General features: G+C 49.0%; 61 protein-coding genes and 2 tRNA genes (2 of these 63 running past the window's edge). 24 read left to right on the top strand and 39 right to left on the bottom strand.

The features are described 5' to 3' along the window. On the bottom strand, positions 1-505 hold the start of the coding sequence (locus IPP75_05945) for an NAD(P)/FAD-dependent oxidoreductase (protein QQS69421.1). 920 nt of this gene lie to the left of the window's left edge; only the first 505 of its 1,425 coding nucleotides appear in the window; the start codon lies at positions 503-505; its stop codon lies off the left edge, out of view. Between the two features lie 135 nt (positions 506-640). On the opposite strand from IPP75_05945, the gene IPP75_05940 reads away from it, so the two are divergent. Next, positions 641-1,195 (top strand): hypothetical protein, encoded by a 555-nt coding sequence (locus IPP75_05940; protein ID QQS69420.1) that lies wholly within the window; start codon positions 641-643, stop codon positions 1,193-1,195. A gap of 291 nt (positions 1,196-1,486) precedes the next feature. On the opposite strand, the gene IPP75_05935 is transcribed toward IPP75_05940, so the two are convergent. Further along, the gene (locus tag IPP75_05935) at positions 1,487-1,690 is read right to left on the bottom strand and encodes a hypothetical protein (GenBank protein QQS69419.1); all 204 of its coding nucleotides are present in this window, start codon (positions 1,688-1,690) and stop codon (positions 1,487-1,489) included. Between the two features lie 249 nt (positions 1,691-1,939). Between IPP75_05935 and IPP75_05930 the strand changes: the two genes are divergently transcribed. The 7 genes from IPP75_05930 (at position 1,940) to IPP75_05900 (ending at position 7,219) form a co-directional block, all read left to right on the top strand. Continuing rightward, entirely contained in the window at positions 1,940-2,620 is a 681-nt protein-coding gene (locus tag IPP75_05930; protein ID QQS69418.1) for a response regulator transcription factor, read from the top strand. Next, positions 2,617-3,621 (top strand): HAMP domain-containing histidine kinase, encoded by a 1,005-nt coding sequence (locus tag IPP75_05925; protein ID QQS69417.1) that lies wholly within the window; start codon positions 2,617-2,619, stop codon positions 3,619-3,621. The genes IPP75_05930 and IPP75_05925 overlap by 4 nt, the downstream gene beginning before the upstream one ends. 31 nt (positions 3,622-3,652) lie before the next feature. Continuing rightward, a complete protein-coding gene (locus tag IPP75_05920) occupies positions 3,653-4,471 on the top strand; it encodes a DUF817 domain-containing protein (protein ID QQS69416.1) in 819 nt (272 codons plus the stop codon). Positions 4,472-4,485: 14 nt separating this feature from the next. Further along, positions 4,486-5,883 carry an FAD-binding oxidoreductase gene (locus tag IPP75_05915; protein ID QQS69415.1) on the top strand — a complete coding sequence of 466 codons (1,398 nt, stop codon included), beginning with the start codon at positions 4,486-4,488 and terminating at the stop codon, positions 5,881-5,883. Next, complete coding sequence (locus IPP75_05910; protein QQS69414.1) at positions 5,838-6,731, top strand: DMT family transporter; 894 nt, start codon at positions 5,838-5,840, stop codon at positions 6,729-6,731. Before IPP75_05915 ends, IPP75_05910 begins: the two co-directional genes overlap by 46 nt. Positions 6,732-6,763: 32 nt before the next feature. Then, a tRNA-Arg gene (locus tag IPP75_05905) sits at positions 6,764-6,840 on the top strand. A 139-nt stretch (positions 6,841-6,979) separates the two neighbouring features. Then, positions 6,980-7,219 carry a GIY-YIG nuclease family protein gene (locus tag IPP75_05900; protein QQS69413.1) on the top strand — a complete coding sequence of 80 codons (240 nt, stop codon included), beginning with the start codon at positions 6,980-6,982 and terminating at the stop codon, positions 7,217-7,219. 236 nt (positions 7,220-7,455) lie between these two features. Here IPP75_05900 and IPP75_05895 read toward each other — a convergent pair whose 3' ends face one another. Beyond that, positions 7,456-7,965 carry a dihydrofolate reductase gene (locus IPP75_05895; protein QQS69412.1) on the bottom strand — a complete coding sequence of 170 codons (510 nt, stop codon included), beginning with the start codon at positions 7,963-7,965 and terminating at the stop codon, positions 7,456-7,458. Between the two features lie 112 nt (positions 7,966-8,077). Continuing rightward, entirely contained in the window at positions 8,078-9,349 is a 1,272-nt protein-coding gene (locus IPP75_05890; protein ID QQS69411.1) for a hypothetical protein, read from the bottom strand. Between the two features lie 185 nt (positions 9,350-9,534). On the opposite strand from IPP75_05890, the gene IPP75_05885 reads away from it, so the two are divergent. The 3 genes from IPP75_05885 (at position 9,535) to IPP75_05875 (ending at position 11,015) form a co-directional block, all read left to right on the top strand. Then, a tRNA-Arg gene (locus IPP75_05885) sits at positions 9,535-9,611 on the top strand. A 38-nt stretch (positions 9,612-9,649) separates the two neighbouring features. Further along, positions 9,650-10,099 carry a hypothetical protein gene (locus tag IPP75_05880; GenBank protein ID QQS69410.1) on the top strand — a complete coding sequence of 150 codons (450 nt, stop codon included), beginning with the start codon at positions 9,650-9,652 and terminating at the stop codon, positions 10,097-10,099. After that, a complete protein-coding gene (locus tag IPP75_05875) occupies positions 10,056-11,015 on the top strand; it encodes a transposase family protein (GenBank protein ID QQS69409.1) in 960 nt (319 codons plus the stop codon). Before IPP75_05880 ends, IPP75_05875 begins: the two co-directional genes overlap by 44 nt. Positions 11,016-11,377: 362 nt before the next feature. On the opposite strand, the gene IPP75_05870 is transcribed toward IPP75_05875, so the two are convergent. Then, positions 11,378-12,235 (bottom strand): zinc metallopeptidase, encoded by an 858-nt coding sequence (locus IPP75_05870; protein ID QQS69408.1) that lies wholly within the window; start codon positions 12,233-12,235, stop codon positions 11,378-11,380. Positions 12,236-12,337: 102 nt separating this feature from the next. Here IPP75_05870 and IPP75_05865 point away from each other — a divergent pair, with 102 nt between their 5' ends. Beyond that, a complete protein-coding gene (locus IPP75_05865; GenBank protein ID QQS69407.1) occupies positions 12,338-12,874 on the top strand; it encodes a hypothetical protein in 537 nt (178 codons plus the stop codon). Here IPP75_05865 and IPP75_05860 read toward each other — a convergent pair. The 7 genes from IPP75_05860 to IPP75_05830 form a co-directional block, all read right to left on the bottom strand. Beyond that, positions 12,864-13,487, bottom strand: coding sequence for a hypothetical protein (locus tag IPP75_05860; protein QQS69406.1), 624 nt, complete (start codon positions 13,485-13,487; stop codon positions 12,864-12,866). The two genes, IPP75_05865 and IPP75_05860, sit on opposite strands and share 11 nt — an antisense overlap. Before the next feature lie 101 nt (positions 13,488-13,588). After that, complete coding sequence (locus IPP75_05855; protein ID QQS69405.1) at positions 13,589-14,203, bottom strand: hypothetical protein; 615 nt, start codon at positions 14,201-14,203, stop codon at positions 13,589-13,591. Between the two features lie 97 nt (positions 14,204-14,300). Then, on the bottom strand, positions 14,301-14,882 hold the full coding sequence (locus IPP75_05850) for a metal-dependent hydrolase (GenBank protein ID QQS69404.1): 582 nt from the start codon (positions 14,880-14,882) through the stop codon (positions 14,301-14,303). A 21-nt stretch (positions 14,883-14,903) separates the two neighbouring features. Beyond that, positions 14,904-16,511, bottom strand: coding sequence for an excinuclease ABC subunit UvrC (locus IPP75_05845; protein QQS69403.1), 1,608 nt, complete (start codon positions 16,509-16,511; stop codon positions 14,904-14,906). Positions 16,512-16,561: 50 nt separating this feature from the next. Further along, complete coding sequence (locus tag IPP75_05840; protein QQS69402.1) at positions 16,562-16,804, bottom strand: hypothetical protein; 243 nt, start codon at positions 16,802-16,804, stop codon at positions 16,562-16,564. Between the two features lie 43 nt (positions 16,805-16,847). Continuing rightward, on the bottom strand, positions 16,848-17,705 hold the full coding sequence (locus tag IPP75_05835) for a DUF1295 domain-containing protein (protein ID QQS69401.1): 858 nt from the start codon (positions 17,703-17,705) through the stop codon (positions 16,848-16,850). Continuing rightward, positions 17,705-18,097 (bottom strand): DUF2177 family protein, encoded by a 393-nt coding sequence (locus IPP75_05830; GenBank protein ID QQS69400.1) that lies wholly within the window; start codon positions 18,095-18,097, stop codon positions 17,705-17,707. Before IPP75_05830 ends, IPP75_05835 begins: the two co-directional genes overlap by 1 nt. A gap of 81 nt (positions 18,098-18,178) precedes the next feature. On the opposite strand from IPP75_05830, the gene IPP75_05825 reads away from it, so the two are divergent. Next, on the top strand, positions 18,179-18,577 hold the full coding sequence (locus IPP75_05825; GenBank protein ID QQS69399.1) for a tryptophan-rich sensory protein: 399 nt from the start codon (positions 18,179-18,181) through the stop codon (positions 18,575-18,577). On the opposite strand, the gene IPP75_05820 is transcribed toward IPP75_05825, so the two are convergent. The 3 genes from IPP75_05820 to IPP75_05810 are packed head-to-tail and all read right to left on the bottom strand — an operon-like array spanning position 18,567 to position 20,224. Beyond that, a complete protein-coding gene (locus IPP75_05820; protein ID QQS70166.1) occupies positions 18,567-19,274 on the bottom strand; it encodes a DNA alkylation repair protein in 708 nt (235 codons plus the stop codon). The two genes, IPP75_05825 and IPP75_05820, sit on opposite strands and share 11 nt — an antisense overlap. Before the next feature lie 20 nt (positions 19,275-19,294). Next, positions 19,295-19,672: a hypothetical protein gene (locus IPP75_05815; GenBank protein QQS69398.1), complete on the bottom strand. Its 378-nt coding sequence runs from the start codon at positions 19,670-19,672 to the stop codon at positions 19,295-19,297. A 15-nt stretch (positions 19,673-19,687) separates the two neighbouring features. After that, positions 19,688-20,224: a DUF1697 domain-containing protein gene (locus IPP75_05810; GenBank protein ID QQS69397.1), complete on the bottom strand. Its 537-nt coding sequence runs from the start codon at positions 20,222-20,224 to the stop codon at positions 19,688-19,690. A gap of 57 nt (positions 20,225-20,281) precedes the next feature. Here IPP75_05810 and IPP75_05805 point away from each other — a divergent pair, with 57 nt between their 5' ends. Together IPP75_05805 and IPP75_05800 are read left to right on the top strand one after the other, a co-directional pair. Then, positions 20,282-21,004: a CPBP family intramembrane metalloprotease gene (locus tag IPP75_05805; GenBank protein ID QQS69396.1), complete on the top strand. Its 723-nt coding sequence runs from the start codon at positions 20,282-20,284 to the stop codon at positions 21,002-21,004. Positions 21,005-21,034: 30 nt separating this feature from the next. Further along, on the top strand, positions 21,035-21,592 hold the full coding sequence (locus IPP75_05800) for a hypothetical protein (protein QQS69395.1): 558 nt from the start codon (positions 21,035-21,037) through the stop codon (positions 21,590-21,592). Positions 21,593-21,679: 87 nt separating this feature from the next. Here IPP75_05800 and IPP75_05795 read toward each other — a convergent pair whose 3' ends face one another. From IPP75_05795 to IPP75_05780, 4 genes are all read right to left on the bottom strand, one after another. After that, a complete protein-coding gene (locus IPP75_05795; GenBank protein QQS69394.1) occupies positions 21,680-22,951 on the bottom strand; it encodes a DUF2130 domain-containing protein in 1,272 nt (423 codons plus the stop codon). After that, positions 22,944-25,106: an AAA family ATPase gene (locus tag IPP75_05790; GenBank protein QQS69393.1), complete on the bottom strand. Its 2,163-nt coding sequence runs from the start codon at positions 25,104-25,106 to the stop codon at positions 22,944-22,946. Before IPP75_05790 ends, IPP75_05795 begins: the two co-directional genes overlap by 8 nt. 200 nt (positions 25,107-25,306) lie before the next feature. Further along, the gene (locus tag IPP75_05785) at positions 25,307-25,558 is read right to left on the bottom strand and encodes a helix-hairpin-helix domain-containing protein (protein ID QQS69392.1); all 252 of its coding nucleotides are present in this window, start codon (positions 25,556-25,558) and stop codon (positions 25,307-25,309) included. A gap of 2 nt (positions 25,559-25,560) precedes the next feature. After that, a complete protein-coding gene (locus IPP75_05780; GenBank protein QQS69391.1) occupies positions 25,561-26,238 on the bottom strand; it encodes an NAD(P)H-dependent oxidoreductase in 678 nt (225 codons plus the stop codon). A gap of 651 nt (positions 26,239-26,889) precedes the next feature. On the opposite strand from IPP75_05780, the gene IPP75_05775 reads away from it, so the two are divergent. Continuing rightward, a complete protein-coding gene (locus IPP75_05775; GenBank protein QQS69390.1) occupies positions 26,890-27,534 on the top strand; it encodes a hypothetical protein in 645 nt (214 codons plus the stop codon). 13 nt (positions 27,535-27,547) lie between these two features. Here IPP75_05775 and IPP75_05770 read toward each other — a convergent pair whose 3' ends face one another. From IPP75_05770 to IPP75_05755, 4 genes are read right to left on the bottom strand one after another with little or no spacing between them, the layout of a single operon-like run. After that, the gene (locus tag IPP75_05770) at positions 27,548-28,597 is read right to left on the bottom strand and encodes a hypothetical protein (protein QQS69389.1); all 1,050 of its coding nucleotides are present in this window, start codon (positions 28,595-28,597) and stop codon (positions 27,548-27,550) included. Positions 28,598-28,628: 31 nt separating this feature from the next. Then, positions 28,629-29,195: a peptide deformylase gene (locus IPP75_05765; protein QQS69388.1), complete on the bottom strand. Its 567-nt coding sequence runs from the start codon at positions 29,193-29,195 to the stop codon at positions 28,629-28,631. Then, positions 29,192-29,755 (bottom strand): NUDIX domain-containing protein, encoded by a 564-nt coding sequence (locus IPP75_05760; protein QQS69387.1) that lies wholly within the window; start codon positions 29,753-29,755, stop codon positions 29,192-29,194. Before IPP75_05760 ends, IPP75_05765 begins: the two co-directional genes overlap by 4 nt. After that, complete coding sequence (locus IPP75_05755) at positions 29,755-30,645, bottom strand: DMT family transporter (protein ID QQS69386.1); 891 nt, start codon at positions 30,643-30,645, stop codon at positions 29,755-29,757. Before IPP75_05755 ends, IPP75_05760 begins: the two co-directional genes overlap by 1 nt. A 105-nt stretch (positions 30,646-30,750) precedes the next feature. Between IPP75_05755 and IPP75_05750 the strand changes: the two genes are divergently transcribed. Then, positions 30,751-31,563: an IS982 family transposase gene (locus tag IPP75_05750; protein QQS69385.1), complete on the top strand. Its 813-nt coding sequence runs from the start codon at positions 30,751-30,753 to the stop codon at positions 31,561-31,563. A gap of 86 nt (positions 31,564-31,649) precedes the next feature. Here IPP75_05750 and IPP75_05745 read toward each other — a convergent pair whose 3' ends face one another. From IPP75_05745 to IPP75_05715, 7 genes are all read right to left on the bottom strand, one after another. Then, positions 31,650-34,094, bottom strand: coding sequence for a hypothetical protein (locus tag IPP75_05745; GenBank protein ID QQS69384.1), 2,445 nt, complete (start codon positions 34,092-34,094; stop codon positions 31,650-31,652). 12 nt (positions 34,095-34,106) lie between these two features. Beyond that, on the bottom strand, positions 34,107-35,150 hold the full coding sequence (locus IPP75_05740; GenBank protein ID QQS69383.1) for a Fic family protein: 1,044 nt from the start codon (positions 35,148-35,150) through the stop codon (positions 34,107-34,109). Between the two features lie 109 nt (positions 35,151-35,259). After that, the gene (locus IPP75_05735; protein ID QQS69382.1) at positions 35,260-35,745 is read right to left on the bottom strand and encodes an NUDIX hydrolase; all 486 of its coding nucleotides are present in this window, start codon (positions 35,743-35,745) and stop codon (positions 35,260-35,262) included. Further along, positions 35,745-36,002: a type II toxin-antitoxin system RelE/ParE family toxin gene (locus IPP75_05730; GenBank protein ID QQS69381.1), complete on the bottom strand. Its 258-nt coding sequence runs from the start codon at positions 36,000-36,002 to the stop codon at positions 35,745-35,747. The genes IPP75_05735 and IPP75_05730 overlap by 1 nt, the downstream gene beginning before the upstream one ends. Positions 36,003-36,004: 2 nt before the next feature. Further along, on the bottom strand, positions 36,005-36,253 hold the full coding sequence (locus IPP75_05725; GenBank protein ID QQS69380.1) for a type II toxin-antitoxin system Phd/YefM family antitoxin: 249 nt from the start codon (positions 36,251-36,253) through the stop codon (positions 36,005-36,007). Between the two features lie 220 nt (positions 36,254-36,473). Further along, positions 36,474-36,896 (bottom strand): isoprenylcysteine carboxylmethyltransferase family protein, encoded by a 423-nt coding sequence (locus IPP75_05720; protein QQS69379.1) that lies wholly within the window; start codon positions 36,894-36,896, stop codon positions 36,474-36,476. Beyond that, positions 36,877-37,779, bottom strand: coding sequence for a rhodanese-related sulfurtransferase (locus tag IPP75_05715; protein QQS69378.1), 903 nt, complete (start codon positions 37,777-37,779; stop codon positions 36,877-36,879). Before IPP75_05715 ends, IPP75_05720 begins: the two co-directional genes overlap by 20 nt. A 27-nt stretch (positions 37,780-37,806) precedes the next feature. On the opposite strand from IPP75_05715, the gene IPP75_05710 reads away from it, so the two are divergent. The 4 genes from IPP75_05710 (at position 37,807) to IPP75_05695 (ending at position 43,889) form a co-directional block, all read left to right on the top strand. Continuing rightward, on the top strand, positions 37,807-38,115 hold the full coding sequence (locus IPP75_05710) for a hypothetical protein (protein ID QQS69377.1): 309 nt from the start codon (positions 37,807-37,809) through the stop codon (positions 38,113-38,115). Between the two features lie 396 nt (positions 38,116-38,511). After that, positions 38,512-40,299, top strand: coding sequence for an ABC transporter ATP-binding protein (locus tag IPP75_05705; GenBank protein ID QQS69376.1), 1,788 nt, complete (start codon positions 38,512-38,514; stop codon positions 40,297-40,299). Further along, positions 40,292-42,061 carry an ABC transporter ATP-binding protein gene (locus IPP75_05700; protein QQS69375.1) on the top strand — a complete coding sequence of 590 codons (1,770 nt, stop codon included), beginning with the start codon at positions 40,292-40,294 and terminating at the stop codon, positions 42,059-42,061. Before IPP75_05705 ends, IPP75_05700 begins: the two co-directional genes overlap by 8 nt. Positions 42,062-42,170: 109 nt before the next feature. Beyond that, a complete protein-coding gene (locus IPP75_05695; GenBank protein ID QQS69374.1) occupies positions 42,171-43,889 on the top strand; it encodes an ABC transporter ATP-binding protein in 1,719 nt (572 codons plus the stop codon). Between the two features lie 89 nt (positions 43,890-43,978). On the opposite strand, the gene IPP75_05690 is transcribed toward IPP75_05695, so the two are convergent. The 4 genes from IPP75_05690 to IPP75_05675 all read right to left on the bottom strand — a co-directional run bounded on the left by IPP75_05690 (position 43,979) and on the right by IPP75_05675 (position 47,243). Continuing rightward, positions 43,979-44,521 (bottom strand): TIGR00725 family protein, encoded by a 543-nt coding sequence (locus tag IPP75_05690; GenBank protein QQS69373.1) that lies wholly within the window; start codon positions 44,519-44,521, stop codon positions 43,979-43,981. A 4-nt stretch (positions 44,522-44,525) separates the two neighbouring features. Then, positions 44,526-45,215 carry a hypothetical protein gene (locus IPP75_05685; GenBank protein ID QQS69372.1) on the bottom strand — a complete coding sequence of 230 codons (690 nt, stop codon included), beginning with the start codon at positions 45,213-45,215 and terminating at the stop codon, positions 44,526-44,528. Between the two features lie 192 nt (positions 45,216-45,407). Next, a complete protein-coding gene (locus IPP75_05680; GenBank protein ID QQS69371.1) occupies positions 45,408-46,334 on the bottom strand; it encodes an IS982 family transposase in 927 nt (308 codons plus the stop codon). Between the two features lie 219 nt (positions 46,335-46,553). After that, positions 46,554-47,243, bottom strand: a complete 690-nt coding sequence (locus IPP75_05675) for a 50S ribosomal protein L25 (protein ID QQS69370.1) — start codon at positions 47,241-47,243, stop codon at positions 46,554-46,556. 77 nt (positions 47,244-47,320) lie between these two features. Here IPP75_05675 and IPP75_05670 point away from each other — a divergent pair, with 77 nt between their 5' ends. Both IPP75_05670 and IPP75_05665 read left to right on the top strand, forming a co-directional pair. Beyond that, positions 47,321-47,995 (top strand): VTT domain-containing protein, encoded by a 675-nt coding sequence (locus IPP75_05670; GenBank protein QQS69369.1) that lies wholly within the window; start codon positions 47,321-47,323, stop codon positions 47,993-47,995. Between the two features lie 111 nt (positions 47,996-48,106). Further along, entirely contained in the window at positions 48,107-48,466 is a 360-nt protein-coding gene (locus IPP75_05665) for a four helix bundle protein (GenBank protein QQS69368.1), read from the top strand. A gap of 44 nt (positions 48,467-48,510) precedes the next feature. Here the strand turns inward: IPP75_05665 and uvrA are convergent, their stop codons facing one another. Continuing rightward, entirely contained in the window at positions 48,511-51,327 is a 2,817-nt protein-coding gene (gene uvrA / locus IPP75_05660; protein QQS69367.1) for an excinuclease ABC subunit UvrA, read from the bottom strand. A gap of 62 nt (positions 51,328-51,389) precedes the next feature. On the opposite strand from uvrA, the gene IPP75_05655 reads away from it, so the two are divergent. Then, positions 51,390-51,803, top strand: coding sequence for a hypothetical protein (locus IPP75_05655; protein ID QQS69366.1), 414 nt, complete (start codon positions 51,390-51,392; stop codon positions 51,801-51,803). A 352-nt stretch (positions 51,804-52,155) separates the two neighbouring features. On the opposite strand, the gene sbcB is transcribed toward IPP75_05655, so the two are convergent. From sbcB to mltG, 4 genes are all read right to left on the bottom strand, one after another. Beyond that, on the bottom strand, positions 52,156-53,598 hold the full coding sequence (gene sbcB / locus IPP75_05650; protein QQS69365.1) for an exodeoxyribonuclease I: 1,443 nt from the start codon (positions 53,596-53,598) through the stop codon (positions 52,156-52,158). A 78-nt stretch (positions 53,599-53,676) separates the two neighbouring features. After that, positions 53,677-54,948: a GTPase ObgE gene (gene obgE / locus IPP75_05645; protein ID QQS69364.1), complete on the bottom strand. Its 1,272-nt coding sequence runs from the start codon at positions 54,946-54,948 to the stop codon at positions 53,677-53,679. A 23-nt stretch (positions 54,949-54,971) separates the two neighbouring features. After that, complete coding sequence (locus IPP75_05640) at positions 54,972-56,075, bottom strand: LysM peptidoglycan-binding domain-containing protein (protein ID QQS69363.1); 1,104 nt, start codon at positions 56,073-56,075, stop codon at positions 54,972-54,974. A 368-nt stretch (positions 56,076-56,443) separates the two neighbouring features. Beyond that, positions 56,444-57,069, bottom strand: the 3' portion of a protein-coding gene (gene mltG / locus IPP75_05635) for an endolytic transglycosylase MltG (GenBank protein QQS69362.1). Its footprint extends 436 nt past the window's final position; the window shows 626 of its 1,062 coding nt (coding positions 437-1,062); the start codon falls outside the window, past its right edge; its stop codon occupies positions 56,444-56,446.

The raw sequence follows: 57,069 nt of genomic DNA, 5'->3' as shown, positions 1-57,069 counted from the left end.
GGGGCGCGACTGGGCATTTGATAGGCATTTCCATAATCTGCACAACCAGGTTGCCACCCTGAAACTTCTGAAGAGCCTGGCGTAGCGCCTCGGCACCATCGGGAGTGTAGTAATCGTGAATGTCTTTGCGCCAGCCCTCACCCACAAGCCCTTCCGTCATGGTTGGGTCTGTTTGTGTACCCGTGGCTATAACCAAAACATCGTAGCGAACACACTCACCCGAGTCGAGTTGCAGTGTTTTCTCGGCAGGCTGCAGGCTTTGCACCACGGCTCGAAGGTGATTAACCCTTTTTCGGAGCAGGCGAACAAGTGGCTTTCTCAGCTGGTTCAACTGGTACTGCCCAAACGGGACAAACAGAAAGCCGGGCTGATAGTAATGTGTTTTAGCCGGGTCAATAACCGTTACATGGTGGCCAGACTTCACCAGCTTATTTGCAACCATTATGCCGGTAGTTCCGGCGCCAATGATAACGATGTGTTTGTTTTTGGCGTCTTCTTGGCCCATCGCAAAGAATCTCCTTACATTCATCGTAGCACTGCATAACCATAACCTCAAGCAGTGAGTGTCTCAGGAAGCTCTCATGAAACATGGGTATCATACGGCAGTTGCAACACATATCAACCGTAAAGGAGAATGCCCATGAAGAAATCGTTAGTAACCGCAGGCGTCGCTGCTATGGTGGCCGTCACCGGACTCACCGGACTCGGTATGGCAAGCGCCGCCACGCAAAACAATGGCTCCCACCCTATGTCGGGCCTCGTCAGCGCCATTGCGAAGAAATTTAACCTGAAAGAAAGTGATGTGCAGTCAGTGTTTGACGCCAACCGCGCCGAAATGAAAGCCCAGCGTGAAGCAGAAGTGAAAACTGAACTCGCTACTCTGGTGAAAGACGGCAAGCTTACCCAAGCGCAAGCCGATGCCATCACTGCCAAGCGTGCCGAACTGCAAAAAACCCGTGAGGCCAACCGCGCCAGCATGGATAGCAAAACCGACGCCGAGCGAAAAGCAGCTATGGATGCTGAACGCACCGCTCTCGATAAGTGGTTTAGCGACAACGGCATATCGACCGACTACCGCTACCTCGTCTTTGGCGGCGGGCGCGGTCACGGCGGCCCGGGAGGCCCCGGTGGACCACGTGGCGACCACAAACGAGGTGATTCTTCGCAAAATGCCAACACGAAAGTCAACCAGTAATTTCACCGCATCCGCCACAAACACCCTTGGTAGTTTCACCCGGGGTGTTTGTAATTTCGTTTTCAGTCTACAATTTTGAGTCAATTTTCAATGAGCAAATGCCAAACGCCCAGCAACCAACGTTCAAGGCGCAGTCTCAGGCCGCTAGTTTACAGTAGCGCATGATACGGTTATGCCAGAGAGGTCTACGGTGAGTACTTTTCTTGATGCAGTAAGGGGTGATTCTTGGGAAACCGGGTGAGAGCCGCCTGTGGCGGGTCGCAAGGGAATCTTCACCTGGAAGCTATGCTTTCATGGTAGAAGTTCCGAGGCTACGGAACGTAGCTGCATAACGACTGATTTGCCCATGGCTGCTTGGTTGCTTGCGCGCGGAAGCTGTTTGAACGAAACAAAGTGCAGTGAGTTCTGCACAAGCCAAACAAGCAAGCAGTCATGGGCAAGTAAGCCGGTCGTTTGCATTCTCCCCGGCGGTTTACTCTCATTTTGTCCGTACAAAATGAGCCGCTTGGCAGGTGCGGGAGCCTGCAGGAATTGAGAGGGTTAGTGAGGCTGTGAGGTTTAGTGAATGCACAGACGGTTGTATAAGCGCATGGATTCCCGCCTGCGCGGGAATGACAGGCTCAGGACGGGGATAACAGCGCTGAGGAGAATATTTTCGCTCCGTTCATAAGAACGCACACATTACACAATGCCAGTCAGAGTGTTCTCAGGTATAATTCAGGGAAAGGTATCAGACTAAAGCATATGAAACTACTCCTTATAGAAGACGAACCCAAAATCGCCCGCGCAATCAAACTGGGGCTTGAGCAAGAACACTCAACCGTGGAGGTCTGTCACGACGGTGCCGATGGTTTGGCGGCCGCACTTGGCGACGACTACGACGTTATTATCCTTGACCGTATGCTCCCTGGCGGTATGGACGGGCTCGAAATATGCGAAAAACTGCGCAGCAAGGGCGTCAAAACCCCCGTCATTATGCTCACCGCAAAAGGCCAGGTCCGCGACCGCGTAGCTGGACTCAACGCCGGTGCAGACGACTACCTCGTAAAGCCATTTTCATTTGAGGAGCTCCTAGCTCGCCTGCGCGCCCTTACCCGTCGCCCACACGAAACAAGTGGCACAAATTTGCAGGTCGGTGATCTCAGTCTCGACACCGTGAGTTATGACGTCCGCCGCGCAGGCAAGCCAATTGCCCTTTCGCAAACCGAATATTCGCTACTGGAATATCTTATGCGGAACAAGGAACGGGTCTTGAGTAAGGATAACATCATCAATCACGTCTGGGATTTTGACGCAGACATTTTGCCCAACACTGTCGAAGCCTACATAGGTTACCTGCGCAATAAAGTTGATAAGCCGTTCAAATCCAAACCCCTTATCCACACGGTTCGCGGGTTTGGCTACAAACTGAGCGAGGTCGCATGAAACACCCAGTGTTTCACTCTGCAACCCTTCGTCTCACGGCGTGGTACACGCTGATTTTACTATTCATTAGCCTGCTGTTTAGTTTTATTGTCTTCCAGATATCTACGCACGAGCTGGGGCGAAGCTACCGCCCGCCTCGAGCAGGTGAAATATTCATTAACCTCGCCGACGATGCCGATGGCTTTCGGACGTGGCGCGAACAACGTGTTGCCGAGAGTCGCTCACGCCTGCTTGGGCAATTAGTCTTATTTAATCTGGTCGTTCTTTCGGGTGGAGCTATAGGGAGCTACCTGCTTGCCCGACGTACGTTACGACCCGTCGAAGAAGCGCTCGAAAGCCAAACGCGGTTCAGTAGTGATGCCGCGCACGAGCTGCGCACCCCGCTCACCATTATGCAGTCGGAGATTGAGGTTGGCTTGCGTGATAAAACTGCTACCAAAGCCAGCCACGCAGCCCTGCTTGCAAGCAGCCTCGACGAAGTTCACCACATGCGCACGCTCACTGACCGACTACTGATGCTCGCGAACAATCACGATATATCCTTATCCCCCACTTCACTCGAAGTGGCTGCCATAGAAGCCGTCAACCGCACCATTCCGCTCGCGCAAGCAAAGAAAATCTCCATCGAAAATACTGTTCGAGATATCACAGTAGTTGCGAACGCAGAAAGCCTTACCGACGTACTTGTAATCTTGCTAGACAACGCCGTGAAATACAGCCCATCAAAATCGACCATTACCCTCAGTGCTCAAAAACGCGGCAAACAGGCGACACTGAGTATCAGCGACACCGGGCACGGTATTGCCGAAAAAGACCTACCCCACATTTTTGACCGTTTCTACCGGGCAGATACATCACGTAGCAGTCAAAATGTGGCTGGCCATGGCCTTGGTCTTTCTATAGCCAAACAAATCATATCCGCACACCACGGCCACATTGCCGCCCGCTCTAATGCAAGCGGCAAAGGCACCACCTTCACCATCACTCTCCTCCTCGCCTAACCCCCTACCTGCGGCATGCTATCATAGCCACATGACAAACCCAGGTAAAAAATGGCGTTTTTTACAGAGAGTAGAACAATTCCCAGGCGGATGGCTCTTTGCGTTTACTATCAAACTTGGCTGGGCAGCGATATTTGGCGGGCTTATGCTCGGGACTATTATCGTCACCAAGTATGTTGAGCTTCCCCTGCTTGCCCGTTACGATTGGCTATTTCTCTTTGCAGTCTTCATTCAGCTGGTACTGGTCGCAACAAAGCTCGAAAAGCCACACGAAGTTGTAACCATACTCATTTTTCACCTTGTGGGTCTCGGTATGGAACTATTCAAAACGGCACCAGGGATTGGGTCTTGGTCGTACCCTGAAGATGCCGTTTTTAAACTAGCCACAGTACCGCTGTATTCGGGCTTTATGTATGCTGCGGTTGGTAGCTTCATTGCTCGTGCGTGGCGAGTCCTTGCGCTTGAATTCCGCCCCTACCCAAAGCGCCTGTATACCATTTTACTTGCGGCCGCAATCTATTTGAACTTTTTCTCGCACCACTACACCTATGACATCCGCTGGTTGCTCTTTGGTGCAACCCTTGTCCTATATGGTCGCACCTGGACCTACTACACCGTACACACTACGGAACGGCGCATGCCGTTTTTGGTCACCGCTCTTTTGTCGGCCTTTTTTGTGTGGCTGGCTGAAAACATTGGCACCTTCACAAAAAGCTGGCTGTACCCAAACCAGGCAACTGAATGGCACCTAGTGAGCATACACAAACTAGGCGCCTGGCTACTCCTGATGCTCATTAGCTTCATCATGATTGACCTCCTCCACGCCCTCCGTACCCGCCGAAAAACATGATACAATCTGCGCAGATGAAACAAACGCACAAAGAACGGGTTGCGGCGCTAGCCGCACAAGTCGCAGGATTTTACGAGCAAAAGAAACCCTTTAAAATTTACCATGGCAGCACAAATTCCACCCGGATTCAAGTTTTTAAACGGAGCGAAATGCTCGACGCCAGTGGGCTTAACCACATCTTGCATATTGACCCAAAGACCAAAACCGCCCTCGTAGAGCCAAACGTCCCCATGGACAAACTCGTCCGCGCCACGCTAAAACACGGTCTCATTCCACCGGTTGTTATGGAATTCCCCGGCATTACGGTGGGTGGCGGCGTACAGGGCGGAGCCGGCGAAAGTAGCTCCTTCCGGTATGGCTGCTTTCATAGCACTTGTACATCATACGAGATAATTACCGGGGACGGCACGATTACGAATTGCAGCCCAAAGAAACACGCTGACTTATTTTATGGCACAGCAGGCTCCTATGGCACCCTTGGCGTAATGACGGCGATAGAGCTTCGCCTCATTCCTGCCAAAAAATATGTACGGCTTACGTATTTTCCCGTCAAAAGCTTCGACGCTGCAGTGTCACTCATGCAAAAAGAAGCAGCCAAAAAACCCGATTACATAGACGGGATTATGTTCGCACGCGACCGTGGCGTCATTATGGTTGGCTCGCTTACAAATGAAAAAGCTGGCGTAGTCACCCGCTTCAGTCGCGCCCGTGATGAACGGTTTTACCTTGACGCCGAAAAAGAATCCCATGGGGGCATCTGGAACAAAATAATCCCACTAACCGACTATTTGTTCCGCTACGACCGAGGTGCGTTTTGGGTCGGTAAATATGCTTTTAAGGTATTCGACATTCCTTTTACAAAATTTTGGCGCAGATTACTTAACTGGATGCTCCACACCCGCAAACTATATGAAGCACTCCAGGAAAGTGGCATGTCTCAGCATCATGTCGTACAGGATCTGGCGCTGCCCGTAGAAAAAGCTGTAGAGTTCATGAATTTCGTTGACAATACGTTAGGCATCTATCCACTATGGCTCTGTCCACTTAAAACCGACAAGCTATCGCCATTCATCTCGAGTAACTTACCAACTCCACTCGTTATAAATGTCGGCGTGTGGGGTGAGTTTATACCAGATTATAATCAGTTTTTACGGGCAAATCGCTCAATTGAAAAAAAACTGACCCAGTTGGGTGGGAAAAAGTGGTTCTATGCCCACACATACTATTCCGAGGAAGACTTTTGGCATATCTACCATAAGAATAAGTACCAAAAACTACGTCGTACATATCAAACGTCATATCAGCCAACGGTTTACGAAAAGGTTCGCGTACGTGAGCGTTTCAAATTAGATACGCACCGCGGTTTGTGGCGAACATTGTTTCGAACAGCGAAGCTCCGGATTACCCCATGAGCTGGCAGGTGTATATTGCTGTTGCCGTGCTACTTCTTTCGGTTTCAATACTGCTCCAAAGAATTATTTTGCACCGCTATAAGGTAGATGATGTGGCGTTTGCCGGTATGTTTCAGCTGTCGGTGGCGACGGTCATGTTGCCATGGGTTTTCGCTAACGGCATATCGTTTGCCGGGTACTCTTCTCAGTGGTTTGCCGTTGGGCTTTGCACGGCTTGTTTTGGGGTTGGTTCTGTGGTGTACGCAAAAACGCTAAAACATATAGATGCGTCTGTATTTTCGGTGTTGTTTGCAACGCAGGCCATATGGATAATCTTAGCTGGAATATGGCTGTACAACGAACGGCTCAGTTGGCTACAGCTCGCTGGTGGCATACTCGTTTTTGGAAGCATAGTCCTTTTGAGCGAGAGCCGCCAAGTATTCAGGAGGCGTAAGGGCGTTGTATATGGGCTTATTACCGGTTTTCTTTTTGGCATAGCTATAGCCAGCTCTGCGTATGTCGTTCGCAATGTTGAGCCAATCACATGGATTTGGTTTTCGTTTGTTTTGGGTGGCATCGGCTCACTGATGGTCCAACCAAGTAAAATACCTCTCTGTAAAAACCTCATCCGCGGTAAAGTACTTCGTCTGCTGATCATCCTGGCAGTGATATATGCACTTGGCAATGCCGCTATGAACTATGCCTACCTATACGGTCCTTTTAGCCTCGTAGCGCCTATTCGCCAAGCAGGAATAATCGTCACCGCCCTACTGGCCTTTGCTTTTATGCGCAGCGAGCGCACTAACATTGCACGCAAACTCACTGCTGCCGCCATGTGCACCTTTGGCGTCATCCTCCTCGTTATTTAGATATTTCCCTGTTATACTATGCATACATTTGCGCGCCCTTAGCTCAGCGGATTAGAGCGTCTGTCTTCGGAACAGAAGGTCGTAGGTTCGAATCCTGCAGGGCGTACCATTCTACTTCGCTAAAGCTTCGTAGAATAAATATATCGAACGTGTGTTCTGTCTGATACATTCCACTAGTCCAAACCATGAAATAGAATGTCCTCCGAAGCCTTGCGCGAAGGAGGATTCTTTGTATATTATTGCTACCTGTGTATTACGTCTATCTGCTAAAAAGTCAGCGGTTCAATGAAACATATGTCGGTATCACTTCCAATTTACGACAACGTTTTACCAATCATAATGCCGGTCGCAGCAAACACACGAGCAAGTACCGTCCTTGGGACTTAATCGTTTACACTGCCTTTACGTCGAAGAATAAAGCCATTGCATACGAGCAATATCTTAAAACCGGTTCCGGTATCGCCTTCCTAAGAAGACATTATCTATAGGGATTTATCCCCAGGTTATCCACATCATAAAATGCTCGTGCTTGCAATGGTTTGCGCATGAGCGTAGAGTGGTAAATACCATCGTTGAGGTGGTCACCGCCCTTCGGGGCAGTGTGCGGGGAGTCACCTAGTGACAATCCGCATGAAAAAGTCCGGCTTGTCTGGGCTTTTTCATTTTTCTAGACACAATTTTCTATTACGTTCGTATCTTTGGTTATATATAAGCCAGTGTTATCTTAGTTTTTTATACGCTCGTAAACCTCAAATGTATACTGCGGCTCATCTACACCTGGCGTACCCGGCCATGATTTTATGAGCGTGAAGTTTCGTAGTCGTTCCATGGGGTAAAACTTGTCGCAGTCGTAGTCTGCATGCACGCGAGTCAGGTAGATTTGGTCTGGCTCCACCTCGGCAATGCTGCCGTTCCATACATCTTTACCAGCGGCGGCCATATCTGCCAAAAATTTTTCGAGAGAATGAATGATGGTTACGTTCGTTTCGTCTGGTATGTCATGAGAAGTTAGTACATACAAGTGGCGTCCAGCTGGTGGCCACGCGTTCGCACCGTGTCTTTCGACTAACCCCTTTTTCATAGCCTCGTAGGTGCCACGCCCAATGAGCAGGTTGCCGCCAAACCGTTTGCTCTGTTCGTGAAAATACGTAAGGTCTTCCGGTATAAACCATGGGGTTTTACCCCTTTTTGCCATACCACCTTTTTCATCAACCGCCACAATATCCCGAATCATGATTGTCTTCTCCTAATGCACCCCGCCACCATCTTGTCATCTTGAGCATGAGCGTAAGATCTCCTATGAAGTCCAGAGAAGATTCTTCGCATTCGCTCAGAATGACAAAATATCATCTGAGTTCTCTATGTCCTTCCCGAAGCTGAGAAATGAGGAAGAAAGAACCCGTTATAACACCAATATCTTGAACGTGATGGAGGAACGTTTCATATGCCTCCTTTTGACTGTGTACGGCACGACATTTCACTCCATTTGCCTGTAGTACGCTGGTGATTTCACTTGGTCCTATGGAAAGCAGGGGCAAGTCCTGTGTTTTGGTGAAGGTCGTAACTATGACTTCAGCGGCGTGGTTTTGCAGTAGCGGAACAATATCGGCTATTTCTTTACCCTGCTTCAGGGCGAGCAGTACGACTGGCTTCACACCAGGATATTTTGCAGCAAAACTTTGCCAAAACGCACTCATTTTCTGCCCGTTATGTGCTCCGTCCATGAGTATGGTTTTGCCCGTAATCCTGCGTTCGTCCATGCGCCCTGGCACTTGTAGCTCCATGGTTTTTTGCAACTTTGTCGCAGAAATATCGCGTAATTCGTCTCGTTTTACCAGAAATTTGTAGGCCGCGAATGCCAGCAGCCAGTTGCGCTTCTGGTACTCTGGCATGTCTGCTGAGAAATTACCATGGTACGCGTTAGCAAGCCTATCTTGCTCAAAAGTAAGCAACTCAGCATCTTCTTGCTGGCTCACCCAGTAACGCACCACTGTCATGATTTCTGGATTTTGGTCGTACATGAGTGCAGTGTTGCCATCGTGAATAATCCCTGCCTTTTGATAGGCAATTTTGCCCAAAGTAGTTCCCAAATGCTCCATATGGTCATAACCGATATCGGTGATAACGCAAAGTTTATCAGTGCGGGCCGCGATGTTCGTAGAATCGTCCAGCCCGCCCATACCGGTTTCTATGACCGCATAGTCAACCTGTTCTTTTTGAAAGACCCAATAGGCAAACGCTATCAAAACCTCGAAGCGGGTCGGCTGCTCTGGCGCATCGCTCAGCAGCTCGATGAACTCGCCGAAGTATGCGGCAAACTGTTTCTCGGAAAGTGGCAGACCATTTATTTGAACCTGTTCGTTCATTCCGTCTACGTAGGGCGAGACGGTGGTACCGACTTTAGAACCTGCGGCTACAAGTAGTGCAGTGATGAAATACGAGGTAGATGTTTTGCCGCTAGTACCGGCCACATGTATGACACAAAGCGATTTTTCTGGGTTGCTGAGGTGGGCCATGAGGCGTTCTGTGCGACCAAGCGTTATGTGCTTGCCAACAGTGCGCTTCGAAACAGCATCATACGGACGCAGCGCCTCATTCACCTCAGAAAGAGTGGTCATTTTCACCCCATTACCATACCACACCTCTGTTATACGTGCTATAATTCACTCGGTACCACTTCCTCTAGCAAAATCTCAAACCAGGGAGCGAAGTCGACCGTTTGAGATTTTGAGAGGACGACCGTAGCGCTAGGCCGAAGCTTTTACCGATAGGTAAAACGAGGTAGGCGCGTACGGGAGGACGAGCCCCGTTAGCTCAATTGGATAGAGCGTCGGTTTCCGGTACCGGAGGTTGCAGGTTCGATTCCTGTGCGGGGTACCAAGAGTCATAAATATATGCCCGCAAGATATCATCTATAAATGGCCGGAAGGGCCAATTTAATTATGAAGTTAAAGACCCCAGCGATAGAAGGTGAGATAAACAAAGAGGACTATGACTTCCTGCAAAAATTTGCTGGTAGTGATTTGTTAGGTTTATTAGGAGGTGATTGGATCAAATTATGGAGATGGAATAACCTCATAAACATTGCTGGGCGCGTAAGAAGGAAGTGCGAAGAGTCTAATCTAGATCCAAATAGGGTGAGCCCCAAGTTTTTAAGCCAATTCTTTGAAGAGTCGTCCTTAGAAGAAAACGAGATATTACAGGAGATGTGGGCAAACCTTTTAGTGAATCGCAGTGTGAATCCGTCAACAAACAATTACTACATTACTATACTAAGCCCCAATCCCTCCGACACCTCGGTGTGTAGAATTGGGGCATATGTGTATGAAGAAGAACCTAACCCGACATCAAGTTATTGCCTATCGTAAACGAGTGTTAACTGAAGCCGATGCGAAAGGCGCGGCAATCGCTGCCCGAATGTTTGGGATCCATCGGGATACTATCTATGCTTGGCGGATCGAACTGTTCCCGCAGAAGCCTGGACCAAAAGGCAGGGTATCCTGGCAGACGAATGAAGACATTGAGGATTTGGTGCTACAAATCAGGCTGGGACTATCCTATGGCCCGAAGCGAATCGTCGATGAGATGAGTGACTCTGGAATATCCATTGGCGAGAAAGCTGTCCGCGGCATTATTGAACGAGCCGACCTCGTAAAGCACCAGAAACATCCAAAGAAAAAGCCAACGAGACCGTTCTACGCGCCCTATCCAGGCTACCGAGTGCAGATTGACACTAAGGCTGCACCGGTTCGTCCGGACGAAGATAAACGACGGAGTCGGAGACAGCAGTTTACAGCGATAGACATTGTCAGCAAGATCCGGTACCTGGCGGTCAAGGATGGCTTGTCGAATAGCAACTCAATCGCCTTTGTGCGTGAAGCCCTGGCGTTCTACGAATCGATTGGTATTACGGTGGAATGTGTCCAGACAGATAACCACTCCACGTTCACCAATTTGTCTACTGGCGGTAACAAAAAGCGTGACCATGAGCTCAGACGTATCCACCCGTTCACGCAGTACCTGCTCGACCGGGGCATCGAGCACAAGCTATCCCGACCGGGTACACCCCAACATAATGGTTTTGTCGAGCGGAGCCATCGGACAGACGAAGAAGAGTTTTACCACGTCACCAAAACGACCGAGCTTGATGTCGTCGCGTTCAACGAAGCAATGAAACTATGGCAGAACGAATACAATCGCGTGAGACGGCATAGCAGCTGCAATAACCTGCCGCCAATGGAGCACTATGAAGCGGTATGGAAAGGAACAGTAACTCATGTCTAAGTGTCTGGACAATTGGGGCTTAGTACACAATTACTACATTACCATTCTTAAAAATCTTGAGCCTGTTGAGGCTAGTATGATTAATTTATTGTTTAGTCAGAGTAACGAAAGCTATGAAACGTCTTACGATTTTAATAAAGTACTTGTAGGGTCGGGAGAAAGTATTACAAAAGAACAATTAGCCGTTTTAATACAAAAGCTTTATAGTTTTAACATTCTCCGTCCGCCCATTATACAGGGTATATCAATGGGACCGTATCCACCGGCTTTGGAGACTATCGAAGTATTTAGATTTAGTGAAATGGGCATAGACTTCTGCAAGGCTTGCACGGCAGTAGTAAAACACTAACCATAGGAGCTGACTACTCAAACGTATTGCAGCTTGCCATTTTTCCCGTGTTGTAGCCCGTAGTAAACCATTTAGTACGCTGAGCGGATGAGCCGTGTGTCCAGGTCTCGGGGTTGCTGCGACCTTGCGTGGCTTCTTGTATACGGTCATCGCCGACGGCTGCAGCAGCACTGAGCGCTTCTTTGATTTCGTCGGGGTTTTCAAAAACACCAAGCTGCGAGAGCGAACGGGCCCATATGCCCGCGTAGCAGTCGGCTTGTAGTTCTAAGCGTACCGATAACTCATTTGCCGCACCCGGGTCGTCTTGCTGGGCAGCGGCTACCTGCTCCATGGTGCCAGTGACGTTTTGCACATGATGCCCGACCTCGTGTGAAATAACGTAGGCTTGTGCTACATCGCCGCTACTGCCGCCAAACCGCCGCTGGAGTTCGTCGAAAAATGTTTCGTCCATATAAATCGTTTGGTCATAGGGGCAATAGTGCGGCCCAACGGCCGAACTAGCCGCGCCGCACGCAGACTGCGTTAGGTCCCGAAACAGTACAAGCTTCGGGGGTGTATACTCCACACCTTGCACGGCAAGTATTGCCTGCCAGGTGTCGTTGTTAGACCCAAGCACTTTCTTGGTAAACGTCTCGTACTGGTCGGCACCCTGGAATTCGGCGGGCTGAGATGTCGTGGTCGGCTGCTGTTGGGCGACCTGGCCAAGAATTTGCTCGAGCATACTGCCGTTTTGCCCTGTACCGCCGCCCAGAAATGCAAATGCAAGAAACAAAATGAGCCCGCCAATGCTCGTAACGGCTATACCGCCGGTCCCCATGCCCCGCCGGTCTTCTACATTCCCACTACTGCCGATTTTATCCCACAAAGCCATGTTGAACTCCTTGCATATGAGAACAGTATACTATGCGCTAATGGAGCGACTGTAATGACCATCACATTTTTATTCCGGGAATATTATGTTATAATTATATAAATGCTCCAGCTCCAAGCCCTCAATCGTTCCCCAGAAATCGCAGCCCATACGAGCGAGCATGGCCGGTCAGGCATTATTATCGTTGGAAGTACTGCGTTAGCGCTTTATAAGGTCATGCTCGATATGCCCCTTACGCTTCACCGAATAAGTGTGAGTGACCTCGATATTTGTGTGCCTGATGCACTGCAAAATACTATTCGAGCAAATGATTGGCGCCCTAACCGCTACAGGGGCGTGATAACATTTCGCCAAGAAATCGACCTTTCAAAAATAGAGCCTAAGCTCCGGCGACCCGTTCAAATAGACGCCGACACAACGGTAGGAACATGGTCCTACGGGGAAGCTCACGAGGATGCTCTCATTTACCCCGGTGATGGTGAGCACCCGGAACTAACAAGTGGATACGCAGTTTTACACCCCTCGAAACAACTTGAATGGTATCAACAGCTATCTAGGGTAAAAGATGGGCCAAGAATAACATTTTTACAAACACATATTATCCCCCGCCTTGGAAAATTATCACTTTTCAAGCAGTAAGCGAGTACTGCGACCATTCAACAAAGCTCTGTGGCTCACGAACACCGCTTACCGCAGGGCCACCAAGGCGGTAAGCATCGCGCACCGGTATGCCCTGGTCTCGTCCAACAGCAACAAGTGCCTCATGGATGTCACCTTCAAACCTATCCTGCGCACCAGCGGCAATGTAAACGGGGTTTTCTGTATTGGCACACAGCTGCCACAGCCGAGTCCTTGTTTCGTCGCTCAGATTGTTTTGGTGTCCATCCCAGTTATCTATAACCCGTACCGTGGGGTCGACCACTTCGTCACTTATTTGCTGGTATCCGCCTGCAATCAGCCGTGTCACGGTGCGCTCACCGCCATCAGCAGAAGCTATTACCGCCCGAATAACTCGAAGTATTCGGCACTCAAAACCGAGCGCCCGCTCCAAATCTGCCCTAACGGTATCAATCTGTTCCCTCGGCGCTAGTCCAAAACGCCTCAAATGTTCGATTGCATTATCCTGACGCTGACGTATAGGGCCTGCGGGTTTCAATTGCTCTTCTAGACTGGCAATAAATGAGTCTACTTCTGCAGCAAAATCAATTTCTTGCGGTCTAACCGCCGAACCTGGAATTGAATTTCGAGACATTTCGGAAAAATTTGCCATGTATTTGTTTTAGAAGCTCGATTCTAATTATGCATTATATGCGATCGGCAGTCGGTAATTTTTATCACATTGTAGCGGGCAAATTAGCCTTCGGTGCCAGTTAAGGCGAGTGCAACAACGCCAATCCTAGGGGCAGGTTTAGCAATAAATTCTTCCATGGTTGGCATGACTGCTTCTGCGGCATAAACGAGCTCAGTATTATCAACAGCATAACGAATTAAATCTCTAAGAGTACTGGTGAATTCTTGTCCTGATAACACCGCGTCATGGTCTGCCAAATCTACCGGCAGATATTTGCCATTTACTTTCGCTACTACTTCAACGGGTGTCTGCCATGCCGGAGTTGTATCTCTCGTTATCGGAACATTTTCGGTTACGGTCCTAATCTGATTTCTGTACACGGGTCTGCCTGAAGAATCAGAATCTGCAATTCGCATATTGATCTTTTTTTCTATGCGTTCCAGTCTATGGGCGCGCGTACGCGTGAGAGAAATATCCTGTACGGTAGCTCCCAACACAATACCGAATACCTTACAAAGTAGAGCTTTTTGAGATTCTCGCCCTGCATAAGTAACACCTGCAGTTTCAATACCTGTAAGGAGCCAGGAAAGTTCATCTACTACATGACGTTGGCCCCGTTCTGGGAATACAAGCACGTTTCCACCCACTTCAGGAGTAATTGAAGCTTTTACCGCCATATGGTTTCCTCTTATTGTTTATTTGAGAGACTAAGCGCCTTATATCCATATTCTTTATACGCCCGGTGGAGAGGACGTGCTGTAATAAATCTCACAACTACTTCACGAGGTTGCGCTGAATGATTTCGGCCAGTGCCGTGTAATTGCTGGCGCAGAGCCAAGTAGTAATGGCAATGAGCAGCGGCAGTACAACAAAGTTTTCCATGCCTTTGCCGGTAGTCACGCGCAGGCGACGCAGCGGCGGAAACCCAAATTTGAATGGAATGGGCAGCAGCCATGGCACTCCTTCTTTGGTGAAACTATCCATAATGAGGTGAGACACAACACCGGTCAGAAAGGCGCCCCAGACGAAATGTATATCTACGTTCGGCATAATTGGCTGCAAAAATTGGAGTAGTAGCAAACTAAGCGCCCCAAATGCTGCAACACCCAAAATAGAGTGGCAAAAGAAACGATGCCCACCCACCAGTGCCCCAAAAATCTTTCCAAAGTACCGCCCAACCGGTATATTGCGCCACAGTGGCGCCGTGGGCTGGTCTATGTCTGGCGCAATCCCACCAAGCTGGTTTGCAAGCACCGCCGTCAGCGCTGTGGCTACTGTAGTCTTGCCGGGCGGCACGGCCAGAATCCACAACGTAAGTGCAGTAAGAGCAGCAACATCATGCGTCCGTGCAGTCATATGCACTCCATTATACGTGTCTTATGTTTTTCTTTGCTCCTTTTGAACCGGCCGTAGGTATTGACGTAAAATTACCGCCTTCTTATCGCCGACAATTTTTGCGAGCTCCCAGTCGCGTGCCTGCATAACACCTCGCACGCTGCCAAATGTTTTAATGAGTTTCTTGCGGGTTGCCGGGCCAATGGTGGGGATGCCATCCAGCACGCTAGCGGTTTGCTGTTTTACTTTGAGCGTAGAGTGATAACTCACGGCAAAGCGGTGAGACTCGTCGCGTATACGCTGCAGTAGTTTTACAAGGTTGGTGCTGTGGGGCAAATTTACCAGAATAAAATCGTCAGTTTCAGTGGTGTACCCACCGAGTTTATGCAACACGTTTACATCTAGCGTAACGTTCGAGCCAACCTCGGACGAACTTTGCCCTCTACCCTCTGCACTCTGCTCTTTTTTTATGACAATCTGCTCTTCCCGCTTCGCCAGCCCTATCATGGGCATCATGAATCCCTGCGTCAAGGACGGACCCTGACGCAGCACTGCGTCAGGGTCCGTCCTTGACGCAAACTCGGCGCGGGCGCGGAGCGCGGCGTCTAGCTGGCCTTTGCCGCCGTCTATGAGGAACAGGTCGGGCTTACCCCAAGCTTTCATATTTTTATCGCTCAGGCGGCGAGTAATGGTTTCGTGCATGTTGTAAAAGTCGTCGTTTTGCTGACGGGTCATTTTGAACTTGCGGTATTGGCCTTTGTCGCTCACGCCATTGGTAAATACAACCATGCTCGCCACAACGTTCGTGCCCTGCATGTGGGATATGTCGTAGCCCTCTATCCGACGCGGAAATTTCGCTAGGCCCAGCAAGTCAACCAGCTCACCAAGCGCATGGTCTTTGCTGATATCCATAAATTCTTTGTCGCTAAAGATGACTTGGCGGCCAAGGTTTTGCAGTGCCGCCATTTGGTTTCGCAGTTTGGCAGCCAACTCGAAGTTTTGGGCTTTGCTGGCGACTTTCATCTCTTTCTCCACCTGGCGGATGATGCGCTCGCGTTTACCCTCTATGACCGCTATGAGCTTGCGCAGGTTTGCGCGGTAATCGGCAAGGTTTGTCTTGCCTTCTTCCAACCCAGGGTCAAGGCCAAGGTGATAGTACAGGCTCACCCGTTTTTGTCCCGCTGGTTTTTTGTAGGCAAAGGGAAAAATACGGCGCAGCAGTTTGAGTGCCGCACGAACGCCCGTAGTCGAAAAGTACGGGCCGTAGTAACGTGCACCATCATCGAGCGGTCGGCGCGTGGTACTAACTGTGGGGTAATCGCTATCGATGTCGATGCGTATGTAGCTCATGGCCTTATCGTCGCGCAGCAAAATGTTATAGCGTGGCATATAGCGGCGAATCATCTCAGCCTCGAGGAACAGCGCTTCAAGCTCACTTTCCACTTCCATCCAATCGGTATCGACTATTTCTGCTACCAACGCCTCTGTTTTTGGGTCGCGCGACCGACTTGCCTGAAAATACTGCCGTACCCGGTTGCGCAGCACCGCCGCCTTCCCCACATAAATAATCTCCCCTGAGGCTGACTTATGAAAATACACCCCTGGGGTTTTGGGCAACTCTTTTAATTTATTAGCCAATTCTTCGCTCAAAATAATGGGAGTAGCCTTACTGCATTATGCCTAAAGACGCGTTTATCTTTCTATTGCTTTTCCCCGTCATCCGGCCGATTTTGTAATCTATATTCATGATAATCCTCAACACCAAAAGTAGATGGTACGGACATGGTGACCTGGCCTACATTGCGATTTCCATATTCCCAATCTCGTTTAATAACATCCAGTATGGCATTCTTTGCCTTCTCAAAAACTGAATTATACGCACCTTCAGCCCGCCTTCGACCGACACGAGTACCAAGATAAACATCGCCAGTAAATTCGCTCATAATTTATGAAGATATACTAGCATAAAAGCTTGTGTTTGACAACCTATCTGGGAGCCGGTAGAAGTAGTCTGGTCTTTTTTGCATAGTCCTCCCAGCCATGTCTGGTTTTTAGTCTCGCCTCTTTTGGGGGGATGCCGGAAACGTAGACTATGAGATAGGTTATGACAGCCGCGCCACCCAAGCCCACCCAGCCATGTGCGGTGCCGAGCGACATGAGCGCAACTCCCCACCACATAGTGAGTTCGCCAAAGTAGTTTGGGTAGCGCGAATATTTCCAAAGACCGTGAGTCATGAGCTTGCCGCGGTTTACTGGGTTCGCCAGAAAGCGCTTTAGCTGCGCATCAGCCAGCGTCTCACACCAAAAGCCTACAGCCCATACTAAGACACCTAGTTGCATCCATATATTCCAAGCTACCCCTTGACTGATGCAAATATGAATAACTGGTATAGATACTAGTAGTGCCAAGAGCGACTGCACTCCATATATACGAACATAGGCATTTAGCGCTCTGTTACCGCGCCATTTTTTCATGAGTTCAACGTAGCGTTCATCTGTACTGGAGGAACGCAAAAACCGGCGCCCAATGTGCCACGCCAGCCGAAGCCCCCAAATGCACACCAGCCCTAAAACTACTGTAGCCGCGTTTAACCCGACTGTATAGGGGCCAATTACAAAGGCGCTTGTGGCAATAGCCATAAAGGTCAAGCCCCAGGCAGTGTCCACCAAATCAAACCGCTGCCGAGCAAGTGCGACCGCAAAGAATAGAGTCAGCAGGAGCAGGCCAGCCAGCCAACACAGTGCCATTTTGCTGAATACGTTTCCAAGCATGCCATAACGAACAAGTGTCGCAACAGACAAAACCACATACCCGACGAAAAATAGTTGCAGCAGGCGTTTCATCAGCGGTGCAGTATGGCGAATGTCACACCCGCGACCGTGGCCGTCAGCAGTGCCCCCCAAGCCAAATCAACCACAACAACTTTGGTGGTAAAGCCTTTGATGGTGGCAAGGTTTGTTAAGTCATAGGTGGCATACGCCACAAAGCCAAAGAGCGCGCCGCGTGTCAGGGCGTAGCCGAGCGAACCCCTTTCAAGAGCCGGCGAGATGACAAATGTCACCACTCCAACTACGTAAATAACGTAAAACAATACTGCAGCCGTCATATTTGGCTTGTCGAGTAGGAGTTTACCGATTTGCGAGCGATAAAACGTTTTCGCGACCGTTCCAAGCCAAATCCAGTCCAGCGCCCCCATGACGCCACCCGCCACCACAAGTTGCTTGACTAATTCCATATGCCCTCCTTTTGTTTTAGTATACCTCAAGCAGGAATTTTTCGTTTGGCAAAAAAGTTCGTACCGTCCATACTTAAGCTCATGAACAATGACACTATGCAGTGGTATGATGCGCTCACGAAACCTTCGTGGACACCAAGCCCAAATATCATTGGCACCATCTGGACGCTCCTGTATCCCATAATTATTGGTGTCAATATTTACGTATGGATGCTGTACGCTCGAAAAGAAATCCCCTTCATCGTACTCCTACCTTTTATCATAAATGTAGTCGCGAATATTGCATTTACGCCCATTCAGTTTGGGCTGCGCAGCCTCGTAGGGGCAGCCACGTGCATCCTCATCGTATGGGCAACTATCATTTGGTTAATGGTTGCCATTTGGCCGCACAACCGCATCGTTGCGTTCCTATTTATTCCTTACCTTCTGTGGGTTAGCCTTGCTAGCGTCCTCCAGCTAAGCATTACCACTAGTAACTAGTGTCTTTCTTTTTCATGTAGTGCTGTCGGTCAGCCGGGGGCAAATGTTCAATAGCGTACCGCAAAGCGGTGCGTGGCATATGGTGCGCATGTCGATTAAGAAAATTGCGTAGCAGTTGTTCATCGCAGCGTTTGCCGACTTCGCGCAGCGTCCAGCCAACAGCTTTATGCATGAGGTCCTCACGGTCATGTAGTAATAATTCGGCCAATTCAAGTGAGGTAGTCGCATCACCTCGAGCAATGTAGGCAAATGTGCTAATGATGCTCACACGCCGTTCCCACAGGTTGTCGCTATTCGCAAGTTTGTACAACACTGCACGGTTTTCTCGCACATGTTCACCGACAATGTGACGGCAAGTAACGTCAACGAGATCCCAGTTATTGATATTTCGCTTGGTTAGCTCACGCATATAGAGGTCAAATATGTCGTTTTTCGCTCTCGTTGATGCGTGTGGGTATTGCAGCGTCAGTATAATGAGCCCTGCCATGCGGTGTTCGTGAAACGGACTTTCGATGAGTTTTTGTACCTCAGCAAGCGACAACTGTTTGAACTCTTTACATATCTTCCGTATCATCGGCACGCGGACGCCGATGAATTGGTCACCTTCGCCATACTCCCCCGGCCCCGTCTTGAAAAACCACTGCAAGTTCACCGCGTCGGCATCACTGACATACTTTTTCAGGTTATCCATAACCATTTTGGCAGTTTGCACATGGCTCACTTCAAAGCTTTCACTGTGAGTATTGCACGGGCATACGCAAAAATCCCAAATGCATGAAGCGGTGCAAGCACCAGTTTTTCAAAAGATGTACCAAGTAGCTGCAGCGGCAGGGATCCAAGCCACCAGATTGTGATAATAACGAGTCCTGCCATACCAAATTTGCGATTTTTTTGAGCTATAAGATACCAAGTGAGTAATCCAATGAGCGCAATCAAGAAAATGCTAGCTACAGACAAGCCTGCCTGCTCACTGAAGGACTCGCTCCGCCCGCCATTTACCCAAGCAATGGGAATGACTTTTGTAATTACAAATACCTGAGCCAATACTGCCATTGCATAAAACAGTGCCAGGAGCTGTTTTGTGATTCTTGTCATATAGAGCTAGTATACTCACTGCGAACGAGCGTAGCAAAGTTCAGCTAGCTTACGGGCAGTGTTTAGGTTACGAATGGTCATCTGTTGGTACAGTGGCGTACCTACTACCCTGAGCAGGCTGCTGCGATGTTGGTTTTTGCGCTCAACGGAGTACAACAGTGCGCCCTCTACATATACCGCCGTTTCTATGTCTGCATTGCAGCCGAGTTTCATGGTAATAGTCGCATCGTCCGCCGCTGGAAATAGGTAGGCTATGTCTGACTTCTGTGTGGTGTCGTTTTGCCACCCTTCCGGAATCGCTTCGGCAATGCGGCAAATGCGGTCGCCGTCGAGGATAAGGAGCGGTATTTCAAACCCAAAGGTTGACAATAACGTATTTTGCATAGCGCTCACATTTGGCTTCTTGAGCGATTCGAAAATGACATTGCCAGAGTTTATGTACGTCCTGACATCACTAAAGCCACACTGCTCAAACGCAGTCTTAAGCTCTGCCATCGGCACTTTGCGGTTGCCTCCTACATTAATCCCGCGCAGCAACGCAACGTATTTCATAATGGTATAGTATAAGAGTTATATCATTTCATTCAACCGTAATACGGAGAAAACTCTTTGTCATTTTTACCCCTACTTCTGGTCGCACTCGCCATATCGGCTTACTCAACCTACACCGGCGTCAAAGATTACGCCGAGCTCATACGCACAAAAGAAAGAAGCAGGTTATACCTGCGCTGGATTAGTCAGTCCTGGCTAATTTTTGCCCTTCCAGCAGCAACGCTTTTACTACTCGCTGGACACGTCCACTATCTGTTTGAGCCGATTGCCCGCAGCGACAGCTCTGCATTCATCAGTCTGAGCGGCAATAGCGAACACGACACCAGTGTCATCATTGGCGTCGTGATAGGGCTTCTCATTGCAGCCTTCATTGTTGGCTGGCGAGTCAAACGTAGTCTGAAAAAGCGCCGCGAGGCACCGCAAGAAGCACTTGTCCCTACTACAACCAAAGAGCGATGGCTGGCTGTCGGTATGTCGGTAACGGCCGGTATTACCGAAGAACTTTTCTTCCGCGCCATGCTGCCCGCGCTCCTTTTTCTTGTCACTGGCAACGCGGCCGTATCGATGGGTCTAGCGCTTCTTGTTTTTGGGATTGAGCATCTCTACGGTGGCTGGAAGGTTGTGCTTGCAACTACCGTCATTGGCTGGGTATTTCTCAAACTTTTCATGAGCAGCGGAACTATTTTTGTACCTATGGCTGTCCATGCACTGCTCGATATTAACGGCCTCATTGTCATGCCATACCTTGCGAAAAAAGGTATATTTGGCAAGCGCGCGTAAGACGCCTAAACCATGCGCTATACTGGGGGTATGAAAAAACGTTCACAACTCATCATCATACTTGCCTGCCTCATTGTCGTTGGCGCTGGCGTGACTTTCCTACTGCTTTCTAAACGAGGTAATGCCCCTACAAACACCGACACAAATGACATCTCAAAAGCCTTGCGCTGCGACCGCGCAACTGCAAACTACACCACAACCGACCCGCTTTGCACCAACACCGATTATGCCCGCCAGCTTTTCGAGCGGGGCATAACCTTTGGCGTGAATGTGCCGAGTGCTGGCACAAAACCCTCGCAAGTGACGCTGGTTGTTATAACAAATGGAGCAAAGGCGCAGCCGCTCGCCCGTACCCGCGTGAAGGTTTCAAGTGAAGTCAAAGTACAGTGCATCAAAGCACCATGTAACCCCGTCAGCGAAGTACTTACCGAAGCGACAACGGATGAGCTGGGCGTCATCAGCCTGCCAGCCCTACCTTCCAGCACCGAACCACTCATGACGCTCATCGTCGAAGCCGATGGCCACCCGGCCAAACGCGAAAGCATCATGCGCGCCGATTTGGGACAGTATTTAGTCAGGGTTGACTAGAAACCGAACTGCCTGACTCTTCGCAAAACTCAACGACTCCGAAGCAAAAAAGATATCAAGCCGCGCCTCAAATAAATCTCAAGCTAATCAGTCCTCGACATCTTCGCCTACTTCGGCTTCTATAGCTTTAATACTCGTAAGTGCTCCGCCCGTTATCCCCTGCAGGTCACCATACATACCTAATGTGTTATCTATTACAGCACGGATTGACTTTTCTTGTCGACTCCAGCGCAATGCTGCTGTACGTTTTTCTTTTTCAATTTCTGCCTGCATAAGTCCGTAGTTCTCAACGATGGCTTCTACACGATGCCGAAACTCTGGACCAACCAAAAACTGATACAAACCCTCTAATTTTTCATCCTTGTTCTCGTTATTGTGATTAGCGATATCAACTTGCAGTATTGCGTTACGAAGCGCAGCAGCAAGCACAGGTGCAAGAACTGGTTTGCACACCCAAACACCATCAAGCTGGCACATATCGCCATATTCTTGCGGTAATTCTTGACTAACGATGATACCTACATTTGCGCCAGCCTCTCGAATATCAACTTTGAACTTCGCAACCCATGCAGGTTGCCACTTGCCATTCTTTGTTTCGTACAATATAGCACCACAGGGTTTAAACGATTTATTTTTTACTGTTTGTCGTACGTCAGCACCGCGTTGCCCCTTTTTCACCTCTGTAATGTCATCAAATGGGAATTCTTCGCGTAGACGCTGTTCGAGATCCAGCTCTAGCACTTCACCTTGATTTTGTTGTGAACCTTGACTCGCTTTGCGTTGAGCAGCCTCTAAAGCCGCTTGTGTATCGGTAAGCTTCTTTTCCATCTCAAGCATTTTCAGACGATGTGATTCATCGGAAGTCTTCAAAGCATCTTGACGAATTTTATCCTCTGACTCGCTGAGTTTCTTCTGAGCCTCCAGCTCGGCGTTCTCACGGGCTTTCTTCTCACCACGTAAATCCTCGCGTAACTCTTTCACAAGTTCACGTAATTCCATTGCTGATTCTTTATCAGATTTCGCATCTTCACGGAGCTGCTCAATAAGTAATTCTTGCTCTTGCGCTTTCTTCTTAGCTTCGCCTTCCAGCTGCACTTTCATTTTTTCACGCTCAAGTTCAAGTGATTGGCGCGACTTTTCCTCTAACAGTTCCTGCTGTGCCTTAATTTTTTCGTTCGCTGTAGCCTCAAACGCCTTACGCTCCTCGACACGCCTCTGCTCGTCTTCGGACTTCAACTTCTCAATCTCAGCCAGATGCTTCTGATGCTCCGACGCAATCACCCGTGCCTCAATCTGCCCACTTAGCACTTCATCAATGTCTATTGAACTTCCACATTTCGGACAGTTAATGCTATTCATCCAATTGCCTCATTTCATCATAATGATACTTATCAATATCCTTAAATCTACCCATAAGAAATTTGGCACTATTGTGTATGTCGCTTGCAGATTTAGCACGTGGGGTACCATGCGACAAGACATTACAAACAGTTAACAGAGTTCTAATTTTAGTTTCATTTTTAGTACTTATTTTTGCAACCTCTTGACGCATTAGCGCCCGGGCTATCTTGTTGTAGTTTGCTTGAGTTGCAAATTCAATACCGTGATTAAAACGCATGTACTCCTCAAGGACACGCCTCATGGTATTTGGCGTATGAAGTATTTCATCCAAATCTAGGTCCCCAAAGCTCTTCTCTGAGAAATCAAAAACTTTTTTGAATAATTTTCTATACGGATTTATGATGCTCTTAGCTGCATACACGATACTTTTACCGTTTACTTTACGAATCTCATACTTCCTAATATGCTGGTCTTCATTCTTACCATAACAAAGGTCATAGAAGTCGTGCCATGCATGGGTGAACACGAATGACTGAAAGCTCTTATCGTCAATCACTTTTTTGACAAGCTCAAGTATGTAAAACCTATTCTCATCATCAAGGCTTGAAATAGGGTCATCAATAATAACAACATTAATGCCATCTCTTAATGTTTTTCCATCATCGCCCAACATCTCGTAGTAGAAGTAGATGAGTGCAAGAAAATTACGTTCCCCCTCACTAATGTCTTTGATGTGTAGTTTTTCCTCAGTTGCAATGTTTTCGATGAAATAGGATTTATCGGTAGTATCAAGTCGAAGTTTAAATCCTATATTGATATCGGCTAAAATCTCGTTTAGATACTTAGCGAAATCGGAGAGATCAGATTTGCTGTCTTTCAGGTCATTGATTACGGTCATCCTTTTACGATAGTCTTTTCTAAGGTAAGAAAGCTTTTTTAGGTTGTTGTTATATGTTGTAATATTATTATTTATGACTTCGTTGTTTTTTATCTCATAGCCGATACCACCCTTAACGAGCACCTCAAGCCGATTGATACGCTTCTCGTAACCGGTCTTGAGCTCGGCCTTGACGCGCCTGAGGTCATCTATATTGCTATCAATTAATTTTAGGGTATTTTTTAGGTCGCCGGAGATATCTTCTTTTTGACCAGCCATGTTATTGAGTTTTTCTGATAAGGCCGTCGTATACTTTTCAGTATATTCAAGCTGGATCTCTAAGTCATTAAAGAACAACTCTGCATCAGTATGATTGTCAAATGCAATTAGTATGCCCAGTTTGCTGGTAACAAGGCCTCTCACCTTTGTCGCAATGCTGGCGATGCTACTAATAATATCCTCAATTTTCTTGCTATCAATACTTTGTGCATTCTGTGTGTACTTTGCTACTCTGTCTTCAATTTCGATAATATCAACTTTGCTTAGGCAAAACTCGCATGCCTGCTTGCCATGATGAAGTCCAACCCCTATTTCAAGCCATTTCACAACCTCTGGAACTGGGATAGTAGATGTATCATACGTTTTATTGAGAATCCTTCCGATTTCTCGGTAATCTTCATCTGTTGGCAAGACAATGGATGGTAAATTAACGTTAGTGATTGCATCTAGGTTTTTACTGAGATTATCCTCGCCTGAAATGATTCCGTAATCCTCTTTCGGGAAAAGCTTTAGCGCTTCAATATATTCATCTACCCAAAGACCAACAACTTTTTCGTGCACTCCATCTTTATGGGATTTTGTTTTTATCTTTGATTTTCCTTTACGTCGGGTGAAAATATCGTGAATAGTATCCTCGGTAGTTTTTATAAGGGTTTTATTCTCATTCTCAAGCGCCTCAGCCTCGCTCAATATCTCTGCTCGTTCCTTTTCAAGCATCGAGAGTTGCTCTTCTATGCTGGCGTTATCCCCAAAGTTCAATTTAACTCCACGAATGTTACCCGAACCTTCACTAGCTCGTAATTTTGCCTCGACATAGTCATTGTTATATATTCTTAAACCATCTTCAGAATTAGACTTAAGATATTCATCACGAATTCCCAGCGCTAATGCACTCTTACCCTGACCGTTTTGCGCAAAGAATATGTTGGCACGATCAAAAAGGTCATCTGGCCCAGTATATTTAACATAGGACTTAAGAGTATACTTAACGACCTTACTTACCCTATCTGTTCTCATTTCACCTTATTATAACCCTATGGTCATGTTTTTTACTTAACAACCCTACCCGGCTAATGGACAAATTTTCCGGAGAGGGCAAAAAGACATTTTTGGCGCTGCGGGTAATGGCGGCGGAGAATTTGAGGCGAGAGAAATAGCAGGTTATTTCTTTTTGGAGGCTGGGCGGATTACCTCTACGCCCTTACCACCTATAACCTTCACTGGTCTTTCCAGTTCCACCATTTTAGTTTCTCTGCATCACGGCCGCCGGAAGCGTAATACACGGCACAACGGAAAGTGTAAAGCACACAGCGGTCTATATGCACACCGGCGTTGGCTTGCAAGCGTTCATACATTTGCTCGGGGTTTTCACCTCGGAGACCATCAATCGCCGTATAACCCAACGACTCTAGGTCGCGAGCCAGCGATGGGCCAACCCCTGGTATTTCTACAAAAACAGACTGGGTCACCGCTAAGCTTCCTTCATAATCTCACCCATGGGGCGGCGGGTTTTGGGCTTGGGCGGGTCTATGCGGTAGCCGAGAGCTAGCATGACAACAGGCAGGTCTTGGCGGGGGTCGATTAGTTTTTTTGCAGCAAGTAAGGTTGTTACTTTTTGAACATTGAAGCCTTCGATTGCGCATGAATCAATCCCGCGCATTGCTGCTACGGTCATCATATTTGCCATGGCAATGTAGGCCTGACGCGCCGCCCACTCGTGCAGTAGTTCCGGCGCATTGAGTCTGGCGTAGTCATCCGTAAGCCATTTTTTATAAAATGCCACGTACTCATCCGCTTCTACCTTGCTCATGCCCCGTACTGACTGCAACGCCTTTTTTGCGTATGGAGCACCCGGTGCCATTGCCCCAGATGTCTTGGCGGTAAATATGATGAAGTGGCTGGCGGTCGGTAGCTGGCCCTGCGCCCCCCAGCACAGTGGCGTAAGCCCCTTGCGCAACGCACCGTTTGCAATGATGATATTCCATGGTTCTAGCCCAAATGAGCTCGGCGATAACCGGGCTACTTCAAGCAGTAGCTCAAAGTCTTCGTTAGATACAGTTTTTGTAGAGTCAAACCGCTTGGCGGCATGCCGAAAGTTAAAGCCAGCCAAAATCTGTTCGCGCGGTACCAAATGGGGTGCGTTGTCCATTCCACTCATTCTATATCCCCGGAGGTATACTGTAAATCACTACCCAAGTCTAGTAACTAGCTGCTGCTACCGTTGTCTGTCTTTCATGCGGTAAACAAACTGTAACCCAGACCAGAATGAGTCAATGGCAGCGACTTATACATCAACAAGACCGGTTGTTAGCATATATTCGCGGACGGTATTGCCGGTCAGGTCAGTTGCAACCTCGGCGGACTGCTTAGGCCATGACACCCACAATTTGCCCGTCTTGGCCAGGAGCGGTAATGCTTGGCCATATACGAAACACTCCTCGTGGTTCTATGTACCAGAATCTTACAAATTATATGCCTCTGTTACTAGCTAGGCTGTCTGAGGGATGTGTTCAGTATAGTGGGAGCCTGACACGAGTAAAACATCTGCGAGAATTCTTACTTAGGCCCCTTGCATAAATAACCTTCTCACAAGAACCAGCTCCATTTCAGTCAAATCATGAGTGCGCCAGGAGTGACCGACAGAGCCGTAACCGTAGTTACGGCGACCGAGAGAGCGAGGACGTAAGCCATGAGATGGCTGGAAGGGAGTCTGGTGGATGGGATGGTTGATTATGCAAGGGGCCTTACTATTTCTCAGCAAATACGCTAGCATGGTATTTAGTAAGTAAGAGGAGGAACTATGAAACCAAAGATATTACTTTCCATTATTGCCATGGTGGTTGTCGTGGGCGGAGCGGGCTTTATCCTCATGGATAAAGATACCGCCAAGACAGACAGCTCAAACAAAAGTTCAGCAAGTCAGCAAAAGAATACCACCACTTCAGACTCACCAAAGATTCCGTTTAAAGCTGTTGGAGAGCTGGCCGATTGCTCGACGTACACATTTGCAGAGCTGGCGCCAGTGTGGGGTGTTACTTTTACTGACGACGATAATAGCACCGCAAAAGTCAGCGAGATAACCGGACCAAACACAAAACAATTTGAGTGCGATTACAACGAAACAGACAGTGGTAAGGGCGTGACGTTCGTTATTTCCTACCGGCAGTACGCCGATGAGGCTGCCGCCAAAACTGAAATGAATAGCGTACGCAGCACCGAAAAATACGGCGACACCGTTTATTACCTGAAGGAAGATAAGTCTGGTGTGGGCGATGAAGCCTTTTTCTGGTCACGAAACCGCACGGACGGTAGCAAAGAAGCGAACCAGCAACTTTATGTTCGTAATAGCAATGTCGTATTCCTGCTGTCTGGCGTCAACCTAGACGGAGTAGACGCAAGCTACAAAGATAAACTAGCCGCTTCGTACAAACTGCACTTCGAATAAAAACTAATCTTTTCTAACGCTTTAGCAAATTGCGCTGCGTCAGTTCGTTGCCTACATTTGCCCGTATGCGGTCACGCAGCTGAACCAGTTCGGGGTAGTCGTAGAGTGAGAGTATTTTCTGGCTTTTTTCGCTTGTGTCAGCTGGTTTCGCACGTAGTACAAAGTACGCCCACGTTTCCGCCAAGTCTTCAATGGGGTTTGTGGCGGCATATTCGGTAACGAAAGCATCTTCTTTGCCTTGGTAAAATGTCGTAACTTCGTCTTGGTCGTCACCGTAATTACCTGGGACGCTGGAGCCATATTTGGCCCAGAAACGAGACTCAAAATTTGCTAAGTATGACCCCGCTTTTGTGCAACCTTCGGGTATTTCCAACCTAGGACAGCTCCCGCTCACTCGTTCTACCTGAGTCGTGTTAAGGGTGACAATGTGACCAAACTCGTGCACCATGGTATGTATAAGGTCTTTGCGGTCATCCATAAAGGCGGCATTGACATTCATGTGCCATTTGGCCGGGTTATCTTGACTCTGCCACACAGAAGCTGCGCTGTCGTTATTTGCATCAGAGAACACCTCAAACGTCAGCAACCTTTCGCTAATGGTTTGCTTGCTCGCTACCCGGGTGAATAACTGCCATAGTTCAGCATCACGGCTACGTGGTTGCGGCGAAAGCTCCTGCGATGTAGTGACCGTATATACTTTGCCCCGCGTGTCCGAGCCGGTTTCCTCGAGGGTGTACTGTTTTGTGGGCTGGTCGTTTGTATTTTGGGGTTGCTCGACAGCAGGCTGAGGCTTAGGTTTTGTCGGAGCCACTTTTGCTTGAGAGCCTTCAAAATAGCTATCAAGTTCGGCATTTATCTTCTGCTCAATCGTCGCGCATTCTTCATCTGTTTCACAGTCGTAATAGCAAGAGCCACCTTTTTCATCATATTGCTCATAACTGGTGCAGTCTTCTTGGCTCAAGCGATCTTGTGGAGAATTCCCGCCAAATAACCATAGCGTCCCTCCTGTCATGACCAAGAGAACTCCTGCTACAATCCACAGTTTTTTTGATTTTGACCGCATGCTACTCCTTTGCCATTACTATTTCTGGCGATTATACGGTATTGTCTTGACCTAAAGAAGCCTTTTTTAGAATTCTTTTGCGGTATTCACTCGCTACCATAAATGTTTTAGTATCTTGCACTCTGTCTACAAATAGAACACCTTGTAGGTGTTCGGTTTCGTGCTGAAAAACGTGCGCCACTAAGCCCGAGAGTTCTTCGTCATGTGCCCTTCCGCCTTCATCGAGCCACTGCGCCTGGATGCGCTTGTACTGCAGTGTTTGACCAAATAAAACGGTACTACCACTTCCAGCGCTAAGACATCCCTCCCATGTGCGCACCCTCCGTCCTACACCAGTAAACCGCGGATTGATTACGACGCTCCGGTACGGTTCAGCCTTCGGACGATGTTTCGTTGGCCGAATGTCTATAACGGCAAGAGCCAGCGGCACACCAACCTGAGGCGCGGCAAGTCCCATACCGCCTTTTACCTCATTTGTCTTGAGCATATCTGTTATAAGCTGCTGAATTTCACCTGATTTGATTTCTGCGACCGTTAGTTCACGCGCAACTTGCCGGAGCAACGGGTCTCCGAGCCGTGTCAGGCGCAACCCTTTCATGGTATGACCGTTTCGCCATGAGCCGGCTTTTTTAGTGAGTACTGCCCGCATGGATATTGCTGAAAGCTGCTTACGTTGCTTACCAAAAATTCGTATAAATCGATGACGTCGTACAAACATATGCCTTGCTCCGCAAGACTGCGTAGCTCGGCTAGGGTACACCAGCGAACATCTGTCGATTCTCCGCTCGCGACGATGCCGCTCGGCCTGTCGGCCGCGACAAAGCCGTAACACCAGTCGGAATGAAAGTGGCCGTTGCCAACATTGTGCGTGTTTGAAGAAAAGGGTGCAGGATGCACCACAGCAGTCTCCAAATGAGGCGGCTGCAGAACCTGTAATACACTTAGCTCAGATACTTGGTAGCCACTTTCGTCACGAATTTCATGCATAAGTGTTTGCCATGGTGTTTCGTCTAGTTCGACGTGGCCACCCACCTGCATAAGCTTGCCTGCCTTACGGTGCATATGTACCAAGCATTTCCAGTCATCGCCGTCGCGCCGGATTATGTACGCGCTCACCGTCATATCGTGCTGCCCTGGCTGGGTATGTATGTGCGGCATTATTCCCTACCCCTCCACGTTATGAAGTAAATACATACGAGAACAATCACCGAACCAACAAATTTTTCCAAACTGTAGTGTTCGTTCAGCAGAAAAACACCAGCAAGTGATGCTGGTACTATCTGCGCATTTACAAGTACAATCGCGTGGTTCGCATTCACTAAGTGAACAGTGGCTGCGAAGCTTCTCATTGTCAGCCAGAAACATAGCGAAGATACGACTGTCCACAGCCCAACTAATGAGAAGATGTTTATTGAATGAAAGAACAATACATACACCAAGCCCGCAATCACCGCTACAAGAAAAACCCGTAAATCTGGGATGATAGCGGAATCATGTCTTTGCATTAAGCTTCTTGATAATACGTTTCCTAGCCCGAAAAATATAATACCAATTAGGATAATCAGGTCGCCCCTAAGAAAGCTTATGGCTTGTACGCCCACGATGGCAACATAAAGTCCCACAAACATACCAACTACCCACCATTTTTGACGTGTGGTTATACTTTCTTTAAGGAATAAAGTAGAAAACACCATTGTGGCAACAATACTACCCGTCACAAGCAACGACGCGTGTATAGACGTGGTATAGCGCTGACCCATCAAAAGTAATAACATACCCGCTAGACCATAGATACAAAGTAGTAATATTCTGTAACGGTCCTGCCAAATGCTTCTCATTTTTCTTTTATTGTATTTTTGCATTAGTGACAGGCCGGCAAATATACCAGCGAGAGCATTGAAAAGAAATGCAAATGCGAGGGAATCTACTGTAAACTCTGTGTAAATATATCTGTTAATCACAAGGTAGCTCGCAAAGAAAAACGCCGACAGAAGCCCCGTCGTAACCCCTTTTGTATTGTTAGACAGCCCTAGCCATCTTTGTTTCATTGTATTCTTTCAAGTTTAGCAAACCCCAATCACGCATTAGCCACCAATAGATAAAGCACGCTACAATTTCTCTTGTAAATCTTTCAAAACAAACAGGAGGAAAATATGCGTGCTTTACAGAGGAATAATATCGTAGATGTGTTTGTTTGGGTAGACGACATAGTCGTCCAACCAAACAAACGAGGTCAGCATCCGGCCCTTAAAGACAGTGAACTCCTCACTATCCTCATATGGGATGGCCTCACCGAACCCCACAAAAACCTTTCGAGTTTGTACGGCTGGGCTTGCAGAGAGTACTCGGATTGTTTTCCTCATATGCCCAAGTACCAAAACTTTGTGGCTCACGTGCATCGATTACTGCCACAGATGGTTTGGTTGCTACAGACGCTTCTAGCAAGCGGAGCACCGCTCCGCTTTGTCGACAGCACAATGCTCCCCGTCTGTAAGCCCATACGTGCTAACAGACACAAAGTAGCCAAGGGTGTAGCCGACTTTGGCAAGAACTGGCAAGGGTGGCACTACGGGTTCAAGCTCCATGCGGCCATAGATTACAACAACAGGTTAGCAGCTGTTGTATTTACTCCTGCTAATGAACACGACAATCAGCACATCGAACAACTCGTGAATGACCACACGAAGATACTTGTCGGCGATAGTCACTACGGTGGCAGCGTCATGCGCAAGCGACTCTGGAAGAAACATAAAACTATAGTGATCGCACCACCGCATCATACTCAAAGAAAGAAATTAGCCGCAGACTGGCAAATGCTTTTGCTCCACATGAGACCAAAGATAGAAGCTACCTTCGGTAAGCTTAAGGAACACCACTTCCTGGTCACTTCGTTCCCAAGAAGTGTTAAAGGTTACTTTACACACTATGTGCGGGTACTACTTGGTTACCAGATGGCTAATGCGTGATTGGGGTTAGCAAAACCTTTTTTATGGCAACAACTTCTGGGTCCGCTTCACCTTGCAACATAGCACGAGTTCTTGCTTTTAGCATGTTACGCTCCGCAGCAGTTTTTGTACTTCATAGGTAGGCCGTTGGGGCGAAGTTTGCCGCAGGGGCACGGGTCGTTGCGGCCAATTTTCTCACCACCACTATACCCTGTCAGGACCGTTTCATTCCCATCGCCGCCGGAAAGATCTATGTCGAGCGTTTCGAACCAGCGAATATAGTCTAGGATGGGGTTGTCTTGGCCAGCCTCTTTTGCCACCAGTTTCTCATCGATTTTTTGGAGCGCATCGGCAGTTTTGTTGTGTTCCAGTCGTGTGTCGGACTGAAGGGCGGTAAGCTTTTTGGTCAGTTTTGCTGCGTCGCCCATACGTCCCAGCGCCGTATAGCAGTCGTACAGCGATGCGCCGATATACTCGTAGCTTTCTGCCAATGTTTCATAACTGTACGGTGGGTCTTGCCAGAGTTTTTTGCTGCGGCACCGGTCGAGCGCAGCTATGGCGTGCTCAAATGCCAAGACAGCTCTTGTGTACTGTTTCTGCACCTCAAGCTGGTCTCCCAGGATTTGGAAGCTAGCAGAATCGTTCGGCAGCAGTTTTGCCAGGTCTGAAAACTGTTTTTTCACTGCTTTTTCATCTGTTTTTGACATGTTTTCCAAGAGGCTCGGCACGGTAAAAATGGGATCGCCAGTGCGTTTTTGAGCCAACGCGCAGAGCGCCGCAGCAGCGTGCGAGAGTGCCGGCTGCTTCGGCTTTGCCCGGGCAATTTGCAACGAAGCGAACACAATATTCTGCCTATGATCGGCATATTCTCTAGAGTCTGTCATCCACTTGTGTACAACTGAGTCGGAAGCGGTGTCAAGCGCATGGTGAAAGCGGTTCAGGCTGTCAAGCATAGCCGCATAGTCTTTACTGTCTTGGCCATCTGCATCAAACATGCTGTCGTCATACGCTTCCATAAGCCTATGGAGCGTATCGACCCATACGACGTTTGGCGCCCACCGTTCCTGGACCTCACATACTAACGTATACACGGCATCGACATCTTTCGCGTTGTTACTGGTTAGTTCTTCCGCAACATCATAGGCTTCATCATATTGGCTAGCCAATTGCGCGAACGCCTCTCGGTCGGTGTCAGCTCCGCGCTCAGCAAATGCCTGTAGTAGCTTTTTATCTGTATAGGTTTTGATGATTTCCGGCGAAGGGCCGAGCCGTTCTTGCGCCTGCTTCAATTTTTCCAGCAGGCCCTCTGGGCCATCCTCGCCCTGTTCTTTTAGACCAGCGAAGGCATAATGACCATTTTCGAGTAACTCTTGCTGGTGCCACGCGAAGTCGTAGTCCGGACACAAAGCCTGGGCGGTTTCAAGCAAATGCTCGCCGAACAGCAAATGTCCCTGCCCCAGCTCCGCCACCGCCGCATTCGTAATAAGCCGGTAGAGGCTGGGCGTGACCATGCGCTCTTTCAGCATATATGCAAACATATCTTCGTACACCTTAGATGCTGCTGGCGAATCTTGTACAATAAGGAATTCGTGCGCCGTATTGGCTTTTTCAACCCAGCCGTTGGGGTCAAATTCATTGACCACCACATCGGGAACATGGGGCTTTTTCAGCTTTCGTTTCGAGACATGGGCATTCCAGTAGTCCATTGCCACTCCCATAAGTTTTTCAAGCTGTTCGTTATCGCCAGCCAGACCGAGAAGCACGCGCACACCGGCAGGAGGAAATGGCGGCATATCTTTAGCGGCAAATTCTTCATCCAGCAGCTGCATAATTATAGTCGGCGCAATGTACCGATCAACTCCGGTTTCGGCCATTGCCTGTTGTAGCCCGGCTGCTGCTTCTTTTTTGGGCAGCTGAGGCCTAGGCTTGTTCAGGTCTGGTTTGTACGAATCATCTAGCCCCAAGTCGCGCCGTAGCAGAGCATAGCCGGTTGTGTGCTGCATGGTAACGCGCTCCGGCAGTTTTTCGACCGCATTTTTCAACATGGTTTCATCTCCCATGGTGAACGGGAACATAGACCCGTCCGGCATACTGATTTCCCAGTGGTCACCCTGCTGGCACAGCCGTGCGATGATAAACTGGCCGGAATGCACCTGTGAAGCCAAAGAATATTCCCGCACATGGTAGCGCGTGCCGCTTCGCAAGTCTTCCAGCTCAATATTACCTGGCCGCACCTCACCGAGTCTGAACGCACTCATGAAGCCCGTGCGAATCATTTGGTCTAGCTGCAGAGCTTGCTCTTTTGAAAGTGCTGGCTCTGAGGCTTGGAAATGTTCCAGCATGGTTTTGCCCTCATGCACGTAGTCTTGCCAAAGCCAGGCCGTAAATAAATCGCTGCCATGCACAACATCATCTACATCATCAAAGTGCGGGTTACTCGTCTTGTACGGCGTTTGCAAAAACTCGCCGCCCAAATCGTGTACCTGCTCTTCGCCCAGCGTGTCCCACACAAATTCATGCAGTTTTGGTCCGATACTTTTCAGTACACTCATCGTCTTCCTTTCTTACGCTGGCCGCGCAATGTTATAGTGCGTCGCCGAGTACTCGTACTGCTCTACAAAAAGTTCCCGGAACGGCACCACGCTATTTTGTTCGTAAAAAATAAGCAGCGCTTCTTTATACGCTGTTTCGTCAATACTTCGGTATGATATAGGCGCAAGGCCATTGGCAAGCAGCAGTGCATTCGCCGTCATACGCGCCGTGCGCTTATTGCCATCGGCAAATGGCTGGATGTAGCTCATGCCTACCGTCAAGAGCAGCGCCTTTTCATACGCATTTGCCGCCTGTTGAATATAGCACAAAAGCTGTTCTAGTGCCTCGCGTATCTGGAAACCATTACCAAGCGGCTCGTAGTCAGTGCCAGTTATCCCCACGGTCGTCGAACGCAAGTTTCGAGCCACTCCAAGTTGGTCAATTATGGACTCATGGAGTTTTTCTATATATAAAACACTCGGCCGCTCCCACATATCCTGAGTTTCCCACACAAAATCAAACGCTGCTTTTTGGTTAAGGAGCATTTGCGTCTCAAACGGTGTGTTTTTTGGCGAGACGATGCCATACGTTAGCAGCTTTTCGGTATCGAGCAGCGTGTACGTATTACCCTCTATCCGAGCCGACTTCCACGACATTTCCACCATAAAACGTTGCAACTCCTTCGTATGTACCGCTTCATTTTGGCGAGCTTTTTCTTGGTACGTTTTGGTTGCCGCGTCGAGCCGCTGCATGGCTACGTCGTTCATAACTGGCTCGTAGCTGCCTTGGAACAATGCATGGTTAAACTGCGTTGAAGCCATTCTATTTTCCTGTGGTTCCTGCAAATATACCGCCGTATCATATGGCCGCAACAATACGCCGCGCCGACTAATACGATAACGCACAGACCGACCGGCACCCTCACGTTCGAGAAACCCTTGCGCATGCAACTCACTCAATGCCCGCTTCACGGTCACAAGCGAGGCGCCACCAGATAATTCCTGGTGTACATCTGAGGAAGCAAGCGTTTTACTCCCCCGAAACAATTGCAGTATAGTTATATTCGTATCATTCATATGCTCTAATCGTATCATAGTGATACGATTACGCACAAGGCACAATACGTTTGCGCTGGTTTGTTACAACCCATCCCAAATCTTATACCATAAGATTTGGGATGGGTTCTTACAAGATCTCCAGGCACGCAAAACCTTTGCGAATGGCGGCCACTTCTGGGTCAGCTGCGTCTTTCGGGCAGACATAGGTTTGCTCCAGTTCATCGAGCGCAAACCAGCCGAACGTGCTGTGGTCTTCCGGGTGAAGCCGGATGTTTTCAAGCGGGTCGGTAAACTGTGCAAAGTAAATTACCTCTATGGAATGGCACTTTTTCACTTCGTTCATGTAGGTAAATACGTCGAGTACTTCACCAATATTTACGTGCATACCAAACTCTTCCATGACCTCGCGCGCTAATCCCTCACACATATCTTCGCCGTAGTCTATGTGTCCGCCGGGTAGCTCCCACACACCGGGCAAAAACTTTTTCGTGTCGGCGCGGCGCGCCAGAAACACCTGCTTCACCTCACTTTCTTTACGCCATATGAACGCACAGGCAGTAAACACCTGCTGCCCCTCCGCCAGTGTCTCACTATCATGCTGCCCTGCCCCCATTACCTTTTCTTGTACACATCTCGTCTATGTTCTATGTGTAAAATTTCTATGGTGTCATGGTTCACGTCAAACACAACTCTATAATCTCCAATTCGGTAGCGATACGACCCGGCTGCGGCATTAATGAGCGGTTTTGCGTGTCCCAGTGGCATAGGAGAATGAGTATAGAACTGCAGCTTGCTCCCTATTCGCTTTCTGAGAAGTGGGTTGAGTTTTAAAAAGTCTTTCTCCGCTCGTCGTGAAAATATGATTCGCATATTTACTGGTTCATTAGCTCTTCAAGCGTCACAGTATTGCCAGCGGTTATCTCGGCTCGTGCATCTGCGACTTTTTTGATAAGCCTCGGGTTGGTAGCCGCAACATAATCTTCATATTCGTCCCGACTAATCATAACTACTCCGCTCCCGCCACGCTTATTGACCACCACAACACCGCCATTTTGGGCAACAGTAAATGCATCGGCCAAATTTGACCGTAGGTCTGCCACATTTGTTTCAGTAATACTCATATATGTAATCCTTTCATGTACATTTCAAGTGTACGTTAATATACTAGGCGATGCAACCCCAAATTATTCCTCATATCGGAGGGATCTAGGAAAGCGTATTGGTTTTTACGCGCTAGTTTTGCTAGAATTTTTAGTGAGAAACGGGACGCCACTGCTGGATAGCGGAGGCCAGCCCGTTTTCTTTTTATATACTTTGTGATCTACTCAATCAGGCCCTTGCTTAAAACCAGGTGTTTTTCTTGTAGACTTCGTACCGTTTGCCGAAAGCATCGTGCAGCTTTCGTTCTTCGCCTCTTATTCTGCTCATTTCCAAGATAATCAATACTGCTACGGCGCCGAAGAGGTAATAGTTCGCCACAGCCAATGTGATGCCGATGAGCGCCAAGATAGAGAAATAGTACACCGGGTGCCTGAATCTGGCATATAGACCCGTTGTGACGAGTTCATTTGCATGAGCACCTATGGAAAAGTTATTGGCGAGCTGGACGCGGGCGGTAATCCACAGGGCAAATGCAGTCACTGCCAGTACTATGCCAACAATCTGCACGGCAGTAACGCCACTGCGAACCACGACATAGAAAAGGGTAAGCGATGCGATGCAATATGCCACCGGAATGAGGATTTTAAGCTGGTGTTTTTTCATGATGTTTCTTCTCGCAGTCTTTCGTGTGGTACAGCTTTTTGGGGTCGCGCTTGCAGGGTTCGCAAATGAGGACAAGGTCGTTGCAAGCGGGGTTCGCACAGTTTTCGTAGTTACTGGTTTTGCCCTTGCAGTGAATGCACTGGCCGATTACCTTGGCATGGTCACTAAAGTTCATACCCATACGGCCGTCAAATACATAGAGATTTCCCTCCCACAGCCCGTCGTCACCATATGCTTCGCCGTACTTTACGATACCGCCGTCTATTTGGTAAACGTCCTTGAAGCCACGCTGTTTCATCATGGCACTCAGTAGTTCGCAGCGTACGCCACCCGTGCAGTAGGAAATGACTTTTTTATTTTTCAGGTCATCGTATTTACCACTCTCTAGCTCTCTCTTAAAGTCGCGCGAAGTGCGTGTATCTGGTACTACCGCGTTTTTAAAACGGCCAACGGCAGCCTCGTACTGGTTACGTCCGTCAAAGAACACAACGTCATCGCCATATTGCGACACCAGCTCATTTACTTCGTGTGGTTTGAGGTGCGGCCCAGTGCCAACGACACCTTTTTCATCCACCTGTATTTCATCCCATGTTTCAAATGCAACGAGCTCTTTTTTAACCTTCACACTCATGCGCGGAAAGTTGTCTCGCCCACCTTCACTCCATTTCCATAGTATGTCTTTGAAGCCAGGAAATTCTTTTGTCTTCTTTACATACGCCTTAAGGTCTTCTATGTCTCCGCCCACTGTGCCGTTTATACCCTGCGAGCTCACCAGTATGCGCCCATGCAAGTTGAGCGAATCACACAACGTTTTTTGCCACAGCTTAAGCATTTCCGGGTCTTTGACTGGGGTGAACTTGTAGTAAAGGAGAATCTTTTGCATGGGTCTATTATACCGTACAATGTACCCATGACACACGATGACGACGCGGATGGGTTTCTCGGCATCACATACATTCCTCACGGGTCCGACCACCAGACAGACGATAGTAAAACCGAAACCAACAACAACGATACGGAAAAACCGAAACACACAAAAAAACACGCCCACAACGATTCAGATGAAATTGCAGCCCTCCACCACGAGCTTGAGGTAATAGAATCGCGCCTACAGGCTTACGAAATCGAAACAGAAGAACGTCTCAAGCATCTCGAACGTATGGCAGGCCACCCTATAACGGCCGAAGAAAAAGTGTTCCGCATACAAGAAGAATCTTAAAGAAGGACTCTTGTACTCCTCGCAGAGCCGGAATAAATCCGGCTGCGGCTGTCCTCCCACCTGAAAGCCTTCGCTGGCGCTCGGTTTGCGGCTCATTTTACTACTGAAAGACACTTCGCTCGTGTCTACATAAATCACCCGGGATAAAAATTTAGCAGATATAGGTTTCACTTCATTTTGTTATTGCATTTTGCTAACAGTGGTAGTATAGTTGTACGAATTACAAACCGTAACGGAAAGGGCGCTCATATCATGATAGACAGACTACAGACACCAAATACCGGCGCCACTACCGCGTACGGCACTCTTGTCTAAACCAGCACTGAACACTACGTGTTCACGCATAAACACCCTATACTAGAATAAGCACGGTCGACACCTGGAGGGTTGTACCCTATGAAAAAATCTGAAGCAAAACAAACTGGCATGAGAATTGCACTGCGCTACTACGTACAGTGCGTTCTACGGTACCCCCGCTACATGTGGGGCGTAGTGCTTGTTATGCCGCTCACTTCCCTCTTTGGGCGCTACATACCACCACTTATACTCGCAAACGTCATAAACCAGCTTACCCTAAAACACCCAACCACAGGGGTATGGGCAACATTTGGGGACGAAATACTCCTCTATTTTGTGGTGCTCCTTGTCGGCATTGGCTTGTGGCGCGGAATAGATTATTTTATGTGGCGGCTCGAACAAAACGTTCGCCAAGACATTTCTGAGCACGTCTTCCGGCACATGATGCGCCAAAGTCTTGATTTTCATGCGAATAACTTCAGCGGGTCGCTCGTGTCGCAAACCAATAAGCTCATAAATGGGTATATTCGTATCCAAGACAGTACTATTTACCAGGTGTACCCCATGCTTTGGGGGTTTGTATGGGCAACCCTCATTCTTGCACCAAAAGCACCGCTATATTCGGTGTTTCTGGTTGTATTAATTGTGCTTTTTATGGCAGTGTCTATGCTGCTCGCCAGAGGCATATTTGCGCACTTGTCACGCGCTGCTGCTGCCGAAAGTAAAGAAACGGGGCAGCTCGCCGATGCCATTACCAACATAGGTGTCATAAAAAGCTTTGCCCGACAGTCATATGAAGTCGACCGTTTTCACAAAGCCACCGATACGACACGCCGGTACGTGCGGCAATTTGCCCGTGCACACCAGCGGCAAATGAACATCATGGGCGTTATGAACCGAATCATCATTGGTGGTGCGCTTGTGGTTGCGCTCGTTTCGGTGGTGAGCCACGGTGCAGACGTGGGTACGGCCTTCCTCATTTTTAGCTACACTGCTACGATTGCCGAGCAGCTCTTTGAGTTCGGTAACGCAACGCTACGGTCTTACAACCGGGCTCTCAGCGACGCACAGGAAATGGCCGTAAAGCTCACACAGAAATCAAGCGTTGAAGACCCTCGCGTACCAGAACCACTTACCATACGCACCGGCGCTATCCAGTTTCGTGATGTCACCTTCATTCATAGCGGCGCCGATGATGCACTGTTTGAAAAATTTAGCCTCTCTATTGAACCGGGTGAAAAAATTGGTCTTGTTGGGCACAGCGGCTCCGGTAAGACAACGTTTACCCGCTTACTCCTCCGCTTTTCCGACATTCAGGACGGCGCCATTACTATAGACGGTCAGGATGTGTCGCACATTACACAAGAGGACCTTCATAGTGTTATTGCCTATGTTCCGCAAGAACCTCTGCTTTTTCACCGTAGCATTCGTGAAAACATTGCGTACGGTAACCTTGGAGCAGACGATGCGGCCATAAAACGAGCCGCCAAACACGCCCATGCTCATGACTTTATACGGACACTGCCAGCGCGCTACGACACGCTCGTCGGTGAACGCGGCGTGAAGCTGAGCGGCGGGCAACGGCAGCGGATTGCTATAGCGAGAGCCATGCTAAAAGACGCCCCCGTACTCGTCCTCGACGAAGCAACGAGTGCACTCGACAGTGAAAGCGAAGTGCTCATTCAAGACGCACTATGGAAGCTTATGGAAGGTCGCACGGCTATTGTCATCGCCCACCGGTTAAGTACCATTCAAAAAATGGACCGAATAGTTGTACTCGAAAACGGCAAAATAGTCGAAGAAGGACCGCACAAAACCCTTTTAGCGAAGAAAGGCACGTACGCGAAACTATGGGCTCACCAAAGCGGAGGGTTTATAGATGAGTAAAAAAGCGACAAATCGGTTTATTTCGCTGCGCTCGCTGATTGCATTTTGTCGGCCATACCGGTGGGGTATTTTTTTGACCATGGGCATTATGCTTTTTTCGGCTGGGTTACTTATGTTTATACCGGTTTTCATAGGGAAACTCGTTGGAGCAGTTGCTCAAAATCCGGTTAGTACACATGATGCCTGGTTTTATGCCTGGATGCTTATTGCGTGCAGCATAGGCCACAACCTTACGTGGCGAGCCGGTGAATTTGCGTACCGGCATTTTGTAAACCCGCTTAGTTTTCGCTACGAAACACATTTGTTTCAGGCGGTGATAACAAAACCCTATCCGTATTTCGTCGATAAATTTACCGGCAAAGTATCTTCCTACATATCGACACTGCGGACAGAGTTCCACACGCTCCTCGACCAAACGGTATTTAACTACACGAGTTCATTCATTAGCCTCGTTGCCATATTTTTCATATTAAGCTCAATCAATTGGCAAACTGGTGTCGTTTTTGCCACCGGCATCACCTGTATGTTCTTGGTTGGGAATTATACCTTGAAAAAAAGCATGCGTTACCAAAAGGTCGAGACAGATACAAACGCGACAAAAAACGGACATGTCATAGACGCAATTGCTAACTTTTCGAGCGTGAAAGCATTTCGCACCGAGGCCAGAGAAATACGCACCATAACCCACCACCGTGATGCAACCATCACCGCCAGCCGCCGGGCAATTTTATGGATAATCATATTTTGGGGAAGTATGTCGGTGTTTGTTCGTGATTTTATTTGGCCCGTCGTGGTCATCATGAACCTTATGTTTTTCCTGAATGGTAGTATTACCTTGGCCGAATTTACGACAATCCTCTCAACAGCGCTGCTCTTCACGACAACGGTATGGGACGCAGTGTACGACATATCGCAATTTGGCCTAACCATGGCCAAAACCGACGAGGCACATACCTATTTGTTCGGGAATAGTGTTGTCGGCCAAGAAAGTCACACTGTAGATATACAGCCCGCCAAGTTCGAAGACAGCTTTGAAGTGCGTAATCTGTCATTCGCTTATCCCGATAAGTCAGACACGACCGTTCTCCACAACATATCCTTCACCCTAAAACAGGGCGAAAAACTCGGGATTGTCGGAAGGAGCGGTAGCGGCAAGAGCACTATTACGAAACTGCTGCTTGACCACTACGATGTGCCGACCAACACCTTTTATTTTGACGGCAAACCCGTCACAAGCGGTTCGGTAGCAGAACATATTGCTTTTGTACCCCAAGATACAACGCTTTTTCACCGTAGCATAGCAGATAATATTGCCTACGCCGCAAGTCGTGAGGTTTCGCAAAAAGATATTCGCCGTGCTGCCACAGACGCAGAGGCAGAGGAATTCATATCGAAACTGAGCGAGGGCTACGATACGTTGGTAGGCGAAAGGGGCGTAAAACTAAGTGGCGGCCAAAGACAACGAATTGCGATTGCCCGAGCAATCGTACGTGATGCCCCAATTCTAGTTCTCGATGAAGCAACCAGCTCGCTTGATAGCGAAAGTGAGCGTCATATTCAAAAAGCTCTTGAAAACATGTGGCAACATAAAACCGTTATTGCCGTAGCCCACCGCCTCAGTACGCTCCGCCACATGAATCGTATCATCGTTATGGACAAAGGGCGTATAATCGAGGAAGGTACCCACGCTGAACTCCTTGAGCAAAATGGCACCTATGCCAAACTCTGGAACCACCAGTCAGGAGGGTTTATCGATGAGTAAAAAGCGACCCATGACACTCATTCGTTTCCGTTCACTCCGAAGTCTTCGCGGGCTTTTGGGTACAGGCGCAAGAGTATGCCGAGTCACTTGGAAGCTGTCGCCACGGACAGTGGCGAGATACTTTCTAGGAGCCTCACTCGAAATAGCCGGTAGCATACTGTCTATTTATGCGACCGCCCAGCTCGCGGCGGGGCTGGCGCGATTTGTCGGTGGCTCGGGAGATGCTTCTGGGCTGTGGTTTTGGCTATGGCTCGATATTGGGTGTGCCGTAGCGATTGCAGTGGGCTTTTGGCTGATGTCTGCCGCCAAGCGGATTTTGTACTATCGTATGGTCGCGTGGTCGACGTACTACTACCACTCTACTCTCTGTCGGCTTGTTATCACCGATTTTGAAAACAAAAACGTCCGCAGCCTCATCACCAAAGTTGCCGCCGGCTACACCTGGCAACTCTCCAATATCATGCAGTACATGCTCGATCTCATCTATGGGCTATTGCGGTTTGCAGCTATCACGGTAGTGGTGGCTCAGATCGCTTGGTGGGTGATACCACTGCTCGCAGTATTTCTCTTGCCCAGTCTGGTTTTGGAAAACAAGCTACAGAGTCTACAGTGGTTTGTGTGGGATCAAAAAGGCGATCATCGGCACATATTTTGGGGGCTAGAATGGCTCCTCCGCCGCGTGCGAGCTCAGATGGAACTGCGCAGTCTGCAATCTGGTACCTATGTGACCGAAAAACTCCGGCGCATGAACGAATCTTTCTACACCAAGCAAGAGCGCACTTTCCGACGGGCCAGCAAAAGGCTGCTCCCTGCCAAGGTCATAGAGGGTGTCGGTACGGCCGCTGGGGCAGTCTACTTGCTCAAGCAGTTTCTGGGAGGAGCGCTTTCGCTACATCAGTACTTTTTCTTGTCTGGCGCGCTTCTGCGTGTGGGCGGAGCGCTCAATGCGATTTTTGGCTCGCTCAATTATATGCAGGAACCGCTCATTTTTGCGCGCGATTATTTCCAGCTCATCGACAGACAGCCAAAACTCATTGATAAGCCAGACGCTCATCCACTCAAAACCAGTGGCCCACCGACAATCGAGTTTGAAAACGTCAGTTTTGCGTACCCCGGCAAAGACAGCGTGATCCTCGACAATGTCTCATTCTGTATCAAGCCAGGTGAGCACGTGGCGCTCGTGGGCGAAAACGGCGCGGGCAAATCGACGCTCATCAAACTGCTGCTGCGTTTTTATCGGCCGACATCTGGTCGTATTTTGCTGGAAGGCAAAGATTTGCAAGACCTAGCGATCGAGACATGGTATGCCCATGTTGCCAGCCTGTTTCAAGACTTTAACCAGTACACATTGTCGGTCCATGAAAACGTCTCGATTGGCCGTGCAGATATTGCGCCCAATCACGAAAAAATCTTAGCGGCAGCCTTAAAAAGCAACCTCGACGAAGTCGTCTCACTCTACCCACATGGCTACGATACGATGCTCGATAGCAGCTTTGAAAAAGGCATCGAGCCGAGCGGTGGGCAGTGGCAGCGTGTGGCGCTGGCGCGGGCATTTTACCGGGATGCACCAGTGCTTATCCTAGATGAGCCGACGAGTGCCATTGACGCCAAAGCCGAGTACGATATATTCAATAACATCTTTGCACACTACCAAGACCGAACCGCCATTATTGTCAGCCATCGCTTTTCTACCGTCCGACGCGCACACCGCATTATCGTCCTAGACGAAGGCAAAATAGTCGAGCAAGGCACTCATGCCGAGCTCATGAAACAATACGGACTATATCACGAACTCTTCACCAAACAAGCCGAGGGATACAAAGAATAGACAACGTACATGACGTTCTCGACCGCCCATCTCTACGTGACATAAATGTACGCAGCACAGGTTTCGGCTTAACCACCAAGCAGGACGGCTTATGTAGCGTCTATAAGACCCTGAGCTACATTAACCGCAAGCTGTACGGCCTTTTCTGGACGATGAGTAATGATGAATGGTACAAGTTTCCTCTCATCCAAATATTTTGTCGTGATTCTGTCTGTCCAACCACCATACCCTTTGAGTAGTATAATGGGTTTCTTCATCCGATAGGCGACAGCAAGTTCTTGGAGGGTACCTGCGCCACCCCCCAGAGAAATAATAACGTCGCTCATACCTATGAGTAGTGAAGGCCCCCGAAAACCAACATCAGTTGTTACCACCTCAACATCAATGTAGTCGTTTCCTGCAAATCTATCATCGCCCGCAATTTCGCCGACTGTCGTGCCTCCGTAGGCTTTTGCGCCTGCGCTGACTGCCTCCATGATCCCGCCCTTACCGCCACAGACAACAATACATTGCTGTTGCGCAAGCTGCTCTCCTATCTGTCTTGCTGCGGAAAACATGGCATCTAGCGGTTTTTTGTGCGGATATTCCTCGGGGCCAGCGGAGCCTATAACAGCAATTTGTGGTTTTTTCATGTATTTATCCCTCCTTATATATTTCTATTAGTGGCTCCAGTGCCCTGCTATTGTCAAATCTTCTTGAAGCATAGTCTGAAGCAACAAACGGTTTCTCTACAAATGTTCCGAATGAATTAACAGCTGGCCTTCCTCCCCCGTGCTGTCTGTACGTTATAGCAGCGGTGAGTGGGACTCCACCCAGTCGACGCGTCAAACGGCGAGAATCCCATGCGAGCCCAACACCTACCAGGGCCAGATCCGTGCACTTTAGCACTGCGGCGGCATATTCAATTGTTCGTCCACTTACGGCTACGTCGTCAATCAACCCTACTCTTCCCACTATTTCCAGTGGCTGAGCACGTAAGACTCGCTCTTCGCGGTGGCGGCTCTCGACCTCTAGGGCTACTTCTTGCTTTATGATGTGGCTGCTAGTAGGCCAATAACCTGTGATATCCTTTGCACTATTGCCTACGGCAACAAACAACATTTCTGGTTCATTAATATCGTCGTAAAGTCTTTTTGCAACCCTCTCAAGATTGATAGGCAATATACCTGCTTCAAGTCTTGTTGCGGCTGTCGCAACTGCCTCAAAATTACGATCAATCAACCAGCATGCAGTACCATGAGGTACCGTTATATGGACCAACGATTCGCGTAGGCAATCATCTAATCGCTCCCATTCGTTGGGGTGTGTAATCTCTAATCGATTCATTATTCCAACTCCGTGTCAGTTATTTCTAATCTAGAAAAAGTAGCCAGTGTTTGGACTATTGTATTCAAACAACATGTTATATAATAACATTATTATTATAGCATGGCGAATTTATTTGTGAATAGTTTTGGTTGCTCTGTTCATTAAAATGGAACAACTCGTAACATTAGATTTGTACTAACCCGAATTCCATTAGGCCACCCCATCTGTTAACAATGCTTGTTTGGCTTGGGATTCCAGCTGTCCCATGCGTCTCAGCTGGTATGCCAGTAAACACCACACATAATGAGCAAAGAAGCCCATAACTGATCTTGGCAGACTGGTCTCAAGCCCAAGCCTAAGCTTGAGTACTGAAAATGTAGTCTCAACTCTACCTCTGGCCTTGCGTAGAAAGTATTCCCACTTGCTCATCAGCTTTCTCATGATCTTCTTTACTCCTGTGAGCAGCCTCAAGCCCAAATCTTTTGCTACCTCTTGCCAGTTACTCCCCAGATATCCGGCATCTGCTACAATCATGCCGGTCAGTTCGCTCCAAACCAGACTCAAGCCCTTACGATCATCAACCGTGGCGGTAGTAATTCGCCAGGCCAATATCTGTCCCTCTTTGTCTACGACAAGGTGTAGCTTAAACCCATAGTACCACCCCATGGTACTCTTGCTCTTGGTCGCCATGCCAAGCGTCACTTTATGGGTGAACTCCCGTTTGATGTTGCAGACTGCCAGCTTGGTACTGTCAGCGCATTGCAAGCTAACGCCTTGTTTGCAGTGTTTACGGATCACTTCCAGGAATACGAGTGCATACCCTGTCAGGTTATGTACTGAACGCATGAAGTTTTTATACGTTGGCAGGTTGCCAACAGTAACGCCGTGATGATGAGATTTGAGATAGCGATAGTAATCCTTCCAGGATCTGTGGCCAGTGAAGAACTTGAACAGGATGAGGGATACGAGCATGGCCATCGGCAATTTGGTCTTTCTGGTTGGTGGATGGGTTTGATCTGGCATAGGCAACGACGGCGGCAGCTTTCGCAGCAATGCTTGATGGAAATCCCACACCACATCGTACAGACCAATTAAAACCATGGTATTATCCTCATCGGTAAGGGAAGCAAACTGCATTAAGAACTCCTTGTTTTTACTGTTTTGTTTTGACGAACAACTTCACCATACCAAAAAGAGCCACTAACGTGGCTCTTTTTAATGACGGGGGGAGCTACACTATCTGTTGTGGCCTAATGGAATTCGAGTTACTACCAAACTAATTCAAGATGAGCTGTTCCAACGAACACAGTACCAACTTTTGCCAGTAACAGGACTTGCTGGCTGCTCATTAACAGGTTATTCTTTGGGAGCCTCGGCTTCGGCGGCTGGCGCTTCGCCTTCAGCGCCTTCGGCGACTTCGGCGGCTGGAGCGGCTTCTTCGGCGTCACCGCCAGCTTCATCGTTAGCCGCAGCAAGTGCGCTTGGCTCAAACACGGTTGCGAGCGAGTGGTTTGGTTCTGTCTCAACAACCACACCTGCCGGCACTTCTAGGTCGGCTACGGTTATCTGGTCGCCAACTGCTACGAGTTTTTCGGCGTCATAGAATAGCTGGTCGGGCAAATCTTTTGGCAGCGCTTTCACCTCGACGGTGTCTAGCTGAGTCAAAACAATGAGGCCAGCGCGTTCAGCTGGGCTCGCTTCGTTGCCTTCGGCGTACCGAGGCGCAACAGGAATTTCGGCATCAACCTTCTGGTTTGCGCTCACGGCATTAAAGACAACGTGCGTAATGGTACCAAGGCGTGGGTCAAACGCTGCACTGCGGATAAGCGCAGTATACTTCTTGTCCCCCACTTTCAGTTCTACTGGGTGGTGACGACCTGCTTGATGAAAGGCCTTGGCTAGAGCCTGGTATTCTGCCTGGATATGAATGGAATCTTTGCCGTGGTCATGGATGACCGCAGGGACAACGCCTGTTTTTCTTAGGCGTTTCACACCCTTACCAAGTGTGTCACGCGGCTCTACTAGTAATGTAATAGCATCCGACATGTATTTCTCCTTTTATAGTCAGAACCCTAGTATACCACTGTTAGGCCAAAAAACGAAGCTGCGGTACAATAGCCGTAATGCTTGATTTTACGGAAATTGTCCGCACAGGCGGGCTACTCATACTCTTCCTCATCATTTTTGCCGAAAGCGGTATGATGGTCGGTTTCTTTTTCCCGGGTGATACCCTGCTTTTTAGCGCGGGCATACTGGCGGCCGCCGACCAGCTTCCCATAGTATGGACCATAGTAGTCATTGCTGCCGCAGCCATAATCGGCGACAACACGGGCTATCACATCGGTCGCAAGCTCGGACCACGGCTATTCAAAAAAGAGGATGGCCTCATCTTCCGCAAAGACCTCATTATGAAGGCTGAAAAATTTTATGAAAAATGGGGCACAAAAACAATGCTCGTTGCTCACTTTATACCAATTGTCCGCTCATTTGCCCCTGTTACTGCAGGTGCGGGCAAGATGGACTACAAACAGTTCGTCATATACGATGCCATCGGCGACATAGCGTGGGCAGCCAGTATTACTCTACTCGGCTACTATGTTGGCTCCCGCATACCAGGAGTAGAGCACTATATAGAACCAGTTCTGATTGGCATTATTCTCGTGACCCTTCTCCCGACCATATACCACGCCCTAAAAGATCCCAAAATCCGCGCCAAGCTGCTTCGCAGCAGAGTCAAGAGGCATGAGTCAAGAAGCATGAGTGAAAAATCCCAGGCGAAATCTACAGAGAAAAAATAGTAATCCTGGGTAGATTGTAGTTTTCAATTTTCAGTTTTCGGTTTTCATTCAGTTATCATTTTTAATTGATTATGCTTTGGAATGAGTACCTAGAGCGCTAAAATCTGATATATGCCAGATGTTAGTGCTAAATATCAGTTAGAGGAGCGAACGGCAAAATTTGGTGAAGCGGTCATTGTCTTTTGCTCTGCTACAAAACTGACACCCATTTCTCGACCACTGGTTGACCAGCTCATACGTTCGTCGACGAGTATTGGCGCAAACTATATGGAGGCAAATGGCGCCAGCTCACGAAAAGATTTTCGCAACAAGATACATATTTGCAAAAAAGAAGCACAAGAGACCCAACATTGGCTGAGGATGATGGGAGCGGCAATGCCTGAGAAAAAAGATGACTTACGCACGCTGTGGCAAGAGTGTCATGAACTCGTCCTGATTTTTCAAAAAATCACTACGACTTTGCGCCAATAACACAATGCATAATTGAACGAAAACTAAAAATTGGAAATTGGAAACTAGCGCAGCATGTGCGCTAAGTATTGGCCAGTGTAAGATTGCGACGTTTTTGCAATTTGTTCAGGTGTGCCTTCGGCGACGATGGTGCCGCCGGCGTTGCCGCCCTCTGGACCCATGTCTATGAGCCAGTCGGCACTTTTTATGACGTCTAGGTTGTGCTCTATAACGACCATGCTATTTCCGGCTGTCACGAGCGCGTGTAGCACATGAAGCAGCTTTTCTACATCGGCCATATGGAGGCCAGTGGTCGGTTCGTCTAAAATGTAGAGCGTGCGGCCGGTGGGTCGACGTGATAGTTCGCTGGCAAGTTTTATGCGCTGCGCCTCACCGCCACTGAGCGTGGTAGCCGGTTGGCCGAGGGCTATATAACCGAGCCCAACGTCCACCAGCGTCTGAAGTTTGCGGGCAATGGCGGGGATGTTTTCAAAGAACTCAAGCGCCTGCTCGCAGGTCATTTCCAGTACGTCGCTGATGGTTTTGCCTTTGTAGTGGATTTCGAGCGCTTCGCGGTTATAGCGTTTGCCATGACAGACTTCGCACGGTACGTACACATCGGGCAAAAAGTGCATTTCTATTTTTATGATACCGTCGCCCGAGCAGTTTTCGCAGCGACCGCCTTTAACATTGAAACTAAACCGTCCGGGTGAATAGCCTCGGAGCTTGGCTTCTGGTACGCCAGCAAACAGTTCACGGATGGGGGTAAACAAGCCGGTGTATGTGGCCGGGTTGCTGCGCGGCGTGCGGCCTATAGGTGACTGGTCGATAATGATAGCCTTATCGAGGTGCTCAATCCCCTGAATGTCGTCGTGACGGCCAGGTACAGTGCTAGCGTGGTGCAGGCGTGCCTGCAGCTCTTTTGCCAAAATGTCGTTGATGAGACTGGATTTGCCACTGCCGCTCACGCCGCTCACCACTACCAGCTCACCAAGCGGAATGTCTACTGTCACATTCTGTAAATTGTTTTCGCGCGCGCCGATGATGGAAATGGTTTTGCCGTTACCCTTTCGGCGTTTGGCCGGAACAGCAATTTTCTTGACACCTGAAAGATACTGGCCAGTAATGCTGCCTGGGGTCTTTTCGACGTCCGCAGGCGTACCGTGCGCGACTACATGGCCGCCGTGTATACCTGCACCCGGACCGATGTCGAGCAAATAATCAGCGGTGCGTATGGTGTCTTCGTCGTGTTCAACCACCAGCACGGTATTGCCGAGGTCGCGTAGCCGCTTGAGTGTCGTGATAAGCCGGCCATTGTCGCGCTGGTGCAGGCCGATACTCGGCTCGTCTAGCACATAGAGCACACCCATGAGCCCAGAGCCGATTTGCGTTGCCAGCCGGATACGCTGCGCCTCACCGCCAGAAAGCGTCGTGGCCGAACGGAGCAGCGTGAGATAATTCAGCCCGACATCTTGCAGAAACTGCAAACGAGCTGAGATTTCTTTGAGCACCAGTTTGGCAATTTTCATTTCGAGCTCATTCAGCTGGAGGTGCTTGAAGTAGTCAAGTGCATCATCGATGGAAAGCTCGCAAATGTCCATAATAGACTGGCCGGCAATGGTTACTGCCAGAACTTCGGGCTTGAGCCGCCGCCCCTCGCAGGCCGCACACGGCTTTTCCTGCATAAAGCGTTCGATGTCTCGGCGCATAAAATCACTTTCGGTTTCTTTGTGCCGGCGCTCTAGATTTGGAATAACACCCTCATATGTGGAGTTAAAGGCGCGGCCGTGTCCAAGTGAAACTTTGTATATTTCGTCTCCGGTGCCATACAAAATGCGGTGAAGATTGACCTCAGAAATGTGCGCGGTCGGCTCATGCAGCGTAAAACCATGCTTGTCGCCTACGGCCTGAAGTTTGCGCACATACCAATTGTCCATATTGATTCGGTTGTACGGACGAATTGCCCCTTCGGCAATGGTGAGACGACCATTTGGAATGACCAGCTCCGGGTCAACAACCAAGCGGCTCCCCAGACCAGTGCAGGTTGGGCATGCCCCATGCGGGCTATTGAAGCTAAACGTGCGCGGTTCGAGCTCTGGTATAGCTACTTCGGGATGGTCTATGCAGGCGTACATAAGGCTATAGGTTTGCAGCTCATCGCTGTCGGCGTTTAGTACAGCCAGCTTGCCCTCAGCAATATCGAGCGCCTGCTCGACGCTTTGCGCGAGGCGCGTGCGTGAAGCATCGTCGTTTACCAGACGGTCAACCACGACCTGAATGGTGTGGCGGATGTTTTTATCGAGCTCCGGAAATTCGTCTAGGGCATATACAACGCCGTCTACCCGCACACGGGCAAAACCAGCGCGTTGATACTGCTCGGGGATATGCTCGAACTGCCCCTTTTTGTCTATAACGATTGGCGCGAGTATCATGAGCCGCGCCCCTTCTGGCGAAAGCATAACTTGGTCAACAATGTTCGCCGTAGTCTGCCGGGCAACGGGCTTCCCACACACCGGACAGTGCGGCACACCAATACGCGCGAACAACAGGCGTAAATAATCGTATATTTCGGTCACCGTTGCCACGGTGCTGCGGGGGTTCCGCGAAGTGGATTTTTGGTCGATGGAGATTGCCGGGCTTAGTCCGTCTATTTGGTCGACATCGGGTTTTTCCATAAGACCCAAAAACTGCCGGGCGTAGGCAGATAGTGACTCAACGTAGCGGCGCTGCCCTTCAGCGTAAATGGTGTCGAACGCCAGGCTCGATTTACCGGAGCCGCTGAGCCCCGTTATAACCACCAGCTTCTCGCGCGGCAGGGTCACGTCTATGTTTTTGAGGTTGTGCTCCCGCGCACCCTTTACCACTATCTTTTCATGCATCATAAGTCGGTATAGTATACGCGAACGGCGCGGTTTTTTCTAGCCAAGCTGGTACAATACAGGTGATGAAGTGGCGCGAAAATAGAATTTTAGTAGATACGGCAGGCTATTTGCTCATCGTTGCGTCTGCGTTAACAGGCTGGCTGCCGGGACCGGGTGGATTGCCACTTTTCATTGGTGGGCTGGGCTTGCTGAGCATCCACAACAAATGGGCGCAAGACCTACGTGATTACGTGCTAAAAAATGGCGGAACGTTCGTTCAAAAAATGTTCCCCAAGAACCTCGTCGCTCAATGGGCGTATGACATTGTCGCTCTTACGCTATACGTTACCTCGGCCTACCTGATGTGGACACATGCCGTTTGGTGGCAGGTTTCAATAGCCGTAAGCTTCTTTTTTGCCGCAACATTCATTGCGCTTATGAACCGAGAGCGGCTCGAGTCGTTGAAGCAACGCAGGAAACGCAAAACAAAACCATAAACATTTTACATAACTATATTGATTATTTTGTAATTATGTGATATAATCCACCTCATTAAGCTTGTTTACAGAGGTGGTAAGCGTGTCTATAGAAGAAACAATTGTACTCGGTCAAATACCAGGAACTGACTACCAACCTGAGCATACGTTTTGGTTTACCCTTGCCAGTTGTTTGTTTTTACTCTGGGTTATGTATGAAATATATGTCCGTGTTCATGCCTCTGTAGGCAGGGCGACGACGGTCATTTCAAATACATCTCCCCAGAAACATTTGCCTTCTATAGCCTACAGCACGTTGTCATTAAACACACCGACCATAAGTTCAGATTATGCTTTGCCAGCGCCACATCGCTCACATCTCTTGGCTTGGAAAAATACTTTCGGCGTACAGCTGCAGCTCTTCAAGCAGAAAATGTTTATTTTTGGCCGTTTCCCGGGCGGACAATTCAGTCAAGCGGTGCATAAACTGACTCAATCGGCTTTGTTCGCCACCATCAAACAGCGCATGGTATCGGTGCACCTCCCAAGCCGAACGCTCCTCGTGACTCAAGCTACGCGAGTAGTTGCGCGCCTTGAACAGTGGGAACAAGTCTCTGAGGCGTTCATCGTGGAAACGAGCCGCCAGCTCTGGCGTCAGCTCCGTCGGCTCCGAAGCGCGCACGACACCGAGTAAGTTTCCGTCGTGACTGTCAAAAAACCCGTCGTACAGGCGAGCATCGACAGTTTGCGTTTTAGCCTGTTGCCGACTAATTTGTTCAGTATCGAGAATAGTTAGTGCCCCCTGAACGGCACCAACAAATTCTGGGTGCTTTAAAAGAATTTTATGGTTCGCTGCTATAGTTTCGTGTCGTAACTGAATCCTATCCTGCGAAGCCGTGTCAAGCACACTCAGCGGCGCAACAGCAGGGCAGCGGTTGTACTGCATAGTTTTAACCGGCAGGCGAGCTGGTGCATTTGGCTCTCTTGTCCAACGCCAACGCTCTGCGAGCGTCTTGGCATCCATATCGAGAAACAGTGTTGGGTCATAGCGCAAATCATAAACGAGTGAGCCCTGTTTTTTGGGGTGTTCGCAGAGCTGTACGGCAACGGTCGTTTTATCGAACTCTGCGTCGTACTTACCGCTACTATACACAAATGGCTCCTTCGACTCGACAAGCTGCTTCACCTTAGATTTATCGCGGTACTCGAGCAACCACTGGAACAGTTTTGGCTGTTGTGTCTGAATAAGTCTGGCAAGTGCTATGCTAGCAGTTACATCTGCAAGTGCGTCATGAGCGTTACTATGTTCAATGCCGTTAGCCTTGGTAAGCATCTCTAGGCGGTTGCCGGGCTTGCCATCAACAACCGGCCACTGCAAGCCTTCTGGTCGCAGCGCTCGTGTCATGCGCACCACATCCAGCAAATCCCAGCGACTTCGCCTGTCCTTCCACTGCCATTCATACGGGTCATAGAAATTTCGGTAGTTAAGGTAGCGCATAAATTCATCGTCAAAGCGAATACTATTGAAGCCGACGAAAACTGTACTGGGAATTGCGACAGTGTCGTAAAAAATTTTCAAAAACTCAAGCTCAGTGACCCCGTCCGCCAGCGTTTGTTGTGGAGTTATGCCGGTTAAGAGCACTGCGTCGGGTTCAGGCAGGATATCTTCGCCCAGACGAATAAGTATATTGACCGGTTCACCTATGGGTTCCAAATGCAGGTCGGTCCGCTGCCCGGCAAACTGCATCACTCGGTCATCACGCGGGTTTATACCAGATGTCTCAAGGTCATACCAAAAAAAAGTTTGATTGCTCACGTTTTCAGTCTACCATGATGACCTTTGAGGAAACAGCTCGCCTTGAGTGAACCATGCCCATAGGGTGTACTCGGAATATCAAAACTCTGTTTCGCCGGTAATAAAACGCACCGTATCTCCGGGTTTAGCACCCTTGCGGGACAGCGCGTGCAGGACTCCCATTTTCTTCAAGATATCACGGAAGCGCCGAACTGATTCTTCGTTCGTAAAGTCGGTACGGGCAGCAAATTTGTCAATCCGTCCGCCAAATGCTTTGTAGCCGTTCTCGTTTTTTTCAACCGTCCATTTGTCTGTGGTTGTCAGACGAAGCACAGGCAAGGCATCTTCGGACTCTTTGACTGCGGCTGCAGTTTTTGCTCGTTCCTCTTGGACAAGCTTGAGCGTGGCATAGAGCAATTCTTTGGTACCCTGGTGCGCTTGCGACGATATTGCAAATATTTGCGTACCCTTGGGAGTTGCTTTGGCTAGCGCCTTTTCGGCTTCAATAACGAGCTCAGGCAGACTAAGGTCAACCTTGGTAAGTACGACTATTTTCGTCCGGGATGACAAATCTACAGAGTAGGCTTTCACTTCATTTTCTATGGTTTTGTAGTCCGTAACGATATCATTGCTGGTCGCGTCGACCAAATGCAGGAGGACTGCCGTGCGTTCAACGTGCCGGAGAAATTCGTCGCCCAAGCCTTTGCCCTCGGCAGCACCTTCGATTAGACCAGGTATATCGGCAATTAGCATACTGCCAGCCCCCGGGAGGTCGGCAACTCCGAGGTTCGGTGTAAGCGTTGTAAATGGGTAGTCGGCTATTTCTGGACGCGCGTTGCTCACCACCGACAATAGTGTAGACTTGCCGGCATTTGGCAGACCCACAAGCCCAACATCGGCAATAAGTTTGAGTTCAAGCCGAAGATTACGCGCTTCGCCCTCGCCACCTGGCTCGGCAAATTTTGGCGCCTGCCTAACGCTACTCACAAAGTGGGCATTTCCATACCCGCCACGGCCCCCAGCTGCAATGATTGCCTCTTGCCCATCTTGCGACAAATCCACAAGTTCTCTACCGTCCTCAGAGACAACCGTACCGACCGGCACAGCGACACGAAGGTCTTTACCACCCCGTCCATGCTTGCGTGTCTTGCCGCCGTCACCCCCACGTTCTGCCGTGAGTTCGCGGTGATAACGAAAGTCCATGAGCGTGTTTTGGTTTCGGCTGGCCACAAAAACAATATCGCCGCCCTTGCCGCCGTCGCCACCGTCTGGTCCACCTCGGTCAACGAATTTTTCTTTACGAAAACTGGTTCGGCCGTTGCCACCATCGCCCGCTACAACTCGTACTTCAGCCGTGTCTATAAACTTCACGTGGGTATTATAACAGAGGTAGCCTAACTCCGACTAATATAGTTCGGGTAGGCCCCGACTGAAACAACCGCGTAACCGACTCGGCCGAAGCCAGCAAAGCCGTTCATGTCACTAACTTTCATAGTGCCGTTATCGTACACTTCCTCAACAATACCAACGTGCCCCGCCCAACCAGCAGGTGTCTGGAAAATAGCGCCGGCTGTGGGGACTGAACTGACGCGCCAACCGCTTAGCCGTGCATAATACGCCCACGTATTGGCGTTACCCCAGTTGCCAGGTGCACCGGAACGAGCAGCAGCATAGTATGTGCACCACCCCCAGTCGTAGCCATTTGCACCGTAGCGAGGTGAAAAACTAGTGGCATATACGGACGTTGCATTCGTGTAGGTACGCGTTACAACCGGTATAATTTTTCCGTCGCGCACCAGAATACGCTTGCCGACGGGTAGGCCGTTTTCGGCATCGTTGTCCTGAACAATTTTTTCTGCAGACGTATGGTACGCCGTAGCCACACTTTGCGGTGTGTCTCCGGTTTTAACAGTGTAGACAAGGCCGCTTACCGGAGGAATTATGAGCTTTGTGCCAGGAGTAACACTATCGCCACTGAGACCGTTTGACCAGCGAACACTTTCGGAGGTGATACCAAATTTCTGTGCGACGGCAGGCACATTTTCCCCGGCAGCAACGGTGTATTCGGCTATATCGCGCCAGCTCTTGAGACCGGCCGTGATAACCTGCGGCTTTGCAGCGACACTCGTGTCACTAGCACTTACAACCACCGCAACACGAGCACTCTGCGCCTGGTTTGCGATGGGGGTGCGTTCGGGAAGGTTGACGGTTTTAGCAATGTTTGCGGCAACATCAAAAGAAGTCAGCCTATCGACGGGGCTGACCGCGACCGTTTCTGCGGTGGTTTGCGATGAAAGATTGGCATCGGTATGGGAATGGGAGCTGGTAACAACAAAGAAGAGCACTCCGCCTAAAAGTACTAGATTTGCCCCTACAAGTCCAAGGCGAACCAACCGTTTTTTAACAGCCTTGCGGCGTAATGATTTCTGAAGTCGATTACTTGCCAGTTTTCGTCCCCGCTGGAGACGTTCGGCAGCAATTGACCGCGGATTGTACATGCTAATGATTTTTCTCCTGGCGCCTATGTTCAAATTGAACCGGTTAGCCTGAGACTCTTATGCGCGTTTTACGTTACTGTTACTGCGGTACCGGGTACCTTGTTTATATCGCTAGGTACGCATAAAAGCATAACCATCGTACTGATGGCTATGATGTGTAGTATAGCAAATTTGCCTGTTCTTGCAACCGTGAGGCTGACCCACACTCACTTTTTGAATGTCATCCTGAGCGAAGCCGAAAGATCCCGTCTGATGTACGCCTAACGAGATCCCTCCACGGAGTTTACCCCGTACTTGATACGGGGGTCGGGATGACACAGGAGTAAAAAGTGAGTGTGGGTCAGACCGTGAGGTTCAATCTACCCCTGTTATTCTTCGCACAATTTGTGGCAGTATTTTGCAGCTAATGCCTCGTGTTCAGCTAAGGTCTTGGAAAAATATGTCGTTCCGTTATCGCCGCTGACAAAAAAGAGCCATTCGGTTGCGGCAGGGCGCGCTACCGCCTGAAGAGAACTTTTACTAACATTACTAATCGGTGTTGGCGGGAGGCCCGTATGCAAACGGGTGTTGTACGGGCTGTCATACGTCACATCTTTCCCCTTACCGGCCAAAATTGAGCCGTAATGTGCGGTAACGTCACTGCCGAGCGGCATTCCTATCTCTAGCCGCTTTATAAACACCTGCGCCGCTTGCGCCTTGTCCTCGGGGTGAATGACTTCTCTTTCAACAATAGAGCTTAAGACGATGCCTTCGTACACCGTAAGCCCCTGCGCTTTAAAGCCTGTCTCTATTTCTGGTGTTATGTTCTTTTGCAGCTGTAGAATTGACTGTTCTACGATGTCCTTTGCTTTGGTTGAAGCAGTGCGCTGGAATGTTTCGGGGAAAAGATAGCCCTCTAGGTTTGTGCCTGTCGGTTTTCCGCGAAAGACAGCATTGTTTTCGTACTGTGACGATACAAGCGCCTCGTCGACCTCTTTTTCCGGAAATCCTTGGT

The organism is Candidatus Saccharibacteria bacterium (assembly GCA_016700375.1).
Classification (GTDB): Bacteria; Patescibacteriota; Saccharimonadia; order Saccharimonadales; family UBA4665; genus JAGXIT01.
Note: the sequence above shows the minus strand (reverse complement) of the source record. Positions and strands in the feature narration are given on the sequence as shown.

Excerpts from the sequence above, each read along its gene's own strand:
- IPP75_05780 (QQS69391.1), bottom strand. The coding sequence starts at position 26,238 with ATGGACAACGCACCCCATTTGGTACCGCGCGAACAGATTTTGGCTGGC.
- IPP75_05715 (QQS69378.1), bottom strand. The coding sequence starts at position 37,779 with ATGCAAAAGATTCTCCTTTACTACAAGTTCACCCCAGTCAAAGACCCG.
- IPP75_05840 (QQS69402.1), bottom strand. The coding sequence starts at position 16,804 with ATGAGCGAATTTACTGGCGATGTTTATCTTGGTACTCGTGTCGGTCGA.
- IPP75_05810 (QQS69397.1), bottom strand. The coding sequence starts at position 20,224 with ATGAAATACGTTGCGTTGCTGCGCGGGATTAATGTAGGAGGCAACCGC.
- IPP75_05735 (QQS69382.1), bottom strand. The coding sequence starts at position 35,745 with ATGGGGGCAGGGCAGCATGATAGTGAGACACTGGCGGAGGGGCAGCAG.
- IPP75_05710 (QQS69377.1), top strand. The coding sequence starts at position 37,807 with ATGACACACGATGACGACGCGGATGGGTTTCTCGGCATCACATACATT.
- IPP75_05765 (QQS69388.1), bottom strand. The coding sequence starts at position 29,195 with ATGAAAGGGTTGCGCCTGACACGGCTCGGAGACCCGTTGCTCCGGCAA.
- IPP75_05725 (QQS69380.1), bottom strand. The coding sequence starts at position 36,253 with ATGAGTATTACTGAAACAAATGTGGCAGACCTACGGTCAAATTTGGCC.
- IPP75_05920 (QQS69416.1), top strand. The coding sequence starts at position 3,653 with ATGACAAACCCAGGTAAAAAATGGCGTTTTTTACAGAGAGTAGAACAA.
- IPP75_05640 (QQS69363.1), bottom strand. The coding sequence starts at position 56,075 with ATGTACAATCCGCGGTCAATTGCTGCCGAACGTCTCCAGCGGGGACGA.
- IPP75_05915 (QQS69415.1), top strand. The coding sequence starts at position 4,486 with ATGAAACAAACGCACAAAGAACGGGTTGCGGCGCTAGCCGCACAAGTC.
- IPP75_05690 (QQS69373.1), bottom strand. The coding sequence starts at position 44,521 with ATGAAAAAACCACAAATTGCTGTTATAGGCTCCGCTGGCCCCGAGGAA.
- IPP75_05875 (QQS69409.1), top strand. The coding sequence starts at position 10,056 with ATGAAGAAGAACCTAACCCGACATCAAGTTATTGCCTATCGTAAACGA.
- IPP75_05730 (QQS69381.1), bottom strand. The coding sequence starts at position 36,002 with ATGCGAATCATATTTTCACGACGAGCGGAGAAAGACTTTTTAAAACTC.
- IPP75_05825 (QQS69399.1), top strand. The coding sequence starts at position 18,179 with ATGAACAATGACACTATGCAGTGGTATGATGCGCTCACGAAACCTTCG.
- IPP75_05895 (QQS69412.1), bottom strand. The coding sequence starts at position 7,965 with ATGATTCGGGATATTGTGGCGGTTGATGAAAAAGGTGGTATGGCAAAA.
- IPP75_05745 (QQS69384.1), bottom strand. The coding sequence starts at position 34,094 with ATGAGTGTACTGAAAAGTATCGGACCAAAACTGCATGAATTTGTGTGG.
- IPP75_05775 (QQS69390.1), top strand. The coding sequence starts at position 26,890 with ATGAAACCAAAGATATTACTTTCCATTATTGCCATGGTGGTTGTCGTG.
- IPP75_05830 (QQS69400.1), bottom strand. The coding sequence starts at position 18,097 with ATGGAATTAGTCAAGCAACTTGTGGTGGCGGGTGGCGTCATGGGGGCG.
- IPP75_05930 (QQS69418.1), top strand. The coding sequence starts at position 1,940 with ATGAAACTACTCCTTATAGAAGACGAACCCAAAATCGCCCGCGCAATC.
- IPP75_05770 (QQS69389.1), bottom strand. The coding sequence starts at position 28,597 with ATGCGGTCAAAATCAAAAAAACTGTGGATTGTAGCAGGAGTTCTCTTG.
- IPP75_05925 (QQS69417.1), top strand. The coding sequence starts at position 2,617 with ATGAAACACCCAGTGTTTCACTCTGCAACCCTTCGTCTCACGGCGTGG.
- IPP75_05755 (QQS69386.1), bottom strand. The coding sequence starts at position 30,645 with ATGAAACAAAGATGGCTAGGGCTGTCTAACAATACAAAAGGGGTTACG.
- IPP75_05750 (QQS69385.1), top strand. The coding sequence starts at position 30,751 with ATGCGTGCTTTACAGAGGAATAATATCGTAGATGTGTTTGTTTGGGTA.
- IPP75_05835 (QQS69401.1), bottom strand. The coding sequence starts at position 17,705 with ATGAAACGCCTGCTGCAACTATTTTTCGTCGGGTATGTGGTTTTGTCT.
- IPP75_05790 (QQS69393.1), bottom strand. The coding sequence starts at position 25,106 with ATGAGAACAGATAGGGTAAGTAAGGTCGTTAAGTATACTCTTAAGTCC.
- IPP75_05860 (QQS69406.1), bottom strand. The coding sequence starts at position 13,487 with ATGTCTCGAAATTCAATTCCAGGTTCGGCGGTTAGACCGCAAGAAATT.
- IPP75_05820 (QQS70166.1), bottom strand. The coding sequence starts at position 19,274 with ATGGTTATGGATAACCTGAAAAAGTATGTCAGTGATGCCGACGCGGTG.
- IPP75_05890 (QQS69411.1), bottom strand. The coding sequence starts at position 9,349 with ATGACCACTCTTTCTGAGGTGAATGAGGCGCTGCGTCCGTATGATGCT.
- IPP75_05670 (QQS69369.1), top strand. The coding sequence starts at position 47,321 with ATGCTTGATTTTACGGAAATTGTCCGCACAGGCGGGCTACTCATACTC.
- IPP75_05800 (QQS69395.1), top strand. The coding sequence starts at position 21,035 with ATGAAAAAACGTTCACAACTCATCATCATACTTGCCTGCCTCATTGTC.
- IPP75_05665 (QQS69368.1), top strand. The coding sequence starts at position 48,107 with ATGCCAGATGTTAGTGCTAAATATCAGTTAGAGGAGCGAACGGCAAAA.
- IPP75_05720 (QQS69379.1), bottom strand. The coding sequence starts at position 36,896 with ATGAAAAAACACCAGCTTAAAATCCTCATTCCGGTGGCATATTGCATC.
- IPP75_05760 (QQS69387.1), bottom strand. The coding sequence starts at position 29,755 with ATGCCGCACATACATACCCAGCCAGGGCAGCACGATATGACGGTGAGC.
- IPP75_05655 (QQS69366.1), top strand. The coding sequence starts at position 51,390 with ATGAAGTGGCGCGAAAATAGAATTTTAGTAGATACGGCAGGCTATTTG.
- IPP75_05940 (QQS69420.1), top strand. The coding sequence starts at position 641 with ATGAAGAAATCGTTAGTAACCGCAGGCGTCGCTGCTATGGTGGCCGTC.
- uvrA (QQS69367.1), bottom strand. The coding sequence starts at position 51,327 with ATGATGCATGAAAAGATAGTGGTAAAGGGTGCGCGGGAGCACAACCTC.
- IPP75_05680 (QQS69371.1), bottom strand. The coding sequence starts at position 46,334 with ATGCAGTTTGCTTCCCTTACCGATGAGGATAATACCATGGTTTTAATT.
- IPP75_05855 (QQS69405.1), bottom strand. The coding sequence starts at position 14,203 with ATGGCGGTAAAAGCTTCAATTACTCCTGAAGTGGGTGGAAACGTGCTT.
- IPP75_05880 (QQS69410.1), top strand. The coding sequence starts at position 9,650 with ATGGCCGGAAGGGCCAATTTAATTATGAAGTTAAAGACCCCAGCGATA.
- IPP75_05870 (QQS69408.1), bottom strand. The coding sequence starts at position 12,235 with ATGGCTTTGTGGGATAAAATCGGCAGTAGTGGGAATGTAGAAGACCGG.
- IPP75_05865 (QQS69407.1), top strand. The coding sequence starts at position 12,338 with ATGCTCCAGCTCCAAGCCCTCAATCGTTCCCCAGAAATCGCAGCCCAT.
- IPP75_05740 (QQS69383.1), bottom strand. The coding sequence starts at position 35,150 with ATGAATGATACGAATATAACTATACTGCAATTGTTTCGGGGGAGTAAA.
- IPP75_05850 (QQS69404.1), bottom strand. The coding sequence starts at position 14,882 with ATGACTGCACGGACGCATGATGTTGCTGCTCTTACTGCACTTACGTTG.
- IPP75_05700 (QQS69375.1), top strand. The coding sequence starts at position 40,292 with ATGAGTAAAAAAGCGACAAATCGGTTTATTTCGCTGCGCTCGCTGATT.
- IPP75_05795 (QQS69394.1), bottom strand. The coding sequence starts at position 22,951 with ATGAATAGCATTAACTGTCCGAAATGTGGAAGTTCAATAGACATTGAT.
- IPP75_05815 (QQS69398.1), bottom strand. The coding sequence starts at position 19,672 with ATGACAAGAATCACAAAACAGCTCCTGGCACTGTTTTATGCAATGGCA.
- IPP75_05685 (QQS69372.1), bottom strand. The coding sequence starts at position 45,215 with ATGAATCGATTAGAGATTACACACCCCAACGAATGGGAGCGATTAGAT.
- IPP75_05705 (QQS69376.1), top strand. The coding sequence starts at position 38,512 with ATGAAAAAATCTGAAGCAAAACAAACTGGCATGAGAATTGCACTGCGC.
- IPP75_05675 (QQS69370.1), bottom strand. The coding sequence starts at position 47,243 with ATGTCGGATGCTATTACATTACTAGTAGAGCCGCGTGACACACTTGGT.